Origin of the sequence: Chitinophaga sp. W2I13 (assembly GCF_050434005.1) — a bacterium.
Lineage (GTDB): Bacteria > Bacteroidota > Bacteroidia > Chitinophagales > Chitinophagaceae > Chitinophaga.
In genome coordinates, this window is record NZ_JBNPWD010000001.1 from 1,209,880 (window position 1) to 1,267,550 (window position 57,671).

The window sequence follows — 57,671 nt, forward strand, 5'->3', positions numbered from 1 at the left end:
CGGATTAATTGTTGTTAACAGGTGCAGGAGAGATGATATTCATTAGCAGTGAACAGGCTTACTTTTCGTGCTTTCAAAATGTTAATTACTATTATTTAATCCCGGATTTTATTTTAATTTGTGTATATGAACGGGACCTCATTTCAATCGGATATTCGCTACTGGCTCAGGCAGGGAAACACAGTTAACTATTTGCTTTTCTGGAATATCGTCATCTTCCTGGGATTAAATATACTGCGTCTTATTGCGTTCCTGACCAAGCAGCCCACTCCTTTTGAATGGACCTATGACCAGCTGGCCATGAATGTTCCGCTCAGCGCATTTATCCTAAAGCCCTGGGGGCTGATCACTTACATGTTTACACATGTTGGCATCTTCCACGCCCTCTTCAATATGATCAACCTTTACTGGTTTGGTAACCTGTTCCGGGATTTCCTGGGAAATAAGCGGGTACTTCCCCTTTATTTGCTGGGAGGTATTGCGGGCGGTTTATTGTACCTGCTGAGTGCCAGTCTTTTTCCGGGCTTCGTAGGTACCACTATGGTGGGCGCTTCAGCTGCCATCATGTGTATCCTGGTGGCAGCGGCAACCCTGATGCCCAATTTTGAAATTGGCCTGATGTTCCTGGGCAGCGTGAAACTGAAATGGCTGGCGATGGCCCTGGTGATACTGGGATTGATCTCTATCCCGGATGGTAACATCGGCGGCCTGATTTCCCACATGGGCGGTTCCCTGCTGGGCTTCCTCTATATACGCACCCTGCAGGCAGGTACTGACCTCTGCCAGCCCCTGATATGGTTATTTGATTTCAACAACCGCCGACAGCAACGGCCGACACGTAAATTCAAACCCAAGAAGTCGCCGCTGAAAGTGGTAAAAAAAGCCGAAGACAGGGACCCTTCCAGGTTAGACCAGCTCCTGGATAAAATCAATGAAAAAGGTTATAATAGCCTCAGCGCCGAAGAAAAAGCATGGCTGGACAAAGTGAGCAAAGAAAACTGATTAACTTTGTCCTTCAATTTTCTGCCATTTAACACATGAAAACATTTAACGTTCCGGTTATATATCGCAGTCCGCTGATCAGCGCCATCAAAAACCAGCGCAAGCAGCAGGACCGCATGAAAAAAGGACTTCACGCCCACCGAGCTGGATTTTGGTCCGCTCCGGATTTTACTGGCCCGGCACTTCGGATTCTGTTATGGTGTGGAAAACGCCATTGAAATTGCCTTCAAAACCGTGGACGAAAACCCGGGCAAACGGATCTTCCTGCTCAGTGAAATGATTCACAACCCGCATGTAAACAACGATCTGCTTGACCGCGGCGTGCAATTTATTATGGATACCGCCGGCCATCAGCTGGTTCCCTGGGAAAGCCTGCAAACAGATGATATTGTGATCATCCCTGCATTTGGCACTACCCTGGAAACCGAGCGGCAGCTGGCCTCCCTGGGTATTGAACCGCTGAAATATAATACCACCTGTCCTTTTGTGGAACGCGTATGGAACAAGGCGGAACAGATTGGTAAGAAAAACTATACGGTAATTGTACACGGCAAGCCAAAGCACGAAGAAACCAGGGCTACCTTTTCCCATAGCGCCTCCGGCACGCCTACCGTGGTAGTAAAAGATATTAAGGAAGCGGAGCTGCTGGCAGAGTTTATTACCGGCCGGCGTACCCCGGAGGAATTTAATACCTTGTTCAAAGGACAATATTCACCCGGTTTTAACCCGGCTACCGATCTTCAACGGGTAGGCGTAGTGAACCAAACCACGATGCTGGCTACCGAAACGCAGGCCATTGCCGATTACATCCGGCAGGTGATGATCACTCATTTCGGGCTTACAGAGGCTACCGCCGGCGAAAGGTTTGCCGATACCCGCGATACGCTCTGTTACGCCACCAATGATAACCAGACGGCCGTTACCGGCATGCTGCAGGAACCTGCTGACCTGGCCATTGTAGTGGGAGGCTATAACAGCTCTAATACTTCGCACCTCGTGGAACTGTGTGAAGAAAAGCTGCCTACTTATTTTATCTCATCTCCCGAAAAAATACTATCCGCAAAGGCGATTAATCACTGGGACTTTCACCATAAAGAAGAGATTATTGCTGACCGCTTTTTACCGGAAAAAGAAAAGGTAACCATCCTGCTTACCAGCGGCGCTTCCTGTCCGGATGCCCTTGTGGAAGGCGTGATACGCCGGCTGCTTTCGTTTTACCAGCTGGAGCACAAGGCAGATGAAATGGCTATAATTGATTAAAAGTATCTATCTGTACAAAACTGATTAAAATGTCATAAAAGCAAAAAAGACACCACGTGGTGTCTTTTTTCTTTGGGGCTAATCACGCTAGTAATGCAGAGTATAAAATCTTTATATTGCGTTTATATTGAAATCGTAATTCAAAAGTAGTTTATCTCCAATATGCCCGCAATAGCCATTTATTATATGGTAGGTAATTAATTATAACTGGCATAAAAACGAATAAAATCGGAATACGCACTTCTGCAAATACGCTGTACATCCTCATTTAGAACTGCATCGCCTTTTTCAGGAACTCTGCTTTGCGTCTTCTGGACACTTCTACCTGCGTACCATCACTCATCAGTGCAAAGCCTCCTTCTCCCCTGGATATACGATTGCATTTGCTGCATATTTATCAGGTGGGAATTATGTACCCGGAAGAAATCCACATCAGACAGCAACTCCTCAAACTCTTTCAGGGGGCGGGATACCATGAGATTTTTCTTATCCGTAAAAAAGATGCGGGTATAGTTACCGGTCGATTCGCAACGGACAATGTTCTGCACAGGCATAAACACCAGGCCGTTGATAGTGGGTAATGCAATTTTCTTGTGTGTTTGCTGTATTGTTTTCATGTTCTGCAAAAACACTTCCATCGGAGAAATGCCCTGGTCCTTTGGCCGGTTCAATTTCTTCTCCCTGCATTTTTCCAGAGCATCCTGTAATTCCTTTACACTAAAGGGTTTCAGCAGGTAGTCGAGCGCATTGAACTTAATTGCTTTTAAAGCATATTGTTCATAGGCTGTTGTGAAGATGACATCGAAGTACACCTTTTCAAATAGCTTCAACAGCTCAAAGCCATTCTGATAGGGCATTTCCACGTCGAGAAATACCAGATCCGGCTGCAGTTCATCAATCATTTCCTTCGCTTCCCTTACACTTTTAGCCCAACCAATCACCTGTACACCGGGACATTTTTTTTGCAGCATCGTTTGTAGTGCATCAATGCAGTGTTGCTCATCATCAACGATGATAGCTTTTATTTCGCTCATACAAGTAGCTTTTGTTAGCTGTTAGCTATCAGCTGTTTTTATGGTTTATCAGTGAGTAAGCTAAAATATAAATTCCGCAGGTAAAATTATAGTCACCTTTGTTCCGGTGGCCTTTCCGGCTTCATCTTCCAGGTCTGTTACCGTTACTTTTGCTTCCTTGTTATTAATCTTACGGATCAGGTCTATCCTGCCTTCCGTTACTTTCATGCCTACAGAATTATGTAGCCGTCCTTTCTTTTCTTTTATTTCCATTGCTTTTTTTCTGCCTATGCCGTTATCGGTGATCGTGCATACCAGGCTTCTTTTTTCCAGTACAATTTCAATATCAAGGATTCCTTTTTCATCCGGGTGTTTATGCACGAGTCCATGCCAGATAGCGTTTTCCACATATGGTTGTAATATCATGGGGGGTATCAGTACTTCATCATCATTAATCTCCGCATCTATGAGGAACCGGTATTCAAAGATGCCGTTACAGCGTAATGATTCCAGGTCAAGATACAACCTTAATGATTCCAGTTCTTTATTCAGGGTAACAAAAGTGTGCTGGGTGTTATCGAGGATGAGGCGCATGAGCCGGGAAAACTTGGTCAGATAGTCGGATGCCTCTTCCTGGTTATTGCTCCAGATGTACCGGTGGATGGAGCTGAGGGAGTTAAAGATGAAGTGCGGATTCATCTGGGAGCGGAGCGACCGCAGTTCCAGCTGTAAGGTTCGTTTATTTGCCTTCAGGTTACGGTGACGGATATAGAACAACCCGCCCACGATGGCCATTAACAGGAATGCCGCCAGGAAAAAGGTGACCACCACATTGCGTTTGGTGCGTAGCGCCGCTATCACTTTATCATGTTCCAGGTTACGGATCTGGTTATCTTTCCGGTCTACTTCGTAAATGGTTTGCATCTGGGCGAGGGCCATTGCCGACTTCTCATCCAGGATACTGTCTTTATACAACAGTGATTTATCGGTCGCTTCCAGTGATTTTTTAAAGTCCCCGCTTTCTTTAAAGTCTGCTGCGAGTGCTTTATATGCGTCCATCAGCATGGCTTTGAAGCCCCAGAAGGTGCTGATCTCGATCGATTGCAGCATATTTTTCCTGGCTTCCTCGTGTTTCCCTTGTGCGCCCAGCAGTTTACCGATACTGAGGTAGCTTTCCGCCACATGTACCTTATCGTCTACCCGGTCGTTTACTTCCAGTGCTTTTTTCAGGTAGTCCATGGCGGCCGTATAATCTTTCTTTTCCTTATAGGCGGCGCCGAGGGCATTATAACATATTGCCATACCGATGGGGCGGTCCATTTTCTGGTTGATGGCCAGGGAACGTTTATAGTATTGGATGGCCAGGTCCAGTTTATTCTGGCCCTGGTATGCGTAACCGAGATTGCCGAGGTTAATGGCTACGCCCAGTTGGTTATCACTTTTCTCTTCCAGTTCGAGGGCGTGGTTAAAGTGGGTGATGGCATCCGCATATTTTTCTGTAGTGAGCTGTATATTCCCTATACTGTTGGTGGCCACGCAAACATTGCGGATGTCGTTGATCTTTTCGGCAAGTATGAGGGCTTTTACGTGGTAGTCGAATCCCTTCTGCAGTTTATCCTGCCGCCGGCAATCTACCCCAGCGTTATTCAGGGAAAATACGATGAGGGAAGTGTCTTTCGCTTCCTCCGCAGCTTTGAGTGCTTTTTCGTGATAATCTTCTGCAACGATATACTGCGACTTATTTCTTTTGGCGGTGCCTAATTCGTTGTATGCCTGCGATACTCCTTTGGGATATTTGAGCTGTAGCGATAAGGTGAGCGCTTCCTGCCAGAAGGGATTTTCTATTTTATGCGATTCAAAAAAGCGGTTGTTTACTCCGCCCTTTTTCAGCAGTAAAGACACTTTCCCGGTATCGGAGGGGAGCCGGCGAACAGAGTCGAGCAGGTTGTATATCCGCAGGGAGTCCTGGGCTATCGCCTCAAAACAGGCCCCCAGCAGGAGCAAGCATAAAAAACATACACCTTTTATAGACATTGGCTGGTCTGTGTGACTACACAATTTAAAAAAGAATTACGAATAACGCATAGCGATCTAAAGATATCCGGTTAAACGGGATAGCGTTACCCTTTCACTGACAATCAAAGTGTTTAAAAAAGCGAAAGGGCGAAAGAATTCGCCCCTTCTTCCTATTAACCGAATACACCTACTGAAAACATGGAACGGCCATGGCGTGCCACGCCATCCCACATTACCTTTAAATGCCTGCTGGCAGCGGTTATGCTCACGCAGACCAAATTTTATATTATAGCAACATTATAATCGGTTAATAGCAAAGGGTCCTTGTGGATATAGCTAGGATAAGACCTTTCCGGGAGCACGATATATGATAACGCGTCTTACGCACTTGTTCTTAATGTCTTATACAGTCGACAGCACTACATCAACAGCACGGACTTTTCCATACAAAAATTACCTAAGCAGTATTTTTCAGGGAGGATCAGGTTGGCTATGCAGAAATGGTCAATAAAAGTTGACATCATTTGGGCATGAAAATAAAATTCTACTGGAAATTCGGGAGGATGTGGAAAAATTATCGGGTTGGTGACCAACAGGCCACATAACAAATGTATAAAAGAGTTTTAATAAAAGGAAATAATATTTTATGAGGAGTGCGCCATAATAGCGTCTTCCACCCATTGCATCACCAGTTGAAGCTGGTCATCGAGGTTCAAGTAGCTGTTATCCAGGATGATAGCATCTTCTGCTTTGCGCAGCGGGCTTATTTCCCGGTTGGCATCAATATAATCTCTCAGTTCGAGGTTTTGTTTTACTTCTTCGAGGGTGATGTTCTTATTTTTCTCATACAGTTCCTTAAACCGGCGCTGCACGCGGATCGCGATGTCGGCGGTCATGAAGATCTTAAGTTCCGCATGGGGAAATACTACGGTACCGATGTCGCGGCCATCCATCACGATGCCTTTACGGGCGCCCATCTTCTTTTGCTGGGCTACGGCCAGATCACGGACTTCCTTTACAGCGGCTACCTCGCTCACTTTTTCAGCTACGATCATTTCGCGGATCAGGTGTTCCACGTTTTCATTGTTGAGATACATTTCGCTGATGCCGGTGAGTGAGTTAGGAACAAAATCCAGGTGTACATCTTCCAGTGCAGTGGCCACGGCTTCATGCGACGTCCAGTCGATCCGGTTTTGAATAAAGTAAAGGGTAATCGCACGATACATGGCACCACTGTCTATATAGGTATAGTTCAGCTTTTTAGCCAGTTGCTTGGCCAAAGTGCTTTTGCCACATGAAGAGTAGCCATCTATCGTGATGATTATTTTTTTCAAAACTATCTGTTTAAATGAATCGCCTATAGGGAAGAACCCTACAAAATTGGGGCAAATCTCCGAGAAAATCAAAACAAAAGGCTGGAATTTCCGGTAGGGGGAAATTCCGGCCTTTTATTGGGCTACTACTACCTTGCAGGTATAAGCCACTTTCATGGTGTCTTTATGGTAGATCACGAGGAAGTAAACGCCTGACGGCAGATCTGAGATATTCACTTCGGCGTCCCTTCTTACCTCATACTGGCGCATTACCTGGCTCCAGGTATCGTGCAGCTGCATCAGCATATCACCGCGGATACCGCGGATAGTGACTTTGAAGTTACCATTATTCGGATTCGGGAATACCTTGATCTGTACAAACGGAGGCACCGCGCGTATTTCAGAATAGGTGATTTTGCCGTTCCTGCCTATTGCCTTGATGCGGTAATAGGTCCAGTCGTCGTAATCATTCACATCCGGGAAGGTATAGCTCAACGGTATGCTGCTATTGCCATTGACGGCTTTTGTTGGCAGCACACCGATTTTCACGAATGCTTCCTGTCTTTCGTAGCGGCGTTCCACTTCAAATGTGGCATTATAAATTTCACGGCTGGTAGTCCAGTTCAGCTGCACCAATAACGGGGCAATCCTGTAGGCTTCAAAGCTGAGGAACATGGCTGGTTTGGCGGAGCCGATCAATGCTGTTTTTGTAAAGTATTCGCTGGCACCTAATGCGTCGAAATGCCGGAGGTGCATGGTTGACGGTTGTACCATCGTCGTGGTGGTTAGTGTACCAGGCAGCGGCCTGTTGGTGATTACCGGTACGGCGTCCCATACGCCGCCAACGAAGCGGGTAATGAAGCTGCTGTCGCGCGATGTAGCATAGGCCGGCAGTTCGCTGAGGTCCATGTGTTGCAGGATCACATCTACTTCTCCCCCGCTGTTATCTACCCGGCGGATATTCCAGGATTTGTTCACGAAGCTGTCAGGATAAGCCCTGCCACCGGCCGCTACGGTAAATACGCTGTCGTATACACGCGCGCCTATCATATCTTTTGCGCCTGTGATGAGCACAGCGGCGGGTGAATAGCTATCATCATCCGTTCCTACGGGGAACACCACTTTTCCACTTGCGTTGGTGATAGCGGCGCGGTATAGTAATCCGCCTGCTATTCCTTTCCCGGTAACCACATAGCGGTAGTCGCTGTAGCCGGTAATAGTACCGGGTGTTTTATCGCCTACCTGGAGATTCCAGCCGTTCAGATAAATGCGTCCGCCCGCAAAATGAAGGTTATTCCTGATCTTCAGATCGCTGAAGTCTTCCAGCAGTAAGCCCGCCGGGTTATTGAGCTGCAGGTTTGGAAAGCTGGCGCCTGTTCCGGCAATAAAGCTGTAAGCGCCAAATATCCTTTGCTGACCGGCGCCGGAAAAGAGGAAGGTGCCGCCGGTACCGGAAGTACCGTCTGCACTTTCATCGGGCAGCGTAGCACCGTTTCCGTTAGTCCATAATTTGCTGAGGAAATAAAAGGTGGCATTGGGATTAGAGCCGAGGACACCGTTGTTTGTCATATCAGCGAAGATGCCTACGTTGGTATTGCCGGCGAGCCATACGGTAGCGCCGGCGGGGATGTAAACGCCTTGCTGGGCGGATGTGAAACCCACCAAAAACAAAAGGGATAATATCAGCAATAGTTTCTTCACCAATGTTTTTTATTGGATTACAGTAATATCGAAAAGTCTGGTGGTTCCTGACAAAGAGTAGGCAGCAACACCAGTATTGACAAAAACTGCTGTTACGGTGTTATCAGCGGATACCCTTGAAGAAATTAAGCGTAAAGTAAAGGGAAAATCAAACCTCGGATTGATGATAACATTGCCGCCCAGCGCAAGCCTAGCACCCGTTACGGCGAATGTTACGGTGGCAGTTGCTGTTGTGCTGTTAGGAATGCTGGTTGCACCGGTAACACCGTTTACACCAGTACAATTCACATTTGACACCCTGTATACACCGTTTAGCACCGTACCGTCAGCGCCAAGTATGGCCGTACCATTTACATCCAGCAAAGCGCCGGGAGCGCTGGTTCCTATACCCACGTTTCCGCCGTTCTGCAGGAACAAACGGTAATCCTGCACGTTGGTTTCCACAAAGTTCAATCCGTTGCTTAACAGATTCCAGTGCCATTTTGGGGTACCTGCGGCATCTTCAAATGCCAGCACATCATTTCCATTTGCACGTACAATTAACGGGTGCCCGTTAAATTTCACGGCGCCGTTGAACAAGGTTAAAGTAGAGGCGGAAAAATCAACGCCGCCGCTTTCGGCAGCGGTTTGTCCCCTGCTTCCCCTGAAAAGTTCTTTATTGTTATACTTCACCACCATATCAATGGCATTGGTGGTTCCGAGGAATTGCGTGGCAGTGGCTGCGTTACCGCCGGTAAGCCAATTGGTGGTAGCAGGGTTATCTGTTAAAATAACGTCGCCGGTACTGTTTATTGAAAGCACTTTAGAAGTAGCTGCTGCCGGCGTAGCAGTGGCCAGGTTTGTTAAGCGCAACCCGGAAGTATTTGCTGAGAAAGGAGCTGAAGTAGACGGTGGCCCTGCTATTTCCACTTTATTCACGGGAGCGTTGGTGCCTATTCCTAACAACAACTTTGTAGCATCCCAGAATAGCTGTCCGTTATTTTCAGCAATAACATTTCCCGTGCCCACATAGGGAATGGAACCGGGTGTTAACCCTTTCACGGTAAGCGTTGTGCCGATCACACCACTTCCGGATATATTAAAATTTGAAGATGCCTGTGTAGTAGTGGTATTCTGAATAAAAGTAGCTGCACCCGCTTTAGCAATCCACTGCGTTCCATTGAAAGTAAGTACATCGTTATTAACAGGGGTGGTACCAAACAATATATCATAGTCAGCTATTTTATTAGCGTTCCATAATTTGTTACCGTTTTTCACCGTCAGTTGTCCGGCTGTGATGGATAAGTTATTATCGATGGTCATGGAAGCAACATCTCCGCTGGCATCCTTTCCTAATATTTTTATGGGTGTACTAACGTCGTTGGCTACACGCAGTGAGTAGGTTTGCAGTCCTTCTGTAAAGTTCTTTAATCCTTTAAACGACTGGGCGCTGTAATTAACAAATCCAGGCGCTGTGAGAGAAGCGTCCGGAATGGTAAGGTTATGAATACCGCCGGCCGAGGCAAAGCCAAAAGTGCCGCCTGGCGTGTACGTGGCTTTAATTTGCTGTGCGGGGGAAAAGTCGTTGTTAATGGATTTGATGGCGGCGCCATCTGCTATCAGTTTTGTCCAGTAGTTATTGGCCCGGACGCGGAAAGTATTATCAGATTCCAGGTAGATGATCATCCCGTTTACCGGGGTAACGATCTGATTGGTATCTGCAATGCGGGTAAGGAGGAGTGCCTGCTTTTTGCTTTCCAGTTCAAGTAAAGCAGATTGTTTTATCAGAGAAGGATTAGTTCCCAGCTTTAATTGTTGTGCCGTCAGCTGTTGATTGCCCAGGCAAAACAGCATTGCAGCACATACTTTTATAAGCCCTTGCAGCTTCATACATCAACATTTAAGGAATGTACCCAAAGGAATAGAACGGCTATGATTTGCACATAGCCGTTCCTATTATTTTCTCAGCTTATTTCTTAATTACGTACCAGTTTGTTCCATTAGACTGGAGTGTGTAGAAGGTCCAGTCGTTGTAGATGGTCAGTTTAGCTCCACCTTCCAGCGTGCCGCCGGCGGAGGTTATCTGTACATCGTTATCAATTTTGGTATCGTCCGGTGCGGAGGCAGCGGGTATCTTTTTAACTGTATAGATACGTCCGGTACAGGTGGTAGCATCTGGTAATACCACGCTGCAAACAGCGTTTGCGCTTACGAGGATGGTATTATCTGTTGCAGCTACCGTGTAAGTGCCGCCGGCAGTAACGGTAGTAATAGACATGGATACAGAACCGGTTACCTGCAAGGTAGAGTTGCCGATGTTATTGGTATCACCGATGTGTACATTTTTCTTTATGGAAACTTCATCGCCAAATTTCTTGGCCCCTGCGAAACTTTGTGCAGCGTTGCTTACCAGGCCACCGGTGGTAGCGGGTGAGGCTACGGGAATGCTCACGGTCACTTCATCTGCCACCTGGGCTACTGCCAGATCGAGACCGGCGTGACTTGATTTGAAGGTCAGGTCTTTAAATGCGCTGGCGGAAAGTTTTCTTTTCACCACATTGCCTGAAGTACCGTCACGGAGTAATACTACATCCTGCGTGGTTCCGTCTGCGATATTGGTGAGCACCACGTTATTGTCGAGCTGTGTATTTCCTTTTACCTGGAGATCGTTATCCAGGGTAGCTTTACCAGTAACACCGAGGGTGCCGGCCAGTGCAGTGGCGCCGGTTACATTCAGGGTACCGCTCAGGGTGGAATTTCCTCCTACAGAGAGATTGCTGGCAGCGCCAGGTAATGTTAAGTTACCGGTGATAGTAGAGTTGCCGGTGATAGTGGCGCCATTAGCCAATACGGTTAATCCTGTTCCGAACTGACCTTTCTTGAGGATGGTCAGATCTTCATTGCCTGTAACAGATTGCAGGAAGGTTTTTAAACCGTCGAACGACTGCGCGCCCGTAGAAACCGCACCGGGATGGGTGGCATCCGCGGCGTGCAGGATCAGTTTAGGCGGTACCGCCGGGTTGGTGTTGTCGATAGTTAAACCGTCGTTCACCGGTGTGGCATCGAATGCGCCGATGATCATTGCCAGTGTGGCTTTATCAAAGCGCTTGTAGTCGGCCAGGCTCAGTAAACCTGCGGTTACTTCACCGGCGCCGGTTACACCTTTTTGTGTGGCGATAGTGAGTAGGTGTGTATCTGTTCCGGTAGTAGTGAAAGCGTAATCATTGGGTGTGGCCGTAGGCGCGGCAGTGGTCAGTTTCTGATCGGCTGCGGTTAAACCGTTGATCTTATTGATCGCTGTGGTAAAGGCTGTTTCCGAGATGGTGCGTTTGTTGATTTTGCCGGTAACGGGATCAATCAGTAGCACATCCACGCCGGCGGTTACCGGGTCCAGCTTTTTCAGGAAGGCATAACCGTTGTCGATCACAAAACCTTCCACATTGTTTCCTTTGAGGGAAAACGGTACGTTGGTGGTGGTGCCGATAAAATCGCCGGTGGTGCCGGGGTTACCCCTGAGGCCCCAGGTGTTGGCTACATCTCCTGTGTTAGCCATTCTTTGCCAGTAGCCGTGATTTCTTACATAGAAGCCTTCTTCACCGGCTTTTTTGAGGTAGATGACCATCCCATCCGGGGGAGTTAAGCCTGTGATGCCCACTGTGTCGGTTAAACGTGGGAGTAATAAGCCTTGTTTATCTGCGTCCAGATCCAGGATAGCGGATTTTTCTATCGTAGTTGGATTTTTACCGACTTTCAGCTGTGCATTTGCCTTTGAGGCGATCATGCCCACACCGCCAACCAGCATCACCCGTACTACAATGCGTAGAGATTTTCTCATAGATATAGGGATAAATATTAAATGTCAAGCCCATCTCCGGCATTTGGTCTTTGCCGGTACGACAGTAATAAGGATAAATAGATTCAATTATCGTGGTGTAAGGGATTTATGTTTCTATATAATCTAAATAATAGTAAAAATATTAAACTGTTATAGTTTGACATAATTTGGATTACATAGATCATATAAAAATCTATGCTGCAAATGTGACATATTAAATCTTTTTAAAAAATGACATGATCATACCATTTTAGTTCCGATAATTATTCACTGACGGGGTAAGGACTCACTATATGTGGGTCGTAAAATATGGTATCGGAAGAAATATATGCTGTTATGGGATGGGGGTGCTTAAAATAATCTAGTGCGGGTAGGGAGGTTAACATGTTCATGTTATAAAAAAAAGCAGCCCATCATTTCTGATGGGCTGCTTTGGTTATGTTTTGCGTGTTATTACGCTTCTGATTTCTCTGATTTACTCTTGGAAGAGTTGTTTTTCAGGGTAAAGATCAGCTTTTGATTTTCCTTATCCAGGTCAGCTACGAGGATATCTCCATCATGGATGTTCATGTTGAGGATTTCTTCTGCCAGCGGATCTTCCAGGTATTTCTGGATGGCTCTGTGGAGCGGTCTGGCGCCGAACTGCTGGTCGTAACCTTTATCTGCCAGGAAGCCTTTGGCTTCGTCTGTCAGTTCCAGGCTGAATCCGAGGTTGTTCAGGCGTTTCAGTACACTTTTCATTGTGATATCAATGATGGTGTAGATGTGCTCTTTCGCCAGGGAGTTAAAGATGATCACGTCATCGATCCTGTTCAGGAATTCGGGAGAGAAGGTACGTTTCAGTGCTTTTTCGATCACTGACTTGGTATTCTCTTCTTCATTTACGGCTCTTGCGCTGGTGGTAAAACCTACGCCGGCGCCGAAATCTTTCAGCTGACGGGCTCCGATGTTGGAGGTCATGATGATGAGGGTATTTTTGAAATCCACTTTACGGCCGAGACCATCGGTGAGGATACCATCATCCAGTACCTGCAGCAGGAGGTTATAAATATCCGGATGCGCTTTTTCAATTTCATCCAGGAGGATTACGGAGTAAGGTTTGCGGCGAACTTTTTCAGTCAGCTGACCACCTTCTTCGTATCCAACATATCCCGGAGGGGCGCCAATGAGGCGGCTAACAGAGAATTTCTCCATGTATTCGCTCATGTCGATGCGGATAAGCGCTTCGTCGGAGTCGAACATATAGCGGGCCAGTGATTTGGCGAGCTCTGTTTTACCTACCCCGGTAGGGCCGAGGAATATGAAGGTACCTATTGGTTTTTTCGGATCTTTCAGACCTACGCGGTTACGCTGAATGGCTTTGGTGACTTTGCTGATGGCTTCATCCTGTCCAACCACGGCGCCTTTAAGGTCTTCACCCATGCGGCGGAGTTTTTCAGTTTCAGCCTGTACCATCCTTTTAACGGGGATACCGGTCATCATGCTTACCACTTCTGCAATAGCTTCCTCGTCGATCGGGTAGCGTTTATGCTTCACTTCTTCTTCCCACATTGCTTTTGCGCGTTCCAGGTCTTCACCCAGTTTCTTTTCAGTATCGCGTAAAGCAGCTGCTTCTTCGAAGCGTTGGCTTTTCACTACCTTATTCTTTTCCTGTTTGATATCTTCTATCTGTTTTTCCAGGTCGAGGATATTCTGAGGAACATTGATGTTTTTCAGGTGAACGCGGGCGCCTACTTCATCGAGTACGTCAATTGCCTTGTCGGGCAGGAGGCGGTCGGTCATGTAGCGGTCGCTCAGTTTCACGCAGGCATCAATGGCTGCATCTGTATAGCTTACGTTATGGTATTCTTCATAACGCGGCTTGATGTTATTGAGGATCATGATGGTTTCATCCACGCTTGGTGGTTCAACCATTACTTTCTGGAACCTGCGGTCGAGTGCGCCATCTTTTTCGATGTACATGCGGTACTCATCGAGGGTGGAAGCGCCAATGCATTGGAGTTCGCCTCTTGCGAGTGCCGGTTTAAAGATGTTGGAAGCGTCCAGTGAACCGGAAGCGCCACCAGCGCCCACGATTGTATGAATTTCATCGATAAACAGGATTACGTCCCTGTTTTTCTCGAGTTCATTCATGATGGCCTTCATCCTTTCCTCAAACTGGCCGCGGTATTTGGTACCGGCCACCAGTGCGGCGAGGTCGAGGCTTACCACGCGCTTATCGAAAAGCACGCGGGAAACTTTACGCTGCACGATACGCAGCGCCAAACCTTCCACGATGGCGGTTTTACCCACACCGGGTTCACCAATAAGGATCGGATTGTTCTTTTTACGGCGGGAAAGTATCTGGGATACCCTTTCAATTTCCTGCTCGCGGCCAACAATCGGGTCTAAGCTGCCACTCTCGGCCAGCTTGGTAATATCTCTACCAAAGTTATCCAGTACGGGCGTCTTGGATTTGGTATTTGTCTGTTTGGCTTTGCTTGCGTAACTCTTTCTTTCGTCCTCAAACTCTTCTTCGCCCGGATCGTCGAATTCAGATTTAGGGTCCGCAGATTTTACAAAGCCCAGTTCGTTTTTAAAAGTATCGTAGTCCACGTCAAATTGTTGTAAGATTTGTGTACAAACGTTTTCCTTATTCTTGAGTATAGAAAGCATGAGGTGTTCCGTTTCCACCGTAGCGCTTTTCAGTGCTTTGGCTTCCAGTACGGTAACCCGTATAACTTTCTCTGCCTGTCTGGTAAGCGGGAGACTATTGATGTTAGCGATATTCTTTCCTGTCTTATCTTTAACAGCCAGCTCTACTTCCTTGCGTAACTCATACAGATCTACGTTCAAAGCCTGCAGAATCTTTACGGCCGTGCCCTCGCCTTCTCGAATAATACCTAACAGCAGGTGTTCAGTACCTATGAAGTCATTGCCCAGGCGTAAAGCTTCCTCTCTGCTGAACGAAATGATCTCCTTAACTTGCGGTGAAAAATTCTGGTCCATTGTGAGATTATTAAATTATCAAAAACCCTTACGGGGGCTTGCTTATACAATAATAACGAATAATTCTGACTTAAGATTATCACGCTTTATGCGGAAATGAAGTTATTCCTTTTTAAACTTAAACAACTTACACTTTAATAGTATAAGATTATTTTTGTGGTGATGCGGGTACGTTCGTTTAAAAATATCTACGAAGAAAAAGAGGTTTTTGTTTTCAATCTCTTGCGGTTATATTTTATAGGCGGGTCCCTCTGTTCAAAATTTATTTTTACTAAAAGTATAAAACAACGTCCAACGCATGAAATTCAAAATTGATACCAAAGAAAAAATAGTCGTTTTTTGTCCGGAAGAAGCAGCATTGGATGCTAATTTGTCAGACGACTTTGTGGCTACTGCAACAGGATTGCCGGAGCTGGAAGGACGCAATCTCATACTGGATATGACATTGGTACAAAAAATTGATGCAAAGGGCGTTGAAGCCATTTTAACAGTTTATCAGCGTATGTATGACACTAATTTATCCTGCGCAATCACCGGTCTTAACAACACTTTAACAGCTGAGTTGAAATCTGCGGGAGATGATATGCTCAATCTGGCGCCTACCATGGCAGAGGCAATAGACCTCATAATGATGGAAGAGCTGGAAAGAGAATTACTGAATGGATTGGAGTAAGGATGGATTGCAGCTCTTTTTTACTCCCACGTAAGGGTGATTTGAAAAAAGAGGCAATTGAACGATTAAAGCTATTTACATGTTCGCAGTCACGATATTAGGTAACAATTCTGCTATCCCCACCCTGGACAGGCACCCCACTGCCCAGGTAGTTACCTGCAATGAGCAGCTCCTGCTGGTAGATTGCGGAGAAGGCACACAATTACAGATCGCACGGTACCGGATCAGGCGCAGTAAGCTGAGATATATTTTCATCAGCCATCTTCACGGCGATCATTACTTCGGGCTGATCGGCCTGTTGAATACGCTCAGCCTTATGGGCCGTACCGACCCGATCAGCGTATATGCGCCACCGGAGCTGGAACAAATTATCCAGCTACAGCTGGATTGCTCTGGCACTGTGCTGAAGTTTGAACTGACCTTTGTGCCGCTTCAACCGGGATACAGTGGTATTATCCTGGAGGATAAGGATCTTACGGTAAGCTGTTTTCCTACCCAGCACCGGATCACCTGTTTTGGTTTTTCTTTTGAGATGCAGAAACGCAAGCGCAAGCTGATCCCCGAACAGGCCAGGGCTTATGAGATCCCGGCTGCTTATTTCAGCAAATTGCAGGATGGCGCCGATTATCAGCGGAAAGACGGCACCGTGGTAAAAAATGACTGGGTAACTTTACCCCCGCCTCCCGGCAAGCGGTATGTGTATTGTGCCGACACCCTGTATGATGTAAACCTGTTGCCGGTGCTGAAGGATGCGGACCTCATGTATCATGAAACCACCTACCTGCACGATTTAGAGCAGCGGGCCGCAGAGCGCTTTCACAGCACTTCTGTGCAGGCGGCCTCCCTCGCAGCTGCAGCGGCGGTAAAACGGCTGCTGATCGGCCATTTTTCTTCCAAATACACCGAATTACAACCTTTCCTGGATGAATCCAGGCCAGTTTTCCTGAATACGGAGATTGCGGAAGAGGGCGTAACCTATATTATCTAGGTTTATAAAATGAAAGCAGCAGCCATCCCTGGTGGATGGCTGCTGCTTTTTTTATTTACATTTTACTGTTAGTAGTTCTTCAGATAGGCTGCTATCTTGCTATACAGTCCGTCGGTAACGGGCAGTACAGGCAGGCGGAAAGTATTTTCCATAATCCCTGCGTAATGCAGGAATGCCTTGATACCGGCAGGATTATTTTCGGAGAACATCAGTTCAAATCCTTCCAGCATTTTGTAATTGAGCGTCCGTGCAGCGGGATAATCGTTTAACAGGGCAGCGTGTACCATGCTGGAAAAATCGGTCGCAAAATAGTTGGCTGCTACCGAAATAACGCCGTCCATGCCGCAGGCCAGCTGACCCAGCGCCAGTGCGTCGTCGCCGCTGATAACGAGGAAATCCTTTGGTTTATCACGGATAATCTGCATGCACTGCATAATATCGCCGGAAGCTTCCTTCATGGCCACGATGTTTTCCACTTCATGCGCCAGGCGCAGGGTGGTTTCCGCAGTCATATTCCGACCGGTACGGGCGGGAACATTGTACAGGATCACCGGCTTGGGAGAGGCTTCAGCAATGGTTTTATAGTGCTGAAAGATACCTTCCTGGGTAGGTTTACTATAGTATGGCGCTACGCTGAGAATGGCCGCCGCTTCATCAAGCGGGCATTTCTCCAGCCGTTTTACCACATCCCTTGTGTTATAATCGCCAACGCCAATCACTACAGGCACCCGCTTCGACACCTTTTCGAAAGTGAATTTTATCAAATCCAGCTTTTCATCTGCAGAAAGAGTAGGTGTTTCGCCAGTTGTGCCTAAAGACACAACATAGTTCACGCCGCCATCGATCACGTAGTTGATCAACTTTTCCAAAGCATTCCAATCGATGCTTTCATCTGCTTTAAAGGGTGTTACCAATGCCACCCCGGTGCCTTTTAGTTGTTCCATATTGCGTTTACGGGAAAATAAAAATTTCGAACTTCGAAGGCCGAAATTCGAAATTTTTATTGTTATCTCTAAATATTTTTTATTTCTCTTCGTAGAAACCCATGCGGGAGAACTTATCGATCCTTTGTTCGATGCGGGTATCCGGATCAATTTTCTTTAATTCTGCGAGTGTTTCCTTGATGCGGACCTTCAGTAGGTGGGCCATTTCATCGGGATTTACGTGAGCGCCGCCGAGTGGTTCACGTACGATGCCGTCTACCAGGCCAAACTGGCTCATATAATCGGAGGTCAGCTTCAGCTCTTCTGCCGCTTTTTCCTTGAAATTCCAGCTACGCCAGAGGATTGTGGAGCAGTTTTCGGGAGAAATTACCGTGTACCAGCTGTTTTCAAGCATAAATACGCGGTCGCCGATACCGATGCCGAGTGCACCACCGGAAGCGCCTTCCCCGATTACGATACAGATGACGGGGACGCGGAGTTTTACCATTTCAAAGAGGTTGCGGGCAATGGCTTCTGCCTGGCCTCTTTCTTCCGCTTCCAGGCCGGGATAAGCGCCGGGGGTATCGATGAGGGTAACAATGGGCTTATTGAATCTTTCGGCCAGTTTCATCAGGCGCAGGGCCTTGCGGTACCCTTCGGGGTTGGCCATACCAAAGTTCCTGAGCTGGCGCATTTTGGTGTTTACGCCTTTCTGCTGACCAATAAACATGACTGTTTCGCCATCCAGGTCGGCGAAACCGCCTACCATGGCTTTATCGTCTTTTACATTCCGGTCGCCATGCAGTTCCGTAAAATTGGTGGACATTTTTTCGATGTACGCCAGTGTATAGGGCCTATCCGGATGACGGCTCAGCTGTACGCGCTGGAATGCGGTGAGGTGGTCGTAGATATTCTGGCGGGTATCAGCAATTTTTTGCTCATACTCGCTAACAGTAGCAGAAACATCCACACCTGATTTTTCACCATTTTCCTTCAGCTTCTCCAGCTGATCGTATAAGTCAGCGATAGGTTTCTCGAAATCCAGGAATTGCATAATTTGATTAAATTGGTTAAAGATCGGATGTAAAGATAATGCTGAAAATATTTTTTAAAAAAGATTTGCTTAATTGGGAACTTTGTTGCTATCTTTGCAATCCCAAAACGGAAGAACACAACGGATTGGGACACAAGTTCTTAGGACAAAAAAGGAATGGATCGGTAGTTCAGTTGGTTAGAATGCCGCCCTGTCACGGCGGAGGTCGCGGGTTCGAGTCCCGTCCGGTCCGCAAAGCCACTCTTTAAGAGTGGCTTTTTTGTTGAAACCATGTCAGTAATCAGACCTGCCTACCCTACTCTTTTAAAGGTGAGTTGCGGAAATTATTAAGTCTGCAACGTCCTTGGGATGGCTTATATAGACACTATGGCTTGCACCTTCTACTTCAACTATTTTCTTACTATTAGCCCTTTTTGCATACATCCGTTCTAAATCAGGGTTAATAATCCTATCGGATTTTGCTACCATATACCAAACCGGTTTCGTTTTCCAGGCCGGATCTTGAATGATGGCATGGAATACCACGTCAGCAGTAGGCGTTTGCGAATTTGCCATAAACGCTGCTTTTGCTTTTTGCAGGTCACCTGAGAAATCAGCGGCAAACATCTTTGGGTTGATGTAGTCCCAGCCGTCATTTCCCTTGATCAGTGATTTATAGGCAGCCGGGAAAATTTTGCCATTGTCAGCTTCAGATTCACCATGATCCGGTGCATGCGCGGCAATATATACCAGTCCGCTAACGAGGGAATTATTACCCGCCGTTGTTATTACTGCGCCTCCGTAGCTATGCCCTACCAAAATACAAGGCCCGTCCTGCAGGTCAATTACCCGTTTTACCGCAGCTACATCGCCGTCAAAGGTAGTCAGTGTAGGCTGGGCAATGCTGACCTTATAACCTTTTTTGGTGAGGATTTCATAGACCTGTTCCCACCCCGAGCCATCTACAAATGCGCCATGAACAAGCACAATGTTTTGGACCTTTGGGGAAACCTGGGCTTGTAACTTTGCGACGAAAATCGTCATAATACAAATAACCAGCATTTTAAATGTGCGAATGCCACGATTGGGATGTAGGTTCATAGTATACTTTTTTAAAAATTTGTTTATAAAATGACAGAGTGCCGTCAGTTTTCAATTCTGTTGCCGGAAATCCGACGGTGACTTACCGGTTTTGTTTTTAAATATCTTTGTAAAATGAGAGGGGTGTTCAAAACCCAGTTCAAATGCAATTTCACTGATGTTTTTCTCTGTGCTCCACAGCAGGGATTTCGCTTTGTCCACCAGTTGCAGGTGAATATGTTCCAGGGTGGTTTTACCGGTATACCTGTTCAGCAGATCCGAAAGATAATCAGCAGAGAGGTTCAGCCGGGATGCGAAGTATTTTACATCGGGAAGTCCGTCATCGATCAGCGAATCCTTTGAAAAATAGTCCAGCAGCAAGCTTTCAAACTGTTGGACCAGGTCCTGACTGGGTTTGGAACGTGTGAGGAACTGCCGGTCGTAAAAACGGCTACAGTAGTTGAGCAGCAATTCAAGGTTATTTACGATCAATTCCTGTGAGTGTTTGTCTATGTTTTGCGAATACTCCTGCGTCACGTTATCCGCGCAACTACGCAACGTCTTCTTTTCATCACCTGACACATGCAGCGCTTCATTGGCATCGTACTGAAAAAATGAGTATCCATGGATCTTTTTGCCCAGTGCGGTCCGGTACAGCAAATCAGGGTGGAAGAATAATCCCCAGCCATCATCATAAGAAATGTAACGCTGTGTAGAAACAGCCTGCCCTGGTGCGGTAAATACCAATGTGCCCTGATCAAAATCATAATGGGAACGCCCATAGCCCATTGATCCTTTTAACTGTTTAAGATACACCGCATAAAACCCCAGGCGGAACACGGTTTCCTTTTCCGGAAAGTTATTCCTGCTGGCCTGCTGCAACGGAAGGAAGGAAACTAATGGATGCTTCGGTGGAGGGCAGCTGTAGAGCTTATGCAGCTCATGTATGGTATTGATATCGACGAATGATTTTTGCATGCAGTAACAGATTAGGGAGCCAAGTAAATTTACTAAAAAGTGCTGACCATATTCAAGGCTGCCACCTGTACCGCCAGGCTTCTGTAACGATGATTGTACGTTTCATAATTGTATTTCTTATAATGATTTTTTTATTGTCAGGTGTTAAACAATGAAGCAGAGGTAATTTTCTCCTTCAGGCGATAGCACCTCCACTGACCAGAAGCTGCTGGCCGCTTACAAATCCAGACAGTTCACCAGCGAAAAATTCTGCAACATTTGCTACATCCTCCGGTGTGCCCATCCTTCCCATGGGATAAAATGTTGGTACGATGGCCCTGATAGGCGCTTCTGCGTCAACAACAGTATGGATTCCTGCGCCTTCGGTTGCCGTGGGCAGTATGGCGTTTACAGTTATGCCCCTTTTACCTAACTCTTTGGCCAATACCTGCACCAGGTACAAAGCAGCGGTTTTGCTTCCACCATGCAGCGCATAGCCGGCGTTGGGCAGTCCGGTAGTGCTGGAACCGATATAAATAATCCGGCCATTGTCGGCAACATGCCTGGCTGCCGCCTGCATAGTGAAGAATGCGCCCTTTGTATTGGTATCAAACAGGCTATCAAATTGCTCTTCGCTAAACGCAGTAACCGGCACGCCTACCAATTCCAATCCTGCATTTACCACAACAATGTCAATTTTCCCAAATTCCTGGATGGCAACTTCAAATAGCCGGTTTATTTCAGCGGGCTTGGAAACATCCGCTTTCACTGCAATAGCTTTTACCTGGTAACTTTCAATCTGTTTAACTACTGCATCGGCGGCCACGCTGTTACTTGCATAGTTAACTACGATATGTGCGCCCAGTTGGGCATACCTCAAAGCAATTGCTTTACCGATGCCTCTTGAGGCGCCAGTAACCAATGCCACTTTATTTTTTAACGGATTCATAAATATGTTTTTGAGTTTGAAAAATTGAGGAACAAACGCAAAGCATGTTCCTCCCCAGAACTAAATAAACATCCCACCCGATATCTCGATGCGTTGGGCATTTACAAAGCGGCTGTCTTCGGATAGCATTGATGCGACAAACATGCCCACATCGTCCGCATTTCCAAGACGTCCAAGCGCGGTCATGCCGGCAATTTGCTCGCGATGGCTGTCATCACCTTTTCCACCACCAAATTCTGTATCAATTGCCCCTGGTGCAACACTATTTACACGGATCTTCCTTCCGGCATATTCTTTGGCAAAATACCGTGTCAAGCCTTCTATCGCGGACTTAAGAGCACCATATACGGCAACACCAGGAAAGGCGAAGCGGGCAAGCCCGGAGGAAATATTAATAACCTGGCCACCATCAACGATCAATGGAATCAGTTTTTGCGTAAGGAAAAACACGCCTTTAAAATTTACGTCCACAAGTTCGTCGAACTGTTCTTCGGTTGTATCCTTGATGAGGGTTCGCTGGGATATCCCTGCGTTGTTTACAAGATAATCGAAGTTCTCCCGGTTCCATTCCTGCTTTAGCACCTGCGAAATCTGATTGGCAAAGCCATTAAAGGAGCTGGTTTTGGATGTGTCTAATTGCAAGGCAACGGCCTTACCTCCGCTGCTGTTGATGGTATCAGCAACAGCTTTCCCCTGATCGGAATTGCTGTTGTAAGTGAGGATAACGTCAATACCACGTTGAGCGGCATTTAACGCAATACTTTTTCCTATTCCACGGCTTCCGCCAGTTACAAGGACAATTTTTGATGCTGTTGTTTTCATCTTTTTAAAGTTTTAATTTATATAGCAAAGTTCAACAGCGCGGCGTAAGGCTACTTATACATTTCCGGACAGGTTTTATACATTTCGGAGATGCCGGGAATAATGTAGATATTTCAGTGAAAATCTCTACTAACAATTCAACACAAAACGCCTCCCATCAGCGTGGCTATGCAGACTGGTAATCGTATGAATAAGTCACTGCATTCCCTGCAGGAATGGCAGAACGAAGTAGTGATTGTACGACTTAAATTCCGGCTGTAAGATTTAGAAATGAAGAGAATTAACAAAGCTCCGGAGTACCGGAAGGGTAGGCGCCTCTGACGATTCCAATTAGTTTAGTTGAACACGCTGAATTAAACAGCTGTAAATAAATGACAGCATCCACGAATCGATTATCGGGTTTTTACCTGATCCTGTTTGATGTAATTTATATCTTCACATTAAATTCTTTTAAAGAAAAACTCAAAGATTCAGCGCTATAGCAAGCCCTTTTACTGGTGCCGGAAAATCGCCCACTGCCGTTGCGGCGCCTGTTTCCAGGTTAATCGCATAGAGTTTTGTTATGCCACCCTCTGTAAATAACGCGTATGCTTTATTTGAAGCGCCGCTGATGTCAAAACCATTGGATTCACTCGCTCCTATACCAAGTCGCCCTACCAAAATAACAGCTCCTCCGTTTGGTGGATCCTGCCTGTAAAGTGAGTTGCTCGCGTAGCCTATGTCGTACAATACAGTGCTTGCCGATCCGGCGGTATTATTGCTATAAGCCACAGCAGATATACCACTGCCAGGAGGATTAATATCAGTGTCTTTAGCGACTAATGTGCCGTTTTCCGGATGTATGCGCAGGTTCTGGCCTGTGTTGCTGACGATTCTTAGCCGGTCTACGGATGGATTGAAGTCCACTCCAAAAGCGGTACCATTTAGTACTTCGGCGAAGGGGCTCGCGTTCACCGGAGTAGCCGCTCCGGTGGAAGTATTAATCCGGTAAAGACGGCTGGTGCTTCCTACTGCATACAGCTGGTTGTTGGCAGGACGGATATCCATGCCAACGATTGTTTCTCCAGGCAGAAGCCCGGTGATTGGTATGGCAGAAGCGGTAGCAGGTGAATTCAGGTTAAATGACAGCAGGTTGTTTCCGCTTGTTGCGAAGGCGTTGATAACAGGCTTATCTTCCTTTTTACTTTTTTTGCAGGCAATGTTGGTAGTGAGGCTAAATAATCCTAATGCTACTAAAATATAAAGTTTCATGATAGGATGTTTTATGGGGTTAATATCTACATAAAAGTAATAATTTTTGAATAAACTCTTATTTAGTCCATCAAATTGCCTCATTGCTATGCAATGTTCTTCCTTCTCCGGGATTCCATCCGGCCAGTACCAGGCCATCACTGAAAAGTTATCACCTGAAAGGTAAGCAGGTGATTCCCTTTAATACGAACGGGGGTGATGGTATCGGGAGCAGTTTTGACAAGTGAAAGAACTTTGCCCTGATAGTAAAGTGCCCGAAGGCTTTACGATGACCAGCGGATCTGAACGCGATGGTAAGTTGCTGTTATTGCAGGCAATAAAGCAGTGGAAGCTGAAACTGAAGTGGTAAAATGGTTAAGGAAAATTAATTTCATAAAATGATAGGAGGCTAAAGTCCTGTCAGTCTCAACACATCTGGACACCTCAACTGTTCATTATTTTTATCCAGTCTTTGACTACTTTCTGAAGATTTGCCTTCTGCTTTTTCACCTCCTCCATTGACCGGAATTTGGCATATGCCTTACCTTTAGGTCCGGGTTCGAGGAAACCGGTAGTGTCATTTAACAGCTCTCCTTTGTGAAAAATCACTGCTACGAAATCAGTTATCCTTGGATTTAGTGTCGCCATGGGCTCTTTGTAGTCGAAACTCGGGCCGCCCCATTTTACGTCTTCTTCTATCCCGGGACTGACTTCGCGGATTATTTTTACTACCGATGCTATTTCAGCTTTTAAAGGATGGTTAAGCTTACTTAAAAATTCGTCAATTTTGTTTGCTTTGTTCATGATTATTAGTTTTTCGATCTGGTAAAAATGAAATGATGTGCTAAAAACAATACCTGTTATCGATGAGTTGATTAACTGGTACCACAAATATGAGGCAGTTGTTTTTTTTAGACATTTACATTTGTTGAGGAAATGAAAATATTTTTGTGCATCCTCAACATTTGTTGAGGATGCACAAAAATCAGCGCGTTAAACTATTTTTTAGCCGAAAAGATCCTGCTCACCTGGGTTGGAGTAATTCCCAGATATGAAGCAATGTGGTGTTTTTTGATGCGCTTAATCAGGTGGGCATATTTTTTAATGAAGTCTTCATACAGATCTTGCGACGCATGTTGCCTGAAACCAATTTCTTCCGGTTCTTTTTCGATTATCCAATGACGTTCCATATAGTGGATGTAAAATGCCGCGATATCCGGATATTTCAGCGTAAGTGCTTTAAATAATCCAAAGTCATATTCCCAAACTATTGAGTTTTCCAATGCCTGGATAGTGGTCACACTTGGGGTTTTGCTCAAAAGAGAAGTTGTTGATGCCGCAAAATAACCTTCAGAAAAGAAACGTTTGATATAAATTTTTCCATTTTCATCTGACCAGTACTGAGAAAATAAACCCCGGGAAACAAAAGAAACATTCCTTGCAATATCCCCCGCTTTCACCAGGAAACTGCCTTTTTTATATTCTTTTCGCTTAAGAATTTGCATCCATGCAAATTCTGCTTCGGGAGTCAGTTTCTGATAACTGTTTATTTTTAGAAAGAATTCCTCCATTGTATCGAAAGTAGATGTCTTGCTTAAAGATAAATTTTCTACTCAGCACTTTTACCTTTTTGGGGTATAAAGTTTAAGTTCTGAAAATCAATGCCTTAAAATAAAACCCATTGAGAAAGCAGTAAGTTTGTTACCCCCAGGTGTGGTTCCGTCCGGTCCGTAAAAATATTTCTTCATTCCGGCTACGTAGTTTGTCGCTCACAAACGTATTAGTTATTTATCAACCAATTTACTATTCTTTCACCCTTCAATTTTAATACATGCGTTGAAGCAGTATTTAGTAAGAAAAGGAAAAGGGGCAATTTTTTTTGACGAAAAATTTGTCCTCAGGGCGATTCCGCCGGGAGCTCACCGTTATCTTTAAGATCAGCCATAGTCGCCATTATTAAAACCTGATACAATTATTTTATAGCCGCGTTTTTGAAACATGTATCGTGTCCAGCCTCCGGACAACAGGTATATCCAAACAAACAGACCAGGATAAATTTAAAACAAGCCTAATAAATTCCACTATGAACATGAGAGCGATTTACACTTTACTACTAACAATTTTTTATCTGACTGCTTCGCAGGAAGTACATGCGCAAGCGTACACCTGGAACCAGGTCCGGATAGGCGGGTCCGGTTCGTTACCCTCTTTTGTGGCGCACCCTATGGTACCCGATCTTTATTTCATCACCACCGATGTAGGCACTCCTTACCGATGGAATAAGAACCTGCAGAAATGGGAGCATTTAATGCTGTTCAAAAAAATACCAGTCAACTACTGGAACTGGGAAGTTAACCAGCGTTGCGGCAGCATTGGTGTAGATCCCAGTGATGCCACCGGCAACATTCTTTATGCTACCGTGGAAAACGGCGCCGGTTCGGCGCCGGGCAAAGGGTCGAGCTCAATGGGTACTATCATGAAGAGTACCGACAGGGGCGACTCCTGGACTGACCTGCAGGTTCTTATTGTTGTACACCCTAACAGCACGCAGACTTACGGGGATCGTATACAGGTGGATCCCTCCAATAGCAATACGGTATGGGTTGTTACCGACCAGAATGGCGCCCTGAAAACGGACAATGCCGGCGCCAGCTGGTCGCAGGTAAGCGCCATCACCACGCCTGGCAACTGTTCCTTTATTCTTTTCGACAAAAGCGCCGGCACCGTTTCCATAAACGGGCAGAATGTCAGCAAGCGCATTTACATCGGCCGGCCTACAGGCGTTTGGGCATCAGATGACGGCGGTGTTTCTTTTACGCTGATGACAAACAGCCCACTGTACCCTCTCCGGGCCGTGATTCACGGCGATGGCACCCTGTACGTTTCTGCCGGAACCGAGAATCAAAAAAAAGGCGTCTACAAGTATAAGAGTGGCAGCTGGCAGGACGTGTCTCCTGTAACTTTAGATCCAGATCCGGTTAATAGCGACAGATACTTCTCTAAAGTAGCAGTAAACCCTGCCAATTCAAATGATATTGTTGTAAGCACCCGCGGCAGCTGGCAAAAAGATCCTTATTATATTTCAAGGCAGGGCGGCGCCCCGGGCTCCTATACCCAGGGAAAGATCACTCGCGATAATTCGGAAGCGCCGCATTCGGCGAACGACGGGTTATATTATAATTCACCCGGGCATAATGCTGCTGCTTTTACCTGGGATCCTTTTTACCCGAACCGGATATGGCTCAACGATATGCTGGACGTGCTTTCCACAGATAATATCTTTGACCCGATTTCCAACTGGAAGATCCGCGTAGTGGGCCTGGAAGAAATTGTGGTAACAGGCCCTATGGCAGCTCCTCCGAGCGGCAAGAACCTGTTGCTCACCGCTACTGCAGATGTGGGAGGCGCCCATCACCGTTCCCTTACAGAACCATTGAACCAGGGCGCTGTTTCCGGCACCGCTCTGCATTACGGCATCGGCTCAGCGTTTAACATGCAGGGAGTAACTTTCCAGTATACCGACCCTAATTTTGTTGTCCGCGTAGGCTGCGACGGCCCTGCGGCTAATAAGATTGAAGCATCACGCGCGGGTTACTCCACCGATGGTGGTGATACCTACACCCTTTTTGGGAAATCGCCCGGTTTGCGTGGGCGTGTAGCCGTATCCGCTAATCGGAGAAATATCCTCTGGCTCACCCAAATAGATGTTAATGATGCTCCCGGTAACGTTTACTGGTCGGAAGACCTGGGCACTACCTGGACCAAATCCACCGGTACTTCTTCGGGCATCTTACCCGCTGGTCCGCAGTTCAACCTGTATCCCGGGCAAAACCATCTCGTAGCGGATAAGGTAAACGGCGATTATTTCTATATCTGGGACCGCGGTTCTTTTTATGTAAGCACCAATGGCGGAAAATCATTCCAGAAAACAACTGCCACTGGTCTTACTGCAAACGCCGGCAACAACACCAATGGCTCTTCTTATGCCACTACCTCCAACATTGAAGCAACGCCGGGAAAAACAGGGGATGTATGGATCGCATTTTATGATGACGCCTATCCTCAATACGCCGCCCTTTACCATACCTCAGACACTGGTAAAACATTCAGTAAGGTAGGTGGCGAAAATTTCAAGCCCAAATGGATAGCTGCCGCCATGTCGGACACCACGGCCAATGCGCACCTGGCTTTGTACGCCACCGCCCAGATCCTTCCCATCAATGGCATTACCTACGGCGCCTTCCGCTCAGATGATACCGGCCGTACCTGGACCACCATCTTAGACCGGGTACCAGGCGTGGTGCAGAATATTACGGCAGACAATAAAGGAAGAATGTTTCTTGCCATCAGCGGGAATGGCATCTTCTTCGGTTCCCCGGTAGCCGGTCCTGTTCAGTCGGTAGAAATAGTCAATCCCGCATCAGACACTATTGTAAGAGGATTCTCCGTGAAACTGGGTGCAAAGCTCACGCCCACCTATCCCACCAATCCTGCCATTACCTGGAGCTCCTCGGATACCGCCATCGCTAAAGTAGATCAGGTCGGGAAGGTGAGCGGCATTAATGCAGGTACCGCCACTATTACCGTTACATCGGTCGATGGAGGGAAAACGGATACAAGACAGATTGTCGTCGTTCCTCCCACTATATCCACCGGTATTACGATAGACAGTGTGACGTATGGTACTATGAATACGCCCAAGCAGCTTATCGCTACTCTTGTGCCCTCAAATACCACTAATAAAACGCTGAACTGGTCCGTGGCAGATAGCACCATTGCAAAAGTGGATGCCAACGGCGTGGTTACCGGCTTAAAGCTGGGCACTACTACCCTCACCATTTCCACAGCGGACGGAGGTGCTACTAAAACCGTACAGCTGGTCGTGAACACCATTGTAACAGCCATCAATGCAGGTACAACGGCCACCACGGGAAGCCCGGCAACGCCACTTCAGAATACGGCAGTCGGTCAATACATACCTGAAGGGCCCACCGGAACCGATAAACTATGGCATGCAGGATATACCTGGAGTGGTCGCAATACCGCAACGATGGACCTGAGCCAGGTAACATCGCCTGCTCCCCGTCCCGTATATGAGTATATGCGCATCGGCAAATATTCGTCGAGCCAGCTGCGTTACTTTTTCCGCGACCTGATTCCCAATGCCAACTATTCGGTGCGCCTCCATTTTGTTGAGCCCAGCGATGCTGACAAGGCTAACCGGGTGTTTAATGTGAAGACCAGCGGCGACAGTCTCATCAACTTCAACATTTACCAGGCTGCAGGCAATAAGCTGAATACCGTGATCACACGCACGCTTCAGGCAAAAGCTGACAACGCTGGTGTAATAACGGTGATGTTCATTCCTAAAACGGGTACCAACGACCCTTACAGTGCTTCTATATCCGCCCTTGAGGTATCTATCATCCCGCTCCAGGGAATCAGCATCAATTCAGACAGCAGTAATCTCTATGTAAGCTATAAAGACACGCTGAAGCTGACCACTACACCGGCAAATGCCACCAACCGGAACCTGGTCTACAAATCTTCCAACGACGCTATCGCTACAGTAGATCTGAACGGTGTGGTAACAGGAAAAGGCGCCGGCACGGTTACTATCACCGCTACCTCTGCGGAAAGTAAATTTACGGCTGCAAAAACCTATACTGTTATCTACATACCTGTTACATCCTTAACGCTGGATAGCACTTCGGCCAACGTATTTGTAGGATCAACTTTACAACTGAACGCCAGCATCAGCCCGGCCAAAGCCAGCAATAAAGGAGTAGTGTGGACATCCTCAGATACCACCGTGGCTAAAGTTAGTACCAATGGCACCATCAGCGGTATCAAACAAGGCGATGCAATCATCACCGCCACCTCGGCAGATAACCCGGCTATTAAAGCACAGGCCAATATTCATGTAGCCAATGTACTGGCCACCGGTCTTACATTACAACCGGCCACCGCTACTATCGGGGAAAGGGATACACTGCGCGTGAAAGTTAATTTCGTGCCGGCTAATACCTCCATTAAAAAAGTAAGCTGGAGCAGTTCTAATACAAGCTTTGCTACAGTTGACAGTACAGGCCTTATCACCGCCATTAAACAAGGTACCGTTACCATTACCGTCAATACACAAGATGGCTCAGGGGCTTCAGCAGTTTTGCCGGTAACCGTGGTGCCGTTTGATTCCTGTGGAGGAATACCCAATTATGGTTTTGAAAGCGGTGTTATTAACTGGATAGCTTATAAAGAGTCTGTCGCTACAGTGGGCGCCGTGTACGCCGTTAGTGGTAAAGGCCATTCGGGCGACAAAGCCGCTACGCTGGGTTCCACTACAGCAAGCACCGCTTTGAACATAAAAGATTCCATACCTGTGAGAGGCGGCAGCGTCATCGTACTTAGTCAATGGGTTAAAGTAGAAAAAGATGCTACGGGTTATCCCTGGTGGTCAGGATATGGTGTTGGGTTTGTAAATAACCAGGGCGCTGCTACCGGTACCGCTTACCAAAAACAAATAGATAATGTGAACGCATACCGCGAGAACTGGGCTCAGATAAGAGATACCATTAACGTGCCTGATAGTGCCACAGGGCTTACTTATTGGGTTTCCAAGGTTGGATTCGGTACGGTATGGGTGGATGACTATTGTATAGAAGTTTTAAAAACAAATCAATCGGCTGTTTATGGCATAAACGCGGGTACTACGAACACGCCTCCCGGCCCGTATGCAAACACTACCTTTGCGCAATATGTTCCCGAAGGACCTACCGGAACCGATAAACTATGGCATGCAGGTTATACCTGGATACAAAGAGTGAGTTCTCCCGTAGATGTTTCATATGTAACCGATCCCGCTCCTCCGCAGGTATACGAGTATATACGTGTGTTCAAAAGCAATGTTTCCCAGATGCGTTATTACCTGCGTGGCCTCACCCCTAACACGGTGTATGCTATCCGGATGCACTTCGTTGAGGCACAGGACGCAGAGAAAAATAAGCGGATATTCAGCATCAGAGCCTCCAATGGACTGGACAGTCTTACAGACTTTAATATATACCAGGCCGCAGGCAACAGGTTGAATACCGCCGTAATAAAAACCATCAGGGCAACAGCCAACAGCGCAGGTTTGATAACGGTGATGTTTTACCCTAAAACAGGATTGTATGATCCTTACAGTGGTTCAATTGCCGGTATCGAAGTACGGAACTTAACAGCGGCAGATTCACTGCAAAGTGTAAATCAAAAACAAAGCATGGTCGCAGTGGCTGGCAATAAATTAAGCAGCGGTGCTAAACTGGATTTTACAACGGATGTATATCCGAATCCTTCCGGCGGCGTGTTTAATGTAAAAATGACTTCTTCCTCGAAAGCGCCGACGCTACTCAGGATCGTTAATAACTCCGGCACCATCATTTATTCTACAAAAATAAATGCCGGCGTGAATTACCAGGTTGGTGAAAACCTGCAACCAGGTATTTATTATATAAATATTAGTCAGGGTACACAAAGCAAAACGATGAAGGTGGTGAAACAATAATTTTGTTTTTTCTTTTAAAAAGGAGAACGCCTGTTAACAGGCGTTCTCCTTTTTTTATTCCTTTGCTCACCGGTTCAAGATTAACCGATATTCCATCTGCCGCTTTCTTATAAAAGATAATTGTTTACTGTTTGCTGTACATCGTGATTTCACTCATGTTTATTGAATTGGAATTATTCACCGTATGCAACACTCTTATGCGGATGTAACGTGCCGGCGGGGCCTGTGGGATGAAATTAAATTTCATCGCTTCATTTCCGTCGTCTCCTCTTATGGCAGTGGTTAATAATGTCCACCCTTTACTGCTCATTTCAGCAGCCCATCCCGGATCCGTGCTTTTCAGCGACGTGGCTGCATTGGAAATATCCGCAATACCCCATACTTCAAACTCGGAAGGATTATTACAACAGTTCCTGCCTGTTTCCTCGATCTGACCCAGGTTGTATAATTTGCCCATGTCAAAAGTGAGGGTACGTGGCAGTGGGTCGTTGGAACCATTATCGTCGCTATGGAAAATGTTGGGATATCCCTGCGGACCTACGCTGCCATCCCATAATTTGCTGACGCGGGTGTCCGACTGGTAGATGCCCATATCATTTGGCAGGTCGTGTTCCTGGAACAGGCTTTTATCGCAGGCCACCAGTCTGTAGATATCTGGGAAGGTATCGTAGCTGTTGGTATAAAAAGTATCCAGTGCGCTTTTTGAAGGAATGTAGGACGATTGGTAAGTGACTGCCTGACCGGCTTTGTAGCCGGGTAAATTAACAGAATCCTGGTCGCCGGCAATGGAGGCTACAGCAGCCACACCGGCGGCATTGGTATACCTGATACTGGTGCTGATATTAATAGTATCAGGTATGGAGAAGAACAACGTTACGGAGCCGTCGTCACGAACCTTATAAGGCGTAGTCGCATCCGGGAGACGGTTGTGTAATGAGCTTTTATAAATATTGCCGTATACATGCGCATTATCAATTTCCGTTACAATAGACCGGTTACCGGCGGCATCATAGGAATACAGGAAAAACGTATAGGCGTATTCGTTTAACCCGGTGATAAGGCAACGTACCGTATCTGAAGGATTATGCGAAGTGGCATTGATGGTTACGGAATCCTGCCGGTTGTTCCAGAACAACACATACTTGCTGATGCTGGGATCGGGACTGGGCTTCCATCCTATGGCCAGGCGGCCGTTGCCGGGAAACAGCGTAATCCCTGATACGGTACCGGGGTACTGCACCTCTGTATTGCCGAGGAAGTCGCGGAAGTCTGTTGCCTTCCGTGTACAGGCTATGAAGAAGAATAAACCGCAAAATGGTAAGAGGAGTTTTGCAGTTATGGGATACTTTCTCATCTCTTTATATTTTTAATAAAATAACTTTAAACAATACCGGTAGAGGGGATCAGGTAAGATACGCTACCTGTTATCGCCCCAAATACTGAGTTCCATGATGTGAAAGAATTCATTACTATGCGCTGCATTGGTAACACATTCAAACCGCATATACCTTACTTTGGGCAGGTTCAGCGAAAAGTTATATCCAAAGCCGGCATTCCAGAAAGCCAGATCGGCATTGTTATACGCCGGTGATACCAGTCCGGATGGTTGTGCAGGCAAATGATAAACGCCCATATTAATCCATCCGCCGGGCGTTGCCTGTCCCAATGCAGGAAGATTGGTGGTATCCGGTAGTATTTCATCCACCGGTTCATCTGCCCGGCCCCACATCACCCAGGTATCCGGATTGCCGTATCCCCAGAGATAATTACCATCATCCAGGCCCCTGCCCCAGAGTGTAAACCGGCTCAGTTTAGCTACCTGTCCCATGTCGAATGTTACCCATTTAGGTAATGGCGCCGTGGTAGGATAGGTAGAGTGATAGCCGGGCCGGCCGAGGTTATTATCCCACATGTAACGCAGTTCCCATCCAAAGCTCGATCCATCATCGGAATTGAGCTTGTAAACGTTGAACTTCGATTTATCCATGATTGTTTCGTAGATGGGCTTGATAGTGGCATACACCGTGTCGGAGATATTCCCGAATTCATCTGCCAGATATATTCCAAACTTCCTGGGGATGGTATCATATCCCCTGATGCTGTAATTGATATTTTCCAGGTTGGTGTAGTTCTGGTTTTTGATCTCCATCTTCTTTGTGGTGGCATCTTCCGTGATGGTCACCACCCCGATATTATCTTTAGCAGTGTTGGTAACACTGATGTTGATGCCGCCAAAATCTGCACGCATAACCACGGTGGGCAGCGCCTGAAGATATGTGGGGGTGCCGGGATGCACCGTTACTTTTACAGGATCAGATTTCACATCCGCACGGGTAACGGTGTACAGCGTTACCGTATAATCCTGGCTTTTTGCAAAACCGCCTACTGCGATGGTATCGGAATAAAAGGAAGACTTGGTTTGCCTACTTTTGGTATCGTTGATCATGTATTCTGCCTGCACGTAGAGTACATTTTTTGAGTCGGGTAAGGTGTAGGTGATATAAGCGCCACCGTTTTTATTGATCACCCTGATATTAGAAACCGGCTGTGGTTTTGTTTTATCATCCGAAATTACATCGTTGTATCCATCATTCTTCTTACACGAATACTGGATCATCAGTAATGTAACCACCGGTATCAGCACGCGGAATATTTTATATATAGCATCCATATAAAAAATTAAAAACTGGTTTGAAATGATTTCGTTTACGCATGCCTGTTATCACCAATAAGGTGTTTGTACCAGGTTGGGATTGGTGAGCATGTCGTAGTCCTGGATAGGAAACAGGTAATCCCTTAGCCCGAATACCGGCTGGTATACGTTGGTGAGCTGGTAGAATCCCTGCGTGGTACGTTGTTTCGCGTTCCAACCCTGGAAAGGACCGTTGAGTACTGCCTGCAGTTCTTTCCATCTTCTCAGGTCCCATCCTGCCTGTCCTTCAAAGGCCAGTTCTATTCTTCTTTCCTGGTGGATGATCGCTCTTAATCCTTCTTTAGAACCGTATTTGGTGGGATTACGGGAGAAGTTGGACCATGCCTGCACCACTCCCGGCAAGCCGGCTCTTTCCCTTACCTTGTCGATATAGCTGTATACTTCTGCACCCGGACCATTGGCTTCGTTCAGGCATTCTGCGTACAACAGCCACAGGGCCGGTAAACGCATGAATGGCCAGGAGTAATTGGTTTGCACGGATGTTTGTCCGAAGGCAGTTTGCCATGGCACCAGTTTCTTTGGCCAATAGCCGGTAGCGTTATAACGGGTAGGGGTATACGCAGCAAATCCATTTACCGCATTTACATAGTTGGCGTTGTTATCGTCTGTGTTGGCAGAGCCAAACCAGATGCTGCCGTCGAAGGCTACGTCGGCATAGTACCGGGCTTCGCGGTAAAAGTTACCGCGGGCAGTGGTGTAGCCTTTGCGGATATAATACCGGTGCGCATCATCGCCGGTTTGCACTTTGTAACGGTTGGCATAATCCCAGGTACGGTCTTCATTGATAGGTACGCCGTTTTGTGTATAAAACAATTCCGACTGCGCCATTGGAACGGAGAAATTGGAATATACGGCAAAACCGTTGGAAGCTGCATCAGCAGTTACTCTTGGGGAAGCCATATACTGCCAGCCGAATTGCGGGTTGAGGGTCCATATTTGTTCTGTATTCCACGGATCGGTGAGTGCACCCTGCAAGGTTACCAGTTGTTTGGTAGTGTCGGACATATGCACGATACCTCCGCTGGCCCTGAACTGGTAGATGGCGGCACCCGTAGCTACAGCGGCATCAATAGCTACTTTGCAGGCGGTGGCTGCGCGTTGCCATTTAGTGGCATCATACGCCACCGGGAAAAGGTTTTGCCCTTCTTTTCCTTTGATGGATGCGTAATCAGGATTCCCGTTAAACAACGGGCTTGCCTGTGTAGCCAGCACTTCTGCCTTTACTGCTTTGGCAATTACGGCCGTAATACGGCCTGCTTCTGCACCGGCATTCTGTATTACATCCGGCAGGTTGGGAATGGCCTGGTCCAGCAGGCTTACTACATAACCAAAGCAGGAGTCAACGGATTGTTGCTTCAACCTGGTTTCATCTGTAGGCGTATTCACGGGCAAGGCTACATCCGAAATAGGAATGGGGCCATACATCCTGATGAGCCAGTAGTGATAGTACGCCTTCAGGAATTTTGCTTCTGCCACCCACCTGTTGCGCTGGTATTCCGGAAGGTCCAGCGGCTGATCTACGTTATCGAGAAAGGTGTTACACATGCGGATCGACTGCCACAGGTTCAACCCCATATTATAACCATCCCAGTAATTTAATAATGGATTGGGGCTGTTCTGCAAACCGCGCATTACGTTAAAGCCGTTGTCTCCGCCTGCACCACCGAGTGTGTTCTTATCCAGCAGGTCAATCGGGAAGATCACTTCGCCGGAGCTGGTGAAACCCGCGTTACGCCTCACATCCGCCAGGCCCTGCATGTTGGAATAACAACCAAACAGGTAAGCCTGTGTTTCATTTGCGTTGGCAAATGAACTGTTCAGCGTAGCGACATTGTCCGGTGTTACATCTAAGTATTTCTTACAGGATACTGATAAGATGACCGGCAATACTACCAACAATGTTCTTTTAAAAAATCTCATTGTTTTATATTTTTTATACTTAGAAATTAAGATTTACACCCAGGTTGAATACTTTCTGGATGGGGTATGCGAAGCCGTTGCCAGCCTGCTCCGGATCCCACAGTTTGAATTTGCTGAAGGTGAGCAGGTTCAGACCACTGAAGTATACCCGGAAGTTGGTTAACCGTAATGGTGCGATCCATCTTTTCGGTAATGAATAACCCATTTCAACAGACTTTAACCTTACGAAACTTCCATCGCGCAACCACCAGGTGCTGCTTTGTTCGTTGTTGGCAATATGCGAGGTGGATAACCGCGGCCAGAGGGCGTACAGGTTCTGGTTTTCCTCGGACCAGTGATTGTCGGCGTATACCTGCAGCAATTGCGCGTTATCTGCAAATGGTGCGGTCGCTTTCGGATCAATAAAGAATGATTCCCTTGCCAGTCCCTGGAAAAATGCGCTCACATCGAAACTCTTATACCCGAAGGAAAAACCAAAGCCATAAATAATCTGTGGCGTGGTAGGCAAACCGATGGGCACCTGGTCGTCCTGGTTAATTACGCCATCCCCGTTAATGTCTCTATACTTGATGTCGCCGCCTTTAGGGAACTCGCTGCCAAAGTTTTGTACAGGAGAATTAGCGGCTTCTTTATCATCTACAAAAAGCCGTTCTGCCACATATCCGAACTGCTGGTTAACGGGGTTGCCGGTGGAAAAGCGGTATGCATATTTATACTCCGGTTCTTCGTAATAGCGGACTTTATTGTCTGTTACCGTGAGATTGCCCATAACAGACAACCACATATCTTTTGAAAAATTCTGTTTGTAATCGAGATGAAGATCGAACCCTTTTGAATCTACTTTACCCAGGTTTGCCTGGAGATTGTTGGAGGCGGAACCTTCAATACCAGCGGTAACGGGGATATATCCACGTTTGATCAGGATATTGTACCGGTTCTCGTTATATACTTCTGCGGTTACATTGAGTTTGTTGGCGATCGTCATTTCCACAGCGAGGTTACCTTTTTTGGAGGTTTCCCAGGTTACGTCCGGATTGGGGTAAGCCTGTATGGTAGTACCTTTAAGTGTGAAGCTATTGTTGGTACCGAAGGTAGCGCCCGGACCATTCGCGTCATCAGGCGTTACGCTGGAGAGATAGAAGAAACGTTGGCTGCCAATATTATCATTTCCTACCAGGCCGTAACTTCCGCGGATTTTCAGGCGGGAAACAATTTTGGCGATGCCGCCTTCCCAGAAAGATTCATTGGATACCACCCAGGCGCCGCCGATGGTGGGAAAGAAGCCCCAGCGATGTTGCGGTGCAAATCTTTCTGATCCATTGTAACCAAAGTTAAATTCAACAAAGTACTTTTTATCGAATGAATAGGTAGCTCTTCCTGAAAAACCGAGGTTCCTGTAAGGTAGTGATCCTAACAAACTACCGGCGTTACCGTAAAGTGTTTGCTGGCGGGTACCTATCACGGTACCGCTCAGGTTACTTTTTCCAAAGTCGCGGTTATAATCCACTGCGCCCTGTAAATAGATGTAGCTATAGATATTTTTAGCCCCTTCTGAATAACCGAGGAATTCCTGTGCTTGTCCGGGTGAACTGTTCAGCCAGTTGAGCACATAAGTATTAGCATCGGGGTCATAGCTTCCCACTCCATAATAGAACGGTTTATAGGAGCGGCTCAGGTCAAAATAGGAATAGCGGTTGGTGCTGAAAATACCTCTGAAGGTAAGTCCTTCTGTGATGAAGTTGAAGTCCTGGTTCAGCTCAAACTGTGCCGACATCCTGGATTCCGAAAAGTTTTTATACCCGTACATCAGGCTGGCATAGGGATTATTCAGCAGGGAGCCATCGTTGCCATAGGCGCTGCCGAATAAGATATGATTGGTGTTCGCATTTGCCGCATCCGGTTCGTAATAGGCAGGGAATGCCACCGGGCTGGTGTGCAGCGCCCTGGAATACAGGTCGGTGGCTAACCCGGAGGCATCGCCGGTGATAGGTCCCGTATAGTCGTTGAAGTTACCCCAGAGGCGTACCACTGCTTCGGTTGTTTTGGTAATCTTTACGTTTACATTGGAGCGCAGCTGGTAGTTTTCGAACTTCATGCCGGAGTTGAAGTTGTTCACGGGATTTACCTGTAAGATACCATTGTCGCGGGCATAGGATCCGGCGATATAATATTTGGTTACATCTGATCCGCCTTGTACGCTGAAGTTGGCGCGCTTGGTGGTCGTTTGATCTTTGAACAATGTTTTCATCCAGTCGACCGCCGGGTATACATACGGATTGCTCCCTGGCGCTTTATCGATAGTAGCTTTGGTAGCGAGTATGGCGTTGGGCGTGAAGTATGGCGTAGCCAATGGGTTCCTGGTAGTTACTGCTTCATTGTATTGATTCATGAAAGTAATCGGATCTGCCAGTTTCAGGTTTTGCGTGGGTGTTGAAATGGCATCTTCCAGGCGTACGCTTACCCTGGCTTTACCTGGTTTGCCTTCCTTGGTAGTAACGAGGATTACGCCGTTGGCGCCCCTGGCGCCGTACAGGGCTGCAGCGCTGGCATCTTTCAGGATAGAAAAGCTGGCGATGTCATCTACCTGTAAACGGGCCAGGTCGTTGGCGCTCAGTTCCACGTTATCAACGAGGATGAGCGGGCTGGCGCTGTATCCCAGGGTAGTAACCCCGCGGATAAAGAACTGGGAGTTATCTGCTCCCGGCTGACCGCCGCGCTGGAAGGCGATTACGCCGGCCATCTGGCCGGCCAGGGCGTTGGTTAAGTTACTGGTGGGGATTTTCAGGTCCTCCGGGTTGACGCTGGTGACCGAGCCAACCACGGCTTCCTTTCTTTGCTTGCGGCCGAAGGCAGTTACCACTACTTCATCTACCGAGGCGATCACACTTTTTAACCGGATGTGATAATCTTTTTGTGTGGCGCTTACCACAAACCGGTGTTCGATAAAGCCTACGAAGGTTACCTGGATGGTGGCGCCGACGGGTACGTCGAGGATAAATTTACCATTCCGGTCGGTGGCGGTTCCACTGGAACTTTTGCCGTTTACCGAGATGGTGGCGCCTTCCAGGGATCTGCCGGTGGTGTCGGACACCGATCCGGTAATCGTTACCCGGGCCGGTGTTTGCGCGTGAGCGCTGCCTGCCAGTATCAATAACAGCAGGATCAAAAGGTAGCGGGGAGCGGATAATGCCGTTGGCAAAACGGCAGTAAATCTCTTCTTGTAGCAAGTAAATTTCCTGAACATATTAAGAGCAATTATTGGAAGTATAAAAAACATAACGTGTATAAAATGCATAGCGATGCTTCCGGATATCCTGCAGGACAAACGGCCATCATAGTTATACGTGGCATTCAGTAACTAATGTAAAGGGAGAAAAAAAGTTTATTTCATAACGTTTACTTCATTCATTCCGTCATAACCTGGAAACCTGTAATTCTATCGTAATTAATGATTGATGTTGGTATCTCGCGAAATAGAAATGTGATTCTGTACTATCCTATACTATACTATAGCAAATATATATTTTTTTCATAACCGCCAAAAGAAATGGGCAATTATTTTTTGCAGTGCCGCAAAAAAGGCACAGGAGGGTTAAACCGCAATCAGGTTAGGATAAAACAATATCATAAGAAGCGTAAAGGATACGTTTAACACGTATCCTCTCGCTTAAAAACTTTATAAATAGATTATAACGATTTTCTCCTGATAAGTACAGTGGGGATTATTTCCCGGATCTTTTCGCGGGTTAAAACAAAGGCAGCAGCCTTTTCAGCCATGAGTTTGAAGTCGGTGGTATAAGTGGTAATGCCGTCGAAAATCAGTTCTTTTACAATATCATCGTTGTGCGAGAGGATGCCAATATCTTTACCGGGCTTGAGTTTCATTTGTTTGCAATCCTTGAGCATGGTCCACAGCTCGGCATTGTTGATAGTGAAATAGACCTTCCCTTTTTCGAGGGTGCCTGGCAGGTATTCCGGTTTTATTTCGCTTTTGATATTAAAATCTTTTACAAACTTCTTAAATGCCTGCAGGATCTCTATGGGGGTATCGGCTACGGGCCGGTGATAATACACCATGCCTTTATATTGCTTGATCACTCCTGCCAGGGCAGAAAAGGCTTTGTAGGACGACTGCTTAAACTCCTGCGCCACATAGGAGTAGTCACCGGGAATAGGCTCGTAGCGGTCTATCATCAGGAACTTATCCATCGGCAATGCGCCGAGGATACCGGCGGTTTTATTGTGCGGGATAGGCGCCACCACGTACATCCCATACTTGCCTTTTATACTGTTAACGATACTTTGCAGTACTTCTATATTATTATGATGGAAGAAAATATCGATATGCACATCTTTGCCTAAACCAGCGCGAAAGGTTTTATAGAACATTTCCTGGAAGGCATCGAAGGCAAACAATACCAGGGCAATGCGCAGGTGCTGTTTGATATTCACATTGGCCACGAAAAAACCAACCCGGTTCCTCGGCTCTACAATTCCCCTGCTTACCAGCTCCTTATAGGCTTTCGCAATTGTTTCCCGGGCGAAACCAAACTCATTGATCAGTTCATTCACAGAAGGCAGCATATCCCCCTGTGCCAGTCCTTTATTTTGGATAGCATTTAAAATACCATTCACCAATTGTTCATGCTTGGATAATCCGCTCACTGCCTCCATTTCATAAACCTGTTCAAATACGTGGTTCATACCGGGTTAATTAAATTGTCACTGTTGAATATGTATTTCCGGAAAGCAATGCTGCTGTCCTATCCTATACCAACAAAAATAGCATTCCCTTTTTATATCTCCTGAAGAAAAAATCCGTTAAAAGCCGGGCTTTATATTCCCCTCGATTTGTTATATTCGGTCAATTTCAACAAGATGGCAAAAAAACACAGTTTTGGCCCTGAAATTATAGAAGGCCATATCGACGAAAATATGCTTACCGCCAAAGTGAAGCTGGCGGCTATTCCCGAACCTGTTTCCCTGATGATAGACCCGGAAACGGTTAGTACGGAGCCGGACGACTTTAGCGCCCTGGTGGAAGCAACAAAGAAACTGGTGGCCTACCTGGATGGTGGGAAGTTCGGGGAAATTGTTGACGCCGTTGCAAGGGAAATCAACGAAAGTGCCTATGGGCAGCAGGATGTACCGCCTTCGGCTGATGAGTTAACCGCCCTTATTAATGATCTCGCCTTAACAGGCATTGAAGTATTTCCGGAAGGTTTCATGCTAAATTTCATCGCTGAAAAGATCTTTCCGGGATCGGAGATCAAAGTACAGCTGGAAGAGGATTTCTCTATTGACGACGTATCCATTTATGACTAAATAAAAAATGCAGATATGCAGTTACCAGGTAACTGCATATCTGCATAACATATCCGGCAATTAGTATCCCGGGTTCTGTTCCAGGTTAGGGTTCAGATCTTTTTCCCCTACCGGGATCGGCCACAGGTAGTCGCGCAGTTTATCAAACGTGCGGGTTTCAATCTTCTTACCATTGTAGTTTTCAATAGGTGCATTCATCACGGTTTCAGCGGTTTTCCAGCGGCGGATATCGTTGTAATACAATCCTTCCCCGGCAAATTCCACGCGTCTTTCATGACGGATTTCTGCGCGCAGCGCGTCTTTGGATAAAGAAGTGGAAATATGTGGCATTTTCACCCTGTCGCGGATCTTGTCGAGCGCAGCGAAGATGGTAGCATCCGGTCCGCTTACTTCGTTTTGTGCTTCTGCGTACATCATCAGGATGTCGGCATATCTCAATACGATAAAGTTGATATCAGACTGGCCGTCTTTCAGATCCGACTTATCTTTTGGCGGTGCAATACTATCATAGAGGCTATACTTCTTCATACCATAACCCGTAATAGCAAAACGGCTGGCAGGAATAATGGCGCCGCGGTACATATCGGTCGGATAGGTGAAGGTGCCGTATAAGCGCGGATCACGGCGGAGATACGGACTATCTGCTTTATATCCTGAAGCCGGATCAGTGATGGGCAATCCATTATTCATGTAATAGGTTTTCGCCAGGTCCAGCAACGGTGCGTTGGTGTTGTATTGCGTACAGATCAGGTCGAATGAGCTGCCCTGCTGCGGGAAAATATACTGCACATCAAAAATAACTTCCTTGTTATTTTCATTGGGCTGCAAAAACAATCCCCGATAATCGGCAAAGAGTCCATAGCCGGTGCCGGCCAGCCCCATAACGCTATAGGCGGCATCGGCTGCTGCCTTCCATTTCATCAGGTCGTTGGATGGATTCAGCAACGGGCTGGCTTCGTACAACAGCACCCTGGCTTTCAGCGCCATGGCTGCGCCTTTGGTAGCCCTGCCTACATCCGCTCCTGTGTATTTCACTGGCAGAAGCGTAGCAGCCATATCCAGGTCTTTCAACACATTGGCTACCACTTCTGCACGTGGAGTACGCGGTAACTTAGCCTGGGCAGTTCTATCAGGCGGATCGAGGATTAACGGCACTGCACCATAATAATTTTCAAGTATAAAGTAATAAAGCCCTCTCAGAAAATATGCTTCCCCTTTCATCCTCTTCCGGATGTCCGCCTCAATTGCAGTTACTTCATCTACCTTCTTCAAAAAAGTATTGCAACGGCCAATGCCGCTGTAGCAATCGGAGTAACGGGCAGTAACGATACCACCGGTACTCGACATCTGGGTACCACGGGCAATGGAATTAAAGCTCATGGCATCCGTTTGGTTGTAGGCGTTGGGAGAAAGGGTTTCTTCCCAAAGCGCGGTGGCATTGTTGGAGGTTTTACCACCAAATATGCCCTGGTTGCGCAATACAGAGTAGCAGCCTACGAGGCCGGCGTTGGCCGCTTCCGGTGTTTGCCAGAAGGTTGATTCCGGGTAACGGTCGTGCGGAGAAGTATCGAGCAGGCTTTTGTTGCAACCTGCAGCAAGGAGACCCGTGCAGGAAAGTAAGAGATATATCTTTTTCATACTATTCATAATTTGGATGTTTAGAAGGTAACGTTGATACCGCCATTAAAGGTTTTCAGCATTGGATAAGTATACAATGTTGTTTGATCCAGTATAGATTCCGGATCAAAATCTTTGTAACGGGAGAAGGTGAGCAGGTTTTCCGCGTTGATAAACACACTCACTTTCTGGATCCTTGCTTTCGACAACCATTGCTGTGGCAGTGCGTAACCCAGCTGAATATTCTTCATTCTCAGGTAAGAGTTATCCCTTAACCAGAAAGTAGAGCGCTGGAAATTATCGATGCTGCCGGTGCTGGTAGTTACGATAGGCAGGCGTGCATCTCTTTTTTCCGGTGTCCAGGCGTCTCTTGTCCATTCCCAGGTAGCATTGGCGCCGTTGTTAAACGGATAAGCCAGGTTAGCAGTAGGCAGCACTTTTACACCGCCAATTCCCTGAAATGAGGCACTCAGGCTGATGCCTTTATAGCCTACATTGAATCCGAAACCATAGGTATACTTCGGTACGGATGAAGAGCTGTTCACAATTACACGATCGTCGCCGTTAATGATGCCATCTTTATTAACATCCTTAAATTTGATATAGCCTGGTTTTGTATTGGCAGATTGTTTTGCGCTGGCATCTATTTCTGCCTGGCTCTGGAAAATGCCTTCTGCCTGTAAAATATAAAAAGACTCAATGGGCGATCCTGCCTGAGTAATGGTACCTGTACCATAAATAATTTCACCATGCAGGTCCACTACTTCATTTTTATTGTAGGCCACACTTCCATACACATTCAGATCCACTTCGCCAATATGATCACGGTATTGTGCTACTACTTCGAGACCCGTATTATCTACCGTACCTACATTCTGTTTGGCGCCGGCCAGGTTACCCACCTGGGAAGGCATGCCTACTTCACGAAGGATACCATTGGTGCGTTTCTTATAGGCATCAACGGTAAGGCCTATACGATTATTCCAGAAGTTTACATCAACGCCCACATTGTAAGCATTGGTGATTTCCCATCTGAGCGTGGAATCTGCATCCGCAGTTTTCGCAGCGCCGGAATTTAATACGCCGCCAAAACTGTAGTCTTCACCCAGGTTGACGGTTGGGTCTGTCGTGTACAGTGCAATGGCCTGGTTACCTAATTTACCGGCGGAAGCACGCAGCTTCAACACGTTGATGAAATCAGAATGAAAGAAGGCTTCTTTATCAATACGCCAGCCGGCAGATACGGAAGGGAAAAACGCCCAGCGACTGTGTCTTCCCAGGCGGCTGGAACCATCATAACGGAAGGTGGCCTCCAGCAGGTATTTGCCATCATAGTCGTAGTTCAAACGGCCAAAATAAGATTCCAGCACATCGCGGGTAAGATTTCCGGAGGTAGCGTTCCAGGTAGTGCCCGCGCTTAATGCATCCAATCGTCCATCCAGGTAACCATACATACTGGTGGCCCATGAGTCGGAATCGAAATTGTCATAACTGGCGCCCAGCATGGCAGAGAGATTGTGTTTCCCTTTGAACTGGTGTTTCCAGTCGAGCGTGTTATAGAAATGGATATTCATGTCGTTATAATCCGTTTTGGCTGACCGGGGCGCAGTAGCGGGACTGTTCCAGTTGATAGCCGCGCCTGTTTTCGGATTAAAAGTTTGCATACGTGGTGTAAAGCCGCTGAGCAAACCATCATATTTATCCACACCAAACTTGATGTTATAGTTGATATCGAAAGGCAGTTTATATTCTGCGAAAACGGTGGTCAGGAAGCGCTGGATCTGTTTGGTCTGTAAACCATTGTATGCCAGCATACGCGGATTCTCCCAGTTGTTGCGGCCGGCTGTTCTGAGCCAGGAGTTGCCATAGCGGCCATCCGGCAGCGTATCTGTGAGGATAGGCAATGTACGGGCCAGGTAAGTCCAGGTATCTGTATAAAACGGCGTGGTGTAGGTTCTGTAGTAACCATCCATGGTGATACCCGCGCGCAGGCGTTTGGATACTTCCATGGAAGCATTCAATCCAACGGAATATTTCTTTTCATGGTTACCAGGTCCGAAGAGGATACCGTCCCTGTCGAGGTAACCGAGTGATAAGCGATAATTATACTTTTCGCCGCTGCCGGAAATAGCCAGGTCATGTTTCTGGATCACGCCGTTTTTCAAGGCAATATCATACCAATTATTTGCGGGATAAGTGAAAGGATCAGTCGCCATTCCTTTCTGGTACTCGTCTATATCCGCTTCTGCGTATTCAATGGCTTTTCCTTCATTGATGAGCGCCTGATTTTTCAGTTTCATATACGCGATAGGATCGCTGATCACATCCGGCAGGTAGGTTGCTTTTTGCTGACCGTAGTAATAGCTGTAGTTAACGCGGGAGCTGCCTCTTCCCTTTTTAGTGGTAACGAGGATAACGCCGTTGGAACCGCGGGAGCCATAAATGGCGGCAGCAGCATCTTTCAGTACCGTAACGGTTTCAATATCGTTTGGATTGAGTTCATCCATGGAGTACTCGATACCGTCTACCAATACCATCGGCTCATTAGCTCTTGCATCGGTGCTGCCAAAAGTATTCAGTCCCCTGATACGGATGGTGCTGCGATCCACACCTGGCTGACTGTTGCTCAGGTTGGCGAATACGCCGGGCACGCCATGCAATGCGTTACTTACGTTGGTAAGTGGCTGGCCTTCCTTATCCACCATATTCACGGTGGTGATGGCGCCGGTGAGCGTGGCTTTTTTCTGTGTGCCGTAACCGACCACCACTACATCGTTTAGTTTCTGGATATCTTCCTGTAACACTACCAGTACATTGGAAGATTTTACTTTCACCTCTTTAGGCAGGTAACCTATGAAGGTAAATTTCAAGGTAGCGTCTTTAGGCGCGGTGAGTTTAAAAGCACCGTTTACATCGGTGGCGGCGCCGCGGCTGGTACCTGCCACCTGTACGTTCACCCCGATCAGCGGCGTGCCATTGGCGGCAGTTACCTTACCGGTAACGGGAATGTCCTGCGCCTGCAGGGATAAGCTGCCGGCGCCGATGATCCCGATACACAGCAACAGGAACGTGGCCGGTTTTAACAGGCGGAATCGTGAAAAGAATTTCATAAGTGTGTTTGTTTTTTTTGTTAGTATACTGGTAGATAAATAATGGTCAGAGCCCTGCTTCGCGTAATCTGTTTGGGTAATCGGTTATAATACCATCAACGCCCAGTGCTTTCAGCTTTTTCATTTCGTTAACGTCATCCACTGTCCATGGAACAATCTTAATATGTTTAGCATGGCATTTGCTCACCAGCTCCGGTGTTACCAGCTTGTAGTTAGGATTATAGAAAAACGGTGTGAAGCCCAGTTGCTCCAGGTGCTGATCGAACCCGTTCTTTTTATCATCCGTCAGAAATCCCAGTGCCATATCAGGATATCTGCGGTGCAGTACCTGTAACGGGCGCATATCGAAAGACTGCACCAGCAGGCGTTTCCCGAGTGGCTGCAATTGCTTTACCGCCATCAGTTTATCCATATACTCTTCCGGTGCGGGTTGTTCTTTACCATCTGATTTTTCGGAAGATTTTATTTCCAGCAGATAGTAAGGCGCCGGCATATGATGCGCTTTCGTATAGGCTTCTACGGAGTCGATCATTTCAGACAGCAATGGTGCGTAAGAACGCATGCGCTGTTGTTCCGGATAAGCCGGGTATGGTTTTTCCCCGATGATAAACGGCCGGATATCGGCATAGTTCATCTGGTAAAAAATATAGTCCGTGCGCTTTTCTGCCGGGATATCTTTTCCATCCGGCGTGGTGGTGTATGACGGCGTAAACGACGCGTCGTGGTACACCATTACCTGGCCGTCTTTCGTGATATGCACATCAAACTCAATGGTATTGGCGCCTTCCGTTAACCCGCGGTACATGGCAGGAATGGTATTCTCCGGCATTAAACCTCTTGTGCCGCGATGTCCTACTTTATAAAAGGAAGGATACCCATTTTTTGCAGCAGTAGTTGTTTTAGTTGTTTTACATGCATTAAAGGTGCATACAGCGGCTACCGCCATGGCGCAGCCTATGAGACTGATATTAAACTTTGTTTTCATTGCGCGTGGTTCTAACGTGTTATTAATTGCGTATATAGGTAAACGTTATCTACTTCAGTAACAGGTACAGTGAAGCGGCGATTACAGCGCCGGCCAGTGGCCCGAAAACAGGTACCCAGGAATAACTCCAGTCGCTGTGTCCTTTTCCTTTTATGGGCAGCAGTGCGTACATGATGCGCGGACCCAGATCCCTGGCAGGGTTGATGGCGTAGCCGGTAGTGCCGCCAAGCGACAACCCGATAGACCATACCAGCAACATTACCGGCATGGCGCCGAGCGAACCCAGGCCCACCGGTGTTTTCTCCGGTCCTACTTCTGCGTTGGTGAAATAGAAAATGGTAAACAGCAATACAAAGGTGCCGGTAGCTTCACAGATGAAGTTGCGCCAGGTATTTCGTATAGCCGGCTCCGTGCAAAACACGGCACGCTGCAAACCTTTGTCGGGCGTATTATTAAGATGATCTTTGTAATTGAGCCATACCAGTGAAGTACCCAGCATAGCGCCCAGCATTTGCATGGCAATAAACAAAGGCACATCTGCCCAGTTGAATTTGCCCGCGGCAGCCAGTGCAATGGTAACAGCGGGATTAAGGTGTGCGCCGCTGTAAGGGCCGGCGAACACTACGCCTATATACACCGCCAGCGCCCAACCGGTGGTGATCACGATCCAGCCGCTGTTGTTACCTTTGGTTTGATGCAGTACCACGTTGGCTACCACGCCGTTTCCCAGCAGCAGCAATAAGGCAGTACCTATGAATTCAGCTAAAAAAGGATACATAGTTTATAATTTTATTGGTGAGCCCATGCTTTTGCGGCATTTACTGCGCGGTTCCATCCATTGATCCATTGCTGGCGTTGTTCCTGTTCCAGGTTGGGAGAGAAACATTTGTCCATTTTCCACTGGCTGGCAATTTCTTCCAGGTTCTGCCAGTAGCCTGTGGCCAGTCCGGCGAGATACGCGGCGCCCAGCGCAGTTGTTTCTGTAATACCTGGCCGCACTACTTTCGTTTGCAGGATATCTGCCTGGAACTGCATCAGCAGGTTGTTACCGGTAGCACCGCCATCTACTCTCAATTCCTTTATGCTGATATTGGCATCTGCTTCCATCGCTTTCAGCACTTCCATTGTTTGATAGGCAATGCTTTCCATCATGCAGCGCGTGCGATATGCGCGGCGTTGGTACCACGTGTCATGCCTACGAGTGTACCGCGTGCGTGCTGGTCCCAGTGCGGAGCGCCGAGTCCTGCAAAGGCGGGTACCAGGTATACGCCATCGTTTTGTTCTACGCTGGCAGCAAGTGCTTCCACTTCAGAGGAGGCCCGGATGATACCGAGACCGTCGCGCAGCCATTGCACAATAGCGCCGGCGATAAAGATGCTCCCTTCCAGTGCGTATTGTACCTGTCCGTTTACTTTCCAGGCCACCGTGGTGAGGAGATTATTTTTACTGATGATGGGTGTGTCGCCGATGTTCATCAGCATAAAACAGCCGGTGCCATAGGTATTTTTTACCATGCCGGGAGCGGTGCACATTTGCCCGAAGAGCGCCGCGTGCTGATCGCCTGCAACGCCTGCAATCGGGATCTGTACGGCAAAGATGCCGGGAGCGGTTTCGCCACATACTTCACTCGATTGTTTTACTTCCGGCAGCATAGCGGCAGGAATATCCAGCATGGCCAGCAGTTCATTGTCCCATGCCTGGGTGTGGATATTAAACAGCATGGTGCGGGAAGCGTTGGTGATATCGGTAGCATGCACCGCGCCATGGGTGAGGTTCCAGATCAGCCAGGAGTCTACTGTTCCGAAAGCCAGCTTGCCTTCGTTGGCGCGTTCCCGTGCCCCGGGTACATTGTCCAGGATCCACCTGATTTTTGTTCCGGAGAAGTAGGCGTCAATGACCAATCCTGTTTTTTCGCGTACCAGGGTTTCTTTACCTGCTGCTTTGAGATCGTCGCAGAAACCGGCCGTACGCCTGTCCTGCCATACAATGGCATTATACACGGGCTTACCGGTTTCGCGATCCCATACCAATGTGGTTTCGCGTTGGTTGGTGATACCGATAGCGGCAATGTTACCACCTTCCAGGCCCACTTTCGCCATTGCTTCGGTGGCTACGCCGATCTGGCTGCTCCATATTTCAGCGGGATCGTGTTCCACCCATCCTGGTTGCGGGAACAGTTGTGTAAATTCTTTCTGCGCCGTGGAAATAATTGCGCCTGCTTTGTCGAAGATAATGGCCCTTGAGCTGGTCGTACCCTGATCCATTGCCATAATGTATCTGATCATGTTTTTCTTTTTTCCCGTGGATTTTTACGTGGATGTTGATTTCGTTTAGTCTATGCCGTAACCTTCAGTTGTTTATAGGTAGTGCCATTTTTCAGGAGGTAGTGTTGTGCCACCTGTATAAAATCCTTCACTTGTTTTTGTTGCCAGTTGATATCCCTGTTCATTTCTGCGGCCATAATGGCGGCTGTTGCGGGCGCCATGTCTATAGCTGCCTGCGCATCCAGGAAGAGTGCGCGCAGGCGCCTGGCCAGCACATCTTCCACGGTTTGGGCCATTTCATGTTTCACTGCCCATATCACCTGTGCTTTGATGTATGGCAGGCGTGGATGCAGTTGCTCTTTCATGTCGGGATGCAGTGAAATAAATGCCTGTATCCTGGCGGCATCGCTGCCGTATATGTCCAGCGGTGCGGGCGCGGATGGTTGTTGCTGATACCCGTGGATATGCAGTGATTTTGTTTTGCATCCTACCGGTACCAGTCCACCGGTTTTGATGGCCTGGTCCACCGTATCTTCTGCCATTTTGCGGAAGGTGGTCCATTTACCGCCGGTGATGGTAATCAGTCCGGAGGGCGCTACCAGTATTTTATGGCTGCGGGAAATTTCCTTCGTACTGCCCGTTTCTTTTTGCGGTGCTGCCAGCGGCCGTAATCCGGCAAACACGCTGAGCACATCTTCCCGTGCAGGTGGACGGTCAAGATATTTACCTGCGGTATTTAAAATAAAGCTGATCTCTTCTTCCAGTGCGATGGGTTCCATGCTGTGTTCATCGAGCGGTGTGTCGGTTGTTCCCAGGAGTACTTTGTTGTTCCAGGGTACAGCAAACAGTACGCGGCCATCATCCGTTTTCGGGATCATGATAGCGCTTTTACTGTTGAGGAAAGAAGGGTCCAGCACCAGGTGCACGCCCTGGCTCGGCTTTACCATATTGGGCGCCGCCGGGTTATCCAGTTGCAGTACTTCATCTACAAATACGCCGGTAGCGTTGATCACTGTTTTGGCCCGGAGCGTATAGATTTCATTGGTTTCCAGGTCCTGTGTGCGAACGCCGCTTATTTTGCCGGCGCTGTTTTTAACGAGGCCGTTTACCTTAAAATAGTTGAGCAGTACGGCGCCGTTTTCAGCAGCGGTTTGCGCGATATCAACCGCGAGACGGGCATCATCAAACTGACCGTCGTGATAAACGATTCCACCTTTCAGTCCTTCCTTCCGGATAGTAGGGAGCCTGTTGATCACTTCCGACCTGCTGATATGCCGGGAGCGTCCGAGGCTGAGTTTCCCGGACAGCAAATCATAGATCTTGAGGCCGATGGTATAAAAGGGGCCTTGCCACCAGTTATACTGCGGGATGATGAATTGCTGGTTGTGTGCCAGATGAGGGGCATTGTTAAGCAGCAGTCCTCTTTCGTACAGGGCTTCCCGTACGAGGGCAATATCGCCCTGCGCCAGGTATCTTACCCCGCCGTGTACCAGTTTGGTACTGCGGCTGGAAGTGCCTTTGGCAAAGTCGGCCTGCTCCAGTAATAATGTCCGGTAGTTCCTGGTAGCGGCATCCATTGCTATACCAAGACCCGTAGCTCCGCCACCTATAATGATAAGATCCCAGGGTTGTTCACCGGCTTCCTTTAATTGCCTGATTGATTCAGTTCTTTTCATTTTATTCCCCTATAACTTTTAATTTGTTTCATTTATTTTCTTTGCAATAGTAATAAAAACAAAAAGAAATAATTTGAAACCAAAGTATAAAATAAAATGAAAAAGGTGAAAAAGTTATTGATGAATGGAAAAGAAATAAAAAGAAAAATATAATATGATATTAATCAAATAGATAGATATAAATATAACATCACTATGTCTTCATTTGATTTCATATTTCCAATTTGAAAGATCAGAATGAAGGATATTAACTACTTAATACGTAATCATATTTAACCAAATGAAACAAAATTGCCGGATATTTGTAAGGAGCATCTTTTTCAGATTATCCCGTGTCAACACACTTTAATACGTTATTTTTATCTGATATGTCTATGATCAATATTGCGGAACGTCATAAGTTTATTCTCGGCAAACTGCACGAGAAGGGATATGTTAATGTACTGGAGCTATGTAAGGAGCTGGATGTATCGGGCGTGACTATACGAAAAGATCTCAAGCTGCTGGAGGATAAGTCGCTGCTATTCCGCTCACACGGAGGCGCTACGGTGCATAATCCATATACCATGGACAAACCGGTGAATGAAAAGGAGAATATACGCCGGGAGGAAAAACAACTGATAGGGCAGGCTGCCGCTGCACTCATCGTACCGAACGATGCGATCATCATCGCCTCGGGTACCTCTGTGCAGGCATTGGCAAAAAATATTCAACCCAAAGGGCATCTTACCGTTATCACCGGCGCGCTGAACGTAGCGCTGGAACTATTGCGCCGGCCGGAGATTGAAGTGATCCAGCTTGGCGGGCATCTCCGTAACAGCTCTACTTCTGTTACCGGGTCTTATGCAGAAAAAATACTGGAAGATTTCTCCTGTAGTAAACTATTCCTCGGGGTAGATGGTATCGACCTGGAGTTTGGTCTTACTACCACCAATATTATGGAAGCGCACCTGAACCAGAAAATGATGGCCACTGCGCAGAAAACCATTGTACTCGCGGATTCCACCAAATTCGGAAAGCGAGGCTTCGGTCGCATTTGTGCCCTCGAAGAAATAGATGAAGTGATTACCGACAGCGGAATTTCCGAACATATCGTCAGGAAAATGGAAGATATGGGTGTGAAAGTAACGGTAGTGTAAGAGGAAGACCGTTGTCTTCCTCTTTTTTTTATTTAATATTCTGCAAACGTTCCGTCTTTATAACACCATAACCACTGCTCGCCCGGCTCCGCGGACGATATCACGGGATGGTCCGTTTGATGATAATGTTGCGTCATGTGCTTTGACGGTGAATCATCGCAGCAAAGCGTAACACCGCAGGTTTGACAGGTACGCAGGTGCAGCCATTTGCCATGTTGTTTGATGCATTCTTCGCAAACATGCTCGGCACTAACCTTTACTTCGGTTATTGCTTCAAGGTGTGAACATAAAGCCATAAAAAATATTTTAAACTTCTGCCAGGTACTTATGCACCAGGCTAATACTCATGGAGCCCTCCCCTACTGCGGAGGCCACGCGGCTCATAGCGCCGGACCGTACGTCGCCGGCTGCAAAGATACCAGGACAGCTGGTTTCCAGCAGATACGGTTCGCGGTTGAGTTTCCAGAGCTTACCAAAATAATCAAATGATTTCATTTCCCTGCCGGTTTGCACATAGCCTTTTTCATCTTTGATGATGAGATCTCCCAGCCAATCGGTGTAGGGCCTTGCGCCGATAAAAATATATAACGCATCCGCAGGCACTTCTTTTACTTCCTGTGTTTGCAGGTTTTCTATCTTCAGCTTTTCCAGCCGGTCGGTGCCCGAAGCCTCTACTATTTCACTGTTGTTTAGAATGCTGATATTGGGAATATCCCGGATCTGGTCTATCAGGTAGGACGACATAGTTGCATTCAGATTTTCTTTCCGGATAAGAATGAATACCTCCTTTGCGAACTTTGACAGGTACACCGCTGCCTGGCCGGCGGAGTTACCACCTCCCAGGATGTACACGCTCCGGTCGCGGCACGAGGCGGCTTCCGTGGTAGCAGCGCCGTAATAGATGCCTGCCCCGGTGAACTTTTCTATGCCAACGGTATCCAGCTTGCGGTAATCCACCCCGGTGGTGATCACAACGGCGCGTGCATTTATTTCCGTACCATTTTCCAGGCAAACAATTTTATAATCTGCTTTGAGTTTGATTTCTTTCACCGACTGTGGCGATAAAAACTCCGTACCAAACCTGGTGGCTTGCGTAATCGCGCGCCGTGTGAGTTCTGCGCCGCTCAATCCCGAGGGAAAGCCCAGGTAGTTTTCAATACGGGAACTGGTGCCTGCCTGTCCGCCGGGCGCATGACGTTCTATCAGCAGGGTTTTTAATCCTTCAGAAGCGCCGTATACAGAGGCGGCCAATCCTGCCGGACCGGCGCCGATGATCACTACATCATAGATCTCATTTTTTAAGGTAGGATTCAGTCCGATTTTCGCTGCAATATCAATGATCGCAGGAGCCGTCATCACTTCTCCATGCTCCAGTATTACAACAGGTAAAGCGGATGTATCCAGGTTATTCAGCTGCAACAGCAATTTTCCTTCGTCGCTGTTAGCATCAACGGAATGATAGGGAATCAGGTTGCTGGCCAAAAATTCCTTCATGCGGTAGGCATCTGACGAAAAAGGATAACCCACTACTTTAATCCCCTGGAACTCCGGGCGGTAATTGGTTTGCCAGTCGTCGAGCAGATCATTGATAACGGGATACAGCTTTTCTTCCGGCGGGTCCCAGGGCTTTTGGAGATAGTAATCCAGCCGCAATTCATTGATGGCTTTTATGGCGGCGTTAGTATCTGAATAAGCGGTGAGTAACACACGTTTGGCGGCAGGAAATATTTCCATCGCCTGCTGCAGAAAATCAACACCTTCCATTTCCGGCATCCGCTGATCGGAAATAAAGATAGCCACGGTATCATTCCTGTTTTTCAGTTCCACCAGGCTTTGCAGCGCTTCGTTGGCGGAAAGGGTACTCAAAATGCGGTATGATTTCCGGTAATACGATTTCAGGTCCTGCGTGATGGCATTCAGCACCTGTCTATCATCATCTATAACAAATATTATGGGCAGACTCATATCTTCTACATTAATTATTCTCTATGGGAAATGAAATGGTAAAAATGGTTTTACCGGGTACAGAAGTTTGTTTCACTGATCCGCGATGACGCTGCACAATTTGCGATACTACATCCAGTCCCAGTCCTGTCCCTTTTCCCAAATCTTTGGTGGTAAAAAAAGGTTCAAATATACGTGATTGTATTTCTTCCGGTATGCCCGGGCCGTTATCGGTAATGGTGATATGCACACACTGGCGGTCCTTTGTGGTGGCTATTTCCAGCCGTCCTTTTTTAGCAGGTTCCATGGCATCCAGCGCATTATCCACGAGGTTGGTCCATACCTGGTTCAGCTCTCCGGGCAGCGCTTTTATTTTGGGCAGTGAGGCATCATAATTTTCTACCAGCTCCACGTTTCCTTTTCTGAACCGGTAATCCAGCATGGCCAGCGTGTTGTGGATACCGCTATGGATATCAATAAATTGTTTATCCGGCTCCTGGTCCATGTACGTATATCTTTTCACGGCGCTTACCAGGTCAAATATTCTTTTTGAAGAGATCTGCAGGTCGCCTACCATCCTGTTGGCTTCCAGTGCGCCATGTATCCAGCTGAAGATCACATCCAGGTGCGCAGGGTCAAACAGCCGGCTGAAATCTTCCAGTACAGTGGTTTCTACCCCATATTCCGCCAGTATTTCCGCTATTTCTATCCGGGAGATGTTTTTGCTGTCCATCCAGTCCTCGATAGCAGTCGTTTTATCAGACAATTCCAGCACCGTGGGTGCTTTCGTCGGCTTGTTGCTCCACCATTGCTGGAGGTTATCAACAATAGCGGTGGCCTGCTCCTGTGATAAACACAGCGCTGCCATCTCTTTAAATATGGCAGGAATATGGCTGATATTTTCAAACAGTTTATCCGAGCTTCTGCAAATGGCGGCTACCGGGTTATTCAGTTCATGGGCCAGGCCCGCGGATAATTTTCCCAGCGCCATCATTTTTTCGTTCTGCTGCTGCGAGGAAGTGGTTTCCCGCACGCGGCTCGTCATGATATGCACCAGTGCTTCCGTCAGTTCGTAATGTTGTTCAATATGTGCTTTAATCTTTTCCGACGGGCAAATCAGCAACCGGGTATCTTTCAGGCACAGGCCATTCCCCATGGCGTTTTTCACACGGGAAAAAGGCAGCCACCCGGTAATGTTATCGTCGTTCAGTTCCACTATTTCCCGGTAATGCCCGTTGATGGTGGCGGAGATGCGTATCTTTCCTGAAATCACAATGATGGTGGCCACCACCGGGTCACCGGCTTTAAACATCAGTTCGCCTTCCGGCACCAGCTTTTCCTCCGACTGGGATATCAGCCACTGCAGTTGTTCCAGCGGCACCTCTTTGAGAGCAGGAATACTTTTTAGTTGTATCGCAGTGATAGGTTCCATATAATTAGCGCTAATGGTCAGTTCTCAAATATAAGCTTTCAGCATCCCAAAAGCAAAAGGCCGTCCTTCCGGGCGACCTTGCTTCTTTTAACCAGTAATAAAGATATGCGGCTTTACAATAATTCAACCGTATTTTTCAGCCTGATATCGGCGGAAGAGGCGCCAATCATGAGGTCGAATGTACCCGGTTCGGCTATCCATTGCAACCGGCTGTTGAAAAACGACAGCTTTTCCCTGTTGATGGTGAAGTGAATGGTTTTGCTTTCTCCCGGCTGCAGCTTTATCTTCTGAAAATCTTTCAGTTCTTTCACGGGCCGGGTAACGGAAGCTTCCCGGTCTCTCAGGTACAACTGTACTATTTCCTCGCCGGCATAAGCGCCGGTGTTGGTGAGTTTAAACGCTACATCGATGGTCTGACTGCCATTTATTTTATTGGTGCTCAGTGTAAGTCCTTCGTATTTAAAAGTGGTGTAACTGAGCCCGTATCCGAATGGAAACAGCGGGTCATTGGGCACATCGAGGTAGTTGGAATGAAATTTCTGGGTGGGGCCTTCCGGTTGCGGCCGGCCGGTATTTTTATAATTGTAGTAGATAGGGATCTGGCCTACGTTCCGGGGGAAGCTCATGGTGAGTTTTCCGGAAGGATTATAATTCCCGAAGAGTACATCCGCGATGGCGTTGCCGGCTTCGTGGCCCTGGAACCATACTTCCAGTAAGGAAGTAGCCTGTTCATTTTCGGTGGTAAGGGTTAATGGCCGTCCGCTCATTACCACTACTACCAGTGGTTTGCCGGTTTGTGCCAGTGCGGTCAGCAGTTTACGCTGACTTTCCGGGATGCCTATATCCGATCTGCTGGCGGCTTCGCCGCTCATTTCAGATGCCTCTCCCACCACGGCCACTACCACATCTGCCTTGGCGGCTGTGGTAATTGCCTCTGTGAGTAACTGCTCCGGTGTGCGGGTATCGATGTCTATTCTTTCGCCAAATACATTTACTTTTTTGGCAAAGCTGGTATCATCGCTGATGTTAGCGCCTTTGGCATAGAGGATATTCACGCTGCTGCCGGCTACCTGTTTCATGCCGTCGAGCACAGGCACTGATAATTGCGCGTCGCCACTTACGGCCCAGGTGCCGAGCATATTGCTTTTGTTATTGGCCAACGGTCCTATCAGCGCGATGATGCCTGATTTTTTCAGCGGCAATGTTTGCCGGTCATTTTTCAGTAATACGCAGGAACGGGCGCCCAGCTCCCTAGCAGCCTGCCTTTTATCTGCGCTCAGCACTTCTTTGGCAGCGGAAGCGGTATTGCAGTAGCGGTAGGGATCTTCAAACAGGCCGAGTTTATATTTTGCTTCCAGCACCCGGCGGCAGGCATCATTGATGTCGTTCAGTGTTACTTTACGCTCTTTCAGTGATTGCTGTAGGGTGGTCACAAAACCTTCGCCTACCATGTCCATATCCACACCCGCTTTTAATGCCAGCGCCGATACCGTTTGCAGGTTGCCCAGGCCATGGGCCATCATTTCATTGATAGCGGTATAATCCGTTACCACAAAGCCTTTAAAGCCCCATTGTTTGCGGAGCAGGTCTGTCAGCAGCCATTTATTGGCCGTAGCCGGGATGCCATCAATTTCGTTGAAGGAAGTCATGACGCTGCCGGCGCCGGCATCTATGGCCGCTTTATACGGTGGCAGGTTAATATTCATACATTTTGATGCGGCTCATATCAGTGGTATTGTAATCCCTGCCTGCTTCAGCCGCGCCATATAAGGCGAAATGTTTTACACATGCCATCACACTGTTTTTATCGCCGAGGCGGTTACCCTGGTATCCACGCACCATGGCGGCGGCGATTTTTGAACCCAGGTACGTATCTTCCCCCGAGCCCTCTGCTACGCGGCCCCATCGCGGGTCGCGGGCAATGTCCACCATTGGGGAATACACCCAGCAAAGACCATCGGCACTGGCTTCTGTTGCCGCCAGCCGCGCACTGTGTTCAATCAGCGGCAAATCCCAGCTGCAGGATAATCCCAGTGGAATAGGAAAAGTGGTTTTGTAGCCGTGGATTACATCGGATCCAAAAATCAACGGAATTTTAAGCCTGCTTTTAGTAACGGCCAGTTCCTGCGCCTGCCGGATCTTTTCCACACCAATTACACCAAACAAACCGCCTACATTTCCTTTGCTGATCTTTGTCTCCACATCACTGCTTACCACTGAGCCGGTAGCTACGCCACCGCC

The 57,671-nt window shown here is 47.3% G+C and carries 41 protein-coding genes and 1 tRNA gene (1 of these 42 running past the window's edge); 9 read left to right on the forward strand and 33 right to left on the reverse strand.

Annotation, left to right across the window (positions count from 1 at the left end):
- Positions 1 to 126 precede the first annotated feature (126 nt).
- Both QFZ48_RS04915 and QFZ48_RS04920 read left to right on the forward strand, forming a co-directional pair.
- Complete coding sequence (locus tag QFZ48_RS04915) at positions 127 to 1,002, forward strand: rhomboid family intramembrane serine protease (protein WP_370909651.1); 876 nt, start codon at positions 127 to 129, stop codon at positions 1,000 to 1,002.
- Between the two features lie 171 nt (positions 1,003 to 1,173).
- Entirely contained in the window at positions 1,174 to 2,262 is a 1,089-nt protein-coding gene (locus QFZ48_RS04920; protein ID WP_429065460.1) for a 4-hydroxy-3-methylbut-2-enyl diphosphate reductase, read from the forward strand.
- A gap of 335 nt (positions 2,263 to 2,597) precedes the next feature.
- Here the strand turns inward: QFZ48_RS04920 and QFZ48_RS04925 are convergent, their stop codons facing one another.
- From QFZ48_RS04925 to QFZ48_RS04955, 7 genes are all read right to left on the reverse strand, one after another.
- Positions 2,598 to 3,296 carry a LytR/AlgR family response regulator transcription factor gene (locus tag QFZ48_RS04925; protein WP_429061361.1) on the reverse strand — a complete coding sequence of 233 codons (699 nt, stop codon included), beginning with the start codon at positions 3,294 to 3,296 and terminating at the stop codon, positions 2,598 to 2,600.
- A 60-nt stretch (positions 3,297 to 3,356) separates the two neighbouring features.
- Positions 3,357 to 5,309, reverse strand: a complete 1,953-nt coding sequence (locus tag QFZ48_RS04930) for a tetratricopeptide repeat-containing sensor histidine kinase (protein ID WP_429045310.1) — start codon at positions 5,307 to 5,309, stop codon at positions 3,357 to 3,359.
- A 626-nt stretch (positions 5,310 to 5,935) separates the two neighbouring features.
- Entirely contained in the window at positions 5,936 to 6,625 is a 690-nt protein-coding gene (gene cmk / locus QFZ48_RS04935; protein WP_429045308.1) for a (d)CMP kinase, read from the reverse strand.
- Between the two features lie 114 nt (positions 6,626 to 6,739).
- Positions 6,740 to 8,305, reverse strand: coding sequence for a T9SS type A sorting domain-containing protein (locus tag QFZ48_RS04940; RefSeq protein ID WP_429061362.1), 1,566 nt, complete (start codon positions 8,303 to 8,305; stop codon positions 6,740 to 6,742).
- A gap of 9 nt (positions 8,306 to 8,314) precedes the next feature.
- Entirely contained in the window at positions 8,315 to 10,174 is a 1,860-nt protein-coding gene (locus QFZ48_RS04945; RefSeq protein WP_429061363.1) for a hypothetical protein, read from the reverse strand.
- Between the two features lie 79 nt (positions 10,175 to 10,253).
- A complete protein-coding gene (locus QFZ48_RS04950) occupies positions 10,254 to 12,119 on the reverse strand; it encodes a hypothetical protein (protein WP_429061365.1) in 1,866 nt (621 codons plus the stop codon).
- 453 nt (positions 12,120 to 12,572) lie between these two features.
- Positions 12,573 to 15,107, reverse strand: coding sequence for an ATP-dependent Clp protease ATP-binding subunit (locus QFZ48_RS04955; RefSeq protein ID WP_370909643.1), 2,535 nt, complete (start codon positions 15,105 to 15,107; stop codon positions 12,573 to 12,575).
- Between the two features lie 298 nt (positions 15,108 to 15,405).
- Here QFZ48_RS04955 and QFZ48_RS04960 point away from each other — a divergent pair, with 298 nt between their 5' ends.
- Positions 15,406 to 15,780, forward strand: coding sequence for an STAS domain-containing protein (locus QFZ48_RS04960; RefSeq protein WP_429045301.1), 375 nt, complete (start codon positions 15,406 to 15,408; stop codon positions 15,778 to 15,780).
- A gap of 79 nt (positions 15,781 to 15,859) precedes the next feature.
- Positions 15,860 to 16,768 (forward strand): ribonuclease Z, encoded by a 909-nt coding sequence (locus QFZ48_RS04965; protein WP_429045299.1) that lies wholly within the window; start codon positions 15,860 to 15,862, stop codon positions 16,766 to 16,768.
- A gap of 68 nt (positions 16,769 to 16,836) precedes the next feature.
- Here QFZ48_RS04965 and dapA read toward each other — a convergent pair whose 3' ends face one another.
- Positions 16,837 to 17,712 carry a 4-hydroxy-tetrahydrodipicolinate synthase gene (dapA, locus tag QFZ48_RS04970; protein ID WP_370909640.1) on the reverse strand — a complete coding sequence of 292 codons (876 nt, stop codon included), beginning with the start codon at positions 17,710 to 17,712 and terminating at the stop codon, positions 16,837 to 16,839.
- Positions 17,713 to 17,791: 79 nt separating this feature from the next.
- The gene (locus QFZ48_RS04975; protein ID WP_079469072.1) at positions 17,792 to 18,745 is read right to left on the reverse strand and encodes an acetyl-CoA carboxylase carboxyltransferase subunit alpha; all 954 of its coding nucleotides are present in this window, start codon (positions 18,743 to 18,745) and stop codon (positions 17,792 to 17,794) included.
- Positions 18,746 to 18,903: 158 nt separating this feature from the next.
- Here QFZ48_RS04975 and QFZ48_RS04980 point away from each other — a divergent pair.
- Positions 18,904 to 18,977, forward strand: a tRNA-Asp gene (locus QFZ48_RS04980).
- Positions 18,978 to 19,048: 71 nt separating this feature from the next.
- Here the strand turns inward: QFZ48_RS04980 and QFZ48_RS04985 are convergent.
- The 5 genes from QFZ48_RS04985 to QFZ48_RS05005 all read right to left on the reverse strand — a co-directional run bounded on the left by QFZ48_RS04985 (position 19,049) and on the right by QFZ48_RS05005 (position 23,783).
- Positions 19,049 to 19,825 (reverse strand): alpha/beta fold hydrolase, encoded by a 777-nt coding sequence (locus QFZ48_RS04985; RefSeq protein ID WP_429045297.1) that lies wholly within the window; start codon positions 19,823 to 19,825, stop codon positions 19,049 to 19,051.
- A gap of 51 nt (positions 19,826 to 19,876) precedes the next feature.
- Positions 19,877 to 20,782, reverse strand: coding sequence for a helix-turn-helix domain-containing protein (locus QFZ48_RS04990; RefSeq protein ID WP_429061367.1), 906 nt, complete (start codon positions 20,780 to 20,782; stop codon positions 19,877 to 19,879).
- A gap of 175 nt (positions 20,783 to 20,957) precedes the next feature.
- Positions 20,958 to 21,710 (reverse strand): SDR family oxidoreductase, encoded by a 753-nt coding sequence (locus QFZ48_RS04995; protein ID WP_429045293.1) that lies wholly within the window; start codon positions 21,708 to 21,710, stop codon positions 20,958 to 20,960.
- A gap of 60 nt (positions 21,711 to 21,770) precedes the next feature.
- Positions 21,771 to 22,532 carry an SDR family NAD(P)-dependent oxidoreductase gene (locus QFZ48_RS05000; RefSeq protein WP_429061368.1) on the reverse strand — a complete coding sequence of 254 codons (762 nt, stop codon included), beginning with the start codon at positions 22,530 to 22,532 and terminating at the stop codon, positions 21,771 to 21,773.
- 462 nt (positions 22,533 to 22,994) lie between these two features.
- Positions 22,995 to 23,783: a DUF4394 domain-containing protein gene (locus tag QFZ48_RS05005; protein ID WP_429061370.1), complete on the reverse strand. Its 789-nt coding sequence runs from the start codon at positions 23,781 to 23,783 to the stop codon at positions 22,995 to 22,997.
- Between the two features lie 223 nt (positions 23,784 to 24,006).
- Here QFZ48_RS05005 and QFZ48_RS05010 point away from each other — a divergent pair, with 223 nt between their 5' ends.
- Positions 24,007 to 24,132 carry a hypothetical protein gene (locus tag QFZ48_RS05010; RefSeq protein WP_429045288.1) on the forward strand — a complete coding sequence of 42 codons (126 nt, stop codon included), beginning with the start codon at positions 24,007 to 24,009 and terminating at the stop codon, positions 24,130 to 24,132.
- 74 nt (positions 24,133 to 24,206) lie between these two features.
- On the opposite strand, the gene QFZ48_RS05015 is transcribed toward QFZ48_RS05010, so the two are convergent.
- Positions 24,207 to 24,566: a DUF1801 domain-containing protein gene (locus tag QFZ48_RS05015; RefSeq protein ID WP_429045286.1), complete on the reverse strand. Its 360-nt coding sequence runs from the start codon at positions 24,564 to 24,566 to the stop codon at positions 24,207 to 24,209.
- Positions 24,567 to 24,760: 194 nt separating this feature from the next.
- Positions 24,761 to 25,333 carry a Crp/Fnr family transcriptional regulator gene (locus tag QFZ48_RS05020; RefSeq protein WP_429045284.1) on the reverse strand — a complete coding sequence of 191 codons (573 nt, stop codon included), beginning with the start codon at positions 25,331 to 25,333 and terminating at the stop codon, positions 24,761 to 24,763.
- Between the two features lie 518 nt (positions 25,334 to 25,851).
- On the opposite strand from QFZ48_RS05020, the gene QFZ48_RS05025 reads away from it, so the two are divergent.
- Positions 25,852 to 31,305: an Ig-like domain-containing protein gene (locus tag QFZ48_RS05025; RefSeq protein ID WP_429061371.1), complete on the forward strand. Its 5,454-nt coding sequence runs from the start codon at positions 25,852 to 25,854 to the stop codon at positions 31,303 to 31,305.
- A gap of 124 nt (positions 31,306 to 31,429) precedes the next feature.
- On the opposite strand, the gene QFZ48_RS05030 is transcribed toward QFZ48_RS05025, so the two are convergent.
- From QFZ48_RS05030 to QFZ48_RS05050, 5 genes are all read right to left on the reverse strand, one after another.
- Positions 31,430 to 32,659: a DUF4998 domain-containing protein gene (locus QFZ48_RS05030; protein ID WP_429045280.1), complete on the reverse strand. Its 1,230-nt coding sequence runs from the start codon at positions 32,657 to 32,659 to the stop codon at positions 31,430 to 31,432.
- A 63-nt stretch (positions 32,660 to 32,722) separates the two neighbouring features.
- Positions 32,723 to 33,976, reverse strand: coding sequence for a DUF4959 domain-containing protein (locus QFZ48_RS05035; protein WP_370909625.1), 1,254 nt, complete (start codon positions 33,974 to 33,976; stop codon positions 32,723 to 32,725).
- 51 nt (positions 33,977 to 34,027) lie between these two features.
- Entirely contained in the window at positions 34,028 to 35,938 is a 1,911-nt protein-coding gene (locus QFZ48_RS05040; protein ID WP_429045278.1) for a RagB/SusD family nutrient uptake outer membrane protein, read from the reverse strand.
- Between the two features lie 19 nt (positions 35,939 to 35,957).
- Complete coding sequence (locus QFZ48_RS05045) at positions 35,958 to 39,182, reverse strand: SusC/RagA family TonB-linked outer membrane protein (RefSeq protein ID WP_429061373.1); 3,225 nt, start codon at positions 39,180 to 39,182, stop codon at positions 35,958 to 35,960.
- A 443-nt stretch (positions 39,183 to 39,625) separates the two neighbouring features.
- The gene (locus QFZ48_RS05050; protein ID WP_429045273.1) at positions 39,626 to 40,642 is read right to left on the reverse strand and encodes a GntR family transcriptional regulator; all 1,017 of its coding nucleotides are present in this window, start codon (positions 40,640 to 40,642) and stop codon (positions 39,626 to 39,628) included.
- A 174-nt stretch (positions 40,643 to 40,816) separates the two neighbouring features.
- Between QFZ48_RS05050 and QFZ48_RS05055 the strand changes: the two genes are divergently transcribed.
- The gene (locus QFZ48_RS05055; RefSeq protein WP_429045272.1) at positions 40,817 to 41,263 is read left to right on the forward strand and encodes a hypothetical protein; all 447 of its coding nucleotides are present in this window, start codon (positions 40,817 to 40,819) and stop codon (positions 41,261 to 41,263) included.
- 60 nt (positions 41,264 to 41,323) lie between these two features.
- Here the strand turns inward: QFZ48_RS05055 and QFZ48_RS05060 are convergent, their stop codons facing one another.
- Genes QFZ48_RS05060 through QFZ48_RS05090 form a run of 7 tightly spaced genes read right to left on the reverse strand, consistent with a single transcriptional unit; the run spans position 41,324 to position 50,915 of the window.
- Positions 41,324 to 42,901 carry a RagB/SusD family nutrient uptake outer membrane protein gene (locus QFZ48_RS05060; RefSeq protein ID WP_429061375.1) on the reverse strand — a complete coding sequence of 526 codons (1,578 nt, stop codon included), beginning with the start codon at positions 42,899 to 42,901 and terminating at the stop codon, positions 41,324 to 41,326.
- Positions 42,902 to 42,921: 20 nt separating this feature from the next.
- A complete protein-coding gene (locus QFZ48_RS05065) occupies positions 42,922 to 45,990 on the reverse strand; it encodes a SusC/RagA family TonB-linked outer membrane protein (RefSeq protein ID WP_429061377.1) in 3,069 nt (1,022 codons plus the stop codon).
- A 46-nt stretch (positions 45,991 to 46,036) separates the two neighbouring features.
- Positions 46,037 to 46,975: a glycerophosphodiester phosphodiesterase family protein gene (locus QFZ48_RS05070; RefSeq protein ID WP_429061378.1), complete on the reverse strand. Its 939-nt coding sequence runs from the start codon at positions 46,973 to 46,975 to the stop codon at positions 46,037 to 46,039.
- 49 nt (positions 46,976 to 47,024) lie between these two features.
- On the reverse strand, positions 47,025 to 47,753 hold the full coding sequence (locus QFZ48_RS05075) for an MIP/aquaporin family protein (RefSeq protein WP_429045262.1): 729 nt from the start codon (positions 47,751 to 47,753) through the stop codon (positions 47,025 to 47,027).
- Positions 47,754 to 47,764: 11 nt separating this feature from the next.
- A complete protein-coding gene (locus QFZ48_RS05080) occupies positions 47,765 to 48,127 on the reverse strand; it encodes an FGGY-family carbohydrate kinase (RefSeq protein WP_429061380.1) in 363 nt (120 codons plus the stop codon).
- Entirely contained in the window at positions 48,124 to 49,260 is a 1,137-nt protein-coding gene (gene glpK / locus QFZ48_RS05085; protein WP_429061382.1) for a glycerol kinase GlpK, read from the reverse strand. Before glpK ends, QFZ48_RS05080 begins: the two co-directional genes overlap by 4 nt.
- A gap of 50 nt (positions 49,261 to 49,310) precedes the next feature.
- Positions 49,311 to 50,915: a glycerol-3-phosphate dehydrogenase/oxidase gene (locus QFZ48_RS05090; RefSeq protein WP_429045258.1), complete on the reverse strand. Its 1,605-nt coding sequence runs from the start codon at positions 50,913 to 50,915 to the stop codon at positions 49,311 to 49,313.
- A 368-nt stretch (positions 50,916 to 51,283) separates the two neighbouring features.
- Between QFZ48_RS05090 and QFZ48_RS05095 the strand changes: the two genes are divergently transcribed.
- A complete protein-coding gene (locus QFZ48_RS05095; RefSeq protein ID WP_429045256.1) occupies positions 51,284 to 52,054 on the forward strand; it encodes a DeoR/GlpR family DNA-binding transcription regulator in 771 nt (256 codons plus the stop codon).
- Between the two features lie 32 nt (positions 52,055 to 52,086).
- On the opposite strand, the gene QFZ48_RS05100 is transcribed toward QFZ48_RS05095, so the two are convergent.
- The 5 genes from QFZ48_RS05100 to QFZ48_RS05120 form a co-directional block, all read right to left on the reverse strand.
- Positions 52,087 to 52,350 (reverse strand): UBP-type zinc finger domain-containing protein, encoded by a 264-nt coding sequence (locus QFZ48_RS05100; RefSeq protein ID WP_429045255.1) that lies wholly within the window; start codon positions 52,348 to 52,350, stop codon positions 52,087 to 52,089.
- A gap of 10 nt (positions 52,351 to 52,360) precedes the next feature.
- On the reverse strand, positions 52,361 to 54,019 hold the full coding sequence (locus QFZ48_RS05105) for an FAD-dependent oxidoreductase (RefSeq protein ID WP_429045254.1): 1,659 nt from the start codon (positions 54,017 to 54,019) through the stop codon (positions 52,361 to 52,363).
- 10 nt (positions 54,020 to 54,029) lie between these two features.
- A complete protein-coding gene (locus QFZ48_RS05110; RefSeq protein WP_429061384.1) occupies positions 54,030 to 55,430 on the reverse strand; it encodes an ATP-binding protein in 1,401 nt (466 codons plus the stop codon).
- Positions 55,431 to 55,543: 113 nt separating this feature from the next.
- Positions 55,544 to 57,136, reverse strand: a complete 1,593-nt coding sequence (bglX, locus tag QFZ48_RS05115; RefSeq protein ID WP_429061386.1) for a beta-glucosidase BglX — start codon at positions 57,134 to 57,136, stop codon at positions 55,544 to 55,546.
- Positions 57,126 to 57,671: the 3' portion of a glycoside hydrolase family 3 N-terminal domain-containing protein gene (locus QFZ48_RS05120; RefSeq protein WP_429061388.1), read on the reverse strand. It continues 171 nt past the right edge of the window; the window shows 546 of its 717 coding nt (coding positions 172-717); its start codon lies off the right edge, out of view — the gene reads right to left on this strand; it ends in the stop codon at positions 57,126 to 57,128. Before QFZ48_RS05120 ends, bglX begins: the two co-directional genes overlap by 11 nt.

What these genes read in the sequence shown, in the direction of transcription:
- QFZ48_RS04915 (WP_370909651.1), top strand. Translation starts at nt 127, where the DNA reads ATGAACGGGACCTCATTTCAATCGGATATTCGCTACTGGCTCAGGCAG.
- QFZ48_RS04925 (WP_429061361.1), bottom strand. Translation starts at nt 3,296, where the DNA reads ATGAGCGAAATAAAAGCTATCATCGTTGATGATGAGCAACACTGCATT.
- QFZ48_RS04930 (WP_429045310.1), bottom strand. Translation starts at nt 5,309, where the DNA reads ATGTCTATAAAAGGTGTATGTTTTTTATGCTTGCTCCTGCTGGGGGCC.
- QFZ48_RS04945 (WP_429061363.1), bottom strand. Translation starts at nt 10,174, where the DNA reads ATGAAGCTGCAAGGGCTTATAAAAGTATGTGCTGCAATGCTGTTTTGC.
- QFZ48_RS04950 (WP_429061365.1), bottom strand. Translation starts at nt 12,119, where the DNA reads ATGAGAAAATCTCTACGCATTGTAGTACGGGTGATGCTGGTTGGCGGT.
- QFZ48_RS04955 (WP_370909643.1), bottom strand. Translation starts at nt 15,107, where the DNA reads ATGGACCAGAATTTTTCACCGCAAGTTAAGGAGATCATTTCGTTCAGC.
- QFZ48_RS04960 (WP_429045301.1), top strand. Translation starts at nt 15,406, where the DNA reads ATGAAATTCAAAATTGATACCAAAGAAAAAATAGTCGTTTTTTGTCCG.
- QFZ48_RS04965 (WP_429045299.1), top strand. Translation starts at nt 15,860, where the DNA reads ATGTTCGCAGTCACGATATTAGGTAACAATTCTGCTATCCCCACCCTG.
- dapA (WP_370909640.1), bottom strand. Translation starts at nt 17,712, where the DNA reads ATGGAACAACTAAAAGGCACCGGGGTGGCATTGGTAACACCCTTTAAA.
- QFZ48_RS04975 (WP_079469072.1), bottom strand. Translation starts at nt 18,745, where the DNA reads ATGCAATTCCTGGATTTCGAGAAACCTATCGCTGACTTATACGATCAG.
- QFZ48_RS04985 (WP_429045297.1), bottom strand. Translation starts at nt 19,825, where the DNA reads ATGAACCTACATCCCAATCGTGGCATTCGCACATTTAAAATGCTGGTT.
- QFZ48_RS04990 (WP_429061367.1), bottom strand. Translation starts at nt 20,782, where the DNA reads ATGCAAAAATCATTCGTCGATATCAATACCATACATGAGCTGCATAAG.
- QFZ48_RS04995 (WP_429045293.1), bottom strand. Translation starts at nt 21,710, where the DNA reads ATGAATCCGTTAAAAAATAAAGTGGCATTGGTTACTGGCGCCTCAAGA.
- QFZ48_RS05000 (WP_429061368.1), bottom strand. Translation starts at nt 22,532, where the DNA reads ATGAAAACAACAGCATCAAAAATTGTCCTTGTAACTGGCGGAAGCCGT.
- QFZ48_RS05005 (WP_429061370.1), bottom strand. Translation starts at nt 23,783, where the DNA reads ATGAAACTTTATATTTTAGTAGCATTAGGATTATTTAGCCTCACTACC.
- QFZ48_RS05015 (WP_429045286.1), bottom strand. Translation starts at nt 24,566, where the DNA reads ATGAACAAAGCAAACAAAATTGACGAATTTTTAAGTAAGCTTAACCAT.
- QFZ48_RS05020 (WP_429045284.1), bottom strand. Translation starts at nt 25,333, where the DNA reads ATGGAGGAATTCTTTCTAAAAATAAACAGTTATCAGAAACTGACTCCC.
- QFZ48_RS05025 (WP_429061371.1), top strand. Translation starts at nt 25,852, where the DNA reads ATGAGAGCGATTTACACTTTACTACTAACAATTTTTTATCTGACTGCT.
- QFZ48_RS05030 (WP_429045280.1), bottom strand. Translation starts at nt 32,659, where the DNA reads ATGAGAAAGTATCCCATAACTGCAAAACTCCTCTTACCATTTTGCGGT.
- QFZ48_RS05035 (WP_370909625.1), bottom strand. Translation starts at nt 33,976, where the DNA reads ATGGATGCTATATATAAAATATTCCGCGTGCTGATACCGGTGGTTACA.
- QFZ48_RS05040 (WP_429045278.1), bottom strand. Translation starts at nt 35,938, where the DNA reads ATGAGATTTTTTAAAAGAACATTGTTGGTAGTATTGCCGGTCATCTTA.
- QFZ48_RS05045 (WP_429061373.1), bottom strand. Translation starts at nt 39,182, where the DNA reads ATGTTCAGGAAATTTACTTGCTACAAGAAGAGATTTACTGCCGTTTTG.
- QFZ48_RS05050 (WP_429045273.1), bottom strand. Translation starts at nt 40,642, where the DNA reads ATGAACCACGTATTTGAACAGGTTTATGAAATGGAGGCAGTGAGCGGA.
- QFZ48_RS05055 (WP_429045272.1), top strand. Translation starts at nt 40,817, where the DNA reads ATGGCAAAAAAACACAGTTTTGGCCCTGAAATTATAGAAGGCCATATC.
- QFZ48_RS05060 (WP_429061375.1), bottom strand. Translation starts at nt 42,901, where the DNA reads ATGAAAAAGATATATCTCTTACTTTCCTGCACGGGTCTCCTTGCTGCA.
- QFZ48_RS05065 (WP_429061377.1), bottom strand. Translation starts at nt 45,990, where the DNA reads ATGAAATTCTTTTCACGATTCCGCCTGTTAAAACCGGCCACGTTCCTG.
- QFZ48_RS05070 (WP_429061378.1), bottom strand. Translation starts at nt 46,975, where the DNA reads ATGAAAACAAAGTTTAATATCAGTCTCATAGGCTGCGCCATGGCGGTA.
- QFZ48_RS05075 (WP_429045262.1), bottom strand. Translation starts at nt 47,753, where the DNA reads ATGTATCCTTTTTTAGCTGAATTCATAGGTACTGCCTTATTGCTGCTG.
- QFZ48_RS05080 (WP_429061380.1), bottom strand. Translation starts at nt 48,127, where the DNA reads ATGATGGAAAGCATTGCCTATCAAACAATGGAAGTGCTGAAAGCGATG.
- glpK (WP_429061382.1), bottom strand. Translation starts at nt 49,260, where the DNA reads ATGATCAGATACATTATGGCAATGGATCAGGGTACGACCAGCTCAAGG.
- QFZ48_RS05090 (WP_429045258.1), bottom strand. Translation starts at nt 50,915, where the DNA reads ATGAAAAGAACTGAATCAATCAGGCAATTAAAGGAAGCCGGTGAACAA.
- QFZ48_RS05095 (WP_429045256.1), top strand. Translation starts at nt 51,284, where the DNA reads ATGTCTATGATCAATATTGCGGAACGTCATAAGTTTATTCTCGGCAAA.
- QFZ48_RS05100 (WP_429045255.1), bottom strand. Translation starts at nt 52,350, where the DNA reads ATGGCTTTATGTTCACACCTTGAAGCAATAACCGAAGTAAAGGTTAGT.
- QFZ48_RS05105 (WP_429045254.1), bottom strand. Translation starts at nt 54,019, where the DNA reads ATGAGTCTGCCCATAATATTTGTTATAGATGATGATAGACAGGTGCTG.
- QFZ48_RS05110 (WP_429061384.1), bottom strand. Translation starts at nt 55,430, where the DNA reads ATGGAACCTATCACTGCGATACAACTAAAAAGTATTCCTGCTCTCAAA.
- bglX (WP_429061386.1), bottom strand. Translation starts at nt 57,136, where the DNA reads ATGAATATTAACCTGCCACCGTATAAAGCGGCCATAGATGCCGGCGCC.